Raw genomic sequence first — 40,624 nt, forward strand, 5'->3', positions numbered from 1 at the left:
GGCCGCCGGAGGGCCGTGGAGCGCTGCCCGGCTGGCTCCCCATGTCCTACGGGACGGGGGCGGACCCGAGCGCGCCCGCGAGGTCGTCGTGGGCGAGGGGACGGCCCGTGTCGGCGACCGGATCACCGTCCGCGCGTCCGGCACCGACGCGACGTACAAGGTGACAGGGGTGGCCGAAGGCCCGCGCGCCGCCGTCTACTTCACCTCGGCCGAGGCCCGCCGCCTGGCCGGTCACCCCGGGTCGGTGGCGGCGATAGGCGTCACGGCGGAGCCCGGCACCAGCACATCCGCCCTTCACGCGCGCGTGCGGCGCGCTCTGGACACCGCGGGCCTGGGGAGCGTGGGTCACCGGGCGGACGGGGACGGCGCCGGGCTGCGCGTCCTGACCGGGGACGGGCGCGGCGGCGCCGAGTTCCTCCAGGCCGCCCCGGCCCGCGCGGGCATGCTCGCGCTGCTCGGCTCCGTGGCAGGCACCGTCGTACTCATCGCGCTGCTCGTCGTGTCGTCGACGATCGTGCAGGCGCTGCAGCAACGCTCGCGCGAGCTGGGCCTGTTGCGGGCGGTCGGCGCCACGCCCCGGCAGCTGCGGGGTGCGGTGGGCCGGGAGGTCGGCCGGGTCGCCACGGTGGCGGCGCTGGTGGGAGCGGTCGCCGCGATCCCCGCCTTCCTCGGTCTCCGTACGCTCATCGACGCCCGCGGCGCACTGCCGCCCGGGATGGAACTCCCGTTGCCCCCTTGGCTGTTGCCCGCCCCGCTCGTCACCGCGGGCCTGACGCTTCTCGTCGCCCGCCTGGCCGCGCTGATCGCGTGTGCGAGGACGGCGAAGGTGCGTCCCGCTGAGGCCCTGCGCGAGGCGGCGCCCGGCACGGCGCGCAGGGTCACCGGCCTGGTACTGCTGTGCCTCGGCGTGAGCTCGGCGGGCACCGCCACGCTCCAGAGCGGGGAGGCCGCGGCGGCGGCCGCCGGTGCGGCGACGGTGGTGCTCGCCATCGGCTGCGCGCTGCTCGGCCCGTGGATCGCCGAGGGCGCGATGCGGGTGCTCGGGTCGCCGATGCGCAGGATCGGCGGTGCGGCAGGACACCTCGCGGCGGCCAACTGCACCGCGTCGGCACGGCGGTTGGGGGCGGCGATCACGCCGATCATTCTGGTGACGGCGTTCATCCTGGTCCAGCTCTCGGCGGGCGCGACGGTGACGCACGCGGCGGGCACGCAGGCGCGGGACGCGGCGCGGGCGGACTTCGCGGTGAGCGCGGAGGGCGGCGGTCTGCCCGCGGGCACGCTGGAGCGGGTCCGGAAGGTGCCAGGGGTGGTGGCCGCGACCGGCGTCACGCGGAGCACGGTGGTCCTGGCCCGCAGGGAGACGGGCTCGCCCCGCCTCGACCGCCTGCCGGTGCTCGGCGTCACGCCCGGCGGCCTGGCCCGGACCCTCGACCCCGCAGTACGGGACGGCGACATCGGCGGGCTGCGCCCCGGCACGGTGGCGGTGGGCCGGGATCAGGCGCGCTCCTTGGACGCACGGCCCGGCTCGACGGTGACGGTGCGGTTCGGGGACGGGGTCGAGGCGCGGCTCAGGGTGGTGGCGACGTATGAGCGCGAGCTGGCGCTCGGCGGCTTCCTCTTCTCCCAGGAACAGTTGCTGCGCCATGTGTCCTCGCCGGGGTCGGCGGACCGGATCCTGGTCGCTACGGACGGCAGCGGCGCCGGTGCCTCGGCCCTGCGGGCTGCCGCACCCGGGGCGCGGGTCTCACCGGACCCCGCGCCGGAGCGGCTGGAACCGGAGGACCGGGCGCTGGGTGAGGTGGTGACCGTGGCGGCGGTCGGTGCGATCGGCGGCTTCACCGTCATCGCCGTCCTCAGCACGCTCTGCCTCATCACCATCGGGCGGCGGCCCGAGCTCTCGCTCCTGCGACTGGCCGGGGCCGGACGGAGTCAACTGCGCCGCATGCTGCGCCTCGAAGCGGCGGCCTCCGCGGTGACGGGGCTGGCCGTGGGCGGGGTGGTGGGCCTGGTCCCGCTGCTCGCCTTCAGCGTGGCGATGGTCCGCACGGTGCCGCACGTGGCGGCGACGCAGGCGGGGCTGATAGCTCTGGTGGTCACGGCGACGACCGCCGCGGGGACGCTGACGCCGGCCCGACGGGTGCTGCGGGGCCGCTACCCCTCGCAGGGGCGTTGACCGTACGTACGGCCCCGCCGCTCCGCGGCGGATGTCCCCCACGCATCCGCCCGATGCCCCGCGTCCTCACCTGACCGAACAAGCCTTCCCGCCCACCCATCCGATTGCCCCGGGTCGCCGGGCAGCAGAGGTCGCCCGGCGGGCGGACCTCGACCCCGCACACGAGCGGGCCCCGCGGGACCGGCACACTTGGCCCCATGAAGATCATGCTCTGGCTCGTGCTCGCCATCGCCCTCGTCGTGAACGTCTCGTCCAGCTTCGTCATCGACGACAACACACGGCAGGCCCTGGTCAGCGTAGTGACCGGCGTGGTCGCCCTCGCCTGCGGCGTGACCCTGTTCGTCAAGCGGGACAAGCGGCCTTGACCCACACCGCGAGCTGAGCCCTACCCCCTGTTCAAGTAAGCCAGCACGGCCAGCACCCGCCGGTGCCCACTGTCGCTCGGCGGCAGCCCCAGCTTCGCGAACACATTGCCGATGTGCTTGCTCACCGCGCGGTCCGACACCACGAGCGCCGACGCGATCGTCCCGTTGTCCCGCCCTTCCGCCATCAGCTGAAGCACCTCCCGCTCCCGGGGCGTCAGCGAGTCCAGCGGGTCGTCGCGGCGCCGGGTGAGCAGTTCCGTGACGACCTCCGGGTCGAGCGCGGTGCCACCCCCGGCCACCCGCTCCAACGCGTCCAGGAATGCGTCGACCCGCCCCACCCGGTCCTTGAGCAGATAGCCGACGCCACTCGCGCCCCCGCCCAGCAACTCGGCGGCGTACGTCTCCTCGACGTACTGCGAGAGCACCAGCACCGGAAGGCCGGGAATCCGCTCCCGGGCCGAGAGCGCGGCCCGCAGCCCCTCGTCCCGGAACCCGGGCGGCATCCGTACGTCCAGGACAGCGACGTCCGGCCGGTGCTCCAGGAGCGCCGGAAGGACCTCGGGCCCGCTCGCCGCCACCGCCACCACCTCGTGCCCGGCGGAGGACAGCAACAGCACCATCCCCTCCCGCAGCAGGGCATTGTCCTCGGCGATCACCACGCGCACGGCAGCTCCACTTCGATCACGGTCGGCCCCCCGACGGGGCTCGCCACTTCCACGGTCCCGTCGAGCGCGGCGACCCTGCGCCGCATCCCGAGCAGTCCGGTGCCGCCCGCGTCGTCGGCCCCGCCCCGCCCCTCGTCACGTACCGAGATCCTCAACACTCCACCCGCCCGGAGAAGTTCCACGGAGGCCCGCTCCGAGCCACTGTGCTTGGCGGCGTTCGTGAGTGCCTCCGCGACGACGAAGTACGCGGCGGCCTCCACCGCGGCCGGGGCTCGCGCGGCATCCCCCGGCAGATCTTCCACCCCCTCCGCGCGCACGGCCACATCGAGCCCGCTGCTCGCGGCGAGCGCCCGTACCGCCCCCACCAGACCCCGGTCCGTCAGGATCGGCGGATGGATGCCGCGTACGACGTGCCGCAGCTCGGTCAGGGCCTCCTCGGCCTGGTCCTGCACATCGGCGAGCAGCTTCCGCGCCGCGTCGGGGTCCTTGTCGAACGCGCGCCTCGCGAGGCCCACCCGCATCGACATCGAGACGAGCCGCGCCTGCGTACCGTCGTGCAAGTCCCGTTCGATGCGGCGCAGTTCGGCGCCGTGCGCGGCGACGGCGCCGGCCCGTGTGACGGTCAGTTCCTCGACCCGCTCGGAGAGCCGCGCGGCCCGCTCGGCCTCCGGCGACGCCTTGAGCAGCGCCCCCGACCAAGCGGCCTCCAGGTCGGCGATACGCGCCACGAGCGGCAGCACCACGGCGCGGCGGCCGAGCAGCCCGCACCACACCCCGTCGACCAGCATCCCGACGATGAACAGCGGCAGGGAGACGTACAGCAGCAGCCAGCCGTAGAAGAAGTGCAGGCCGAGCCAGCGCAGATCGCGGTACGTCGCCGGGTCCGTGACCCCGGCGCGCACCCGCCGGGTGAGCGGGCCGGTCAGCGGCACGTACGCCTCGGGGATCTCCGTGCCCGTCCAGACGGCGACCCGGCGCCGCTTGAAGCCGGCCATCCGCCGCAGCATCAGGACCGTCTCGGGCATGATGCCCGCGCCGACGACGAGGAGCGTGGTGACGAGGGTGAGCAGGATGACCCCGATGAAGAGGTACGACGCGAGGGACAGGAGCGCCGCCGCGCCCAGCTGTTCCAGGGCCCGTTCCGTCCGCCGCAGTGTCTCCCGCATGCCTCGCATGTCCCGCATGGTCATGGGTCATGAGGCTATGCGACCCCGCTCGCACACGCGGGCGAGGCCGCTCCCCCGGGGATGGTGTAGCGCGCTACACCTCCGGTCCGGGAGAGGACACCATGGTCACGCCGCCCCCGACCGGGGAGAGTTGATCACACGGCGGGACACGACCCGCGCCCCACCACCGACTTGAAAGGCCCCGCCATGAAGGCCCTGCTCTGGCTCGTCCTCGCGATCGCCCTGGTCGCCAACGTCTCCACCAGCTTCGCCTTCGACGGGGTGCAGCAGATCCTGATCAGTGTCTGCACCGGCGTCGCCACGCTCGGCTCGGGCACGGCCCTGTTCCTGATGCGGGAGAGGCGTCCCCGGGCCTGAGGGGTCACAGCGCCCGGAGCGCCGCCGCCGTAGCCGTCGCGAGACTGCCCAGGTACCCCTTGGGCAGCTCGGCCCGCACCACCACGGAGCGCCAGTAGAGCGGCCCCGACACCAGGTCGAGGGCCAGATCCTCGTCGACCCCGTCCCGCACCTCGCCGCGCGCCACGGCCGCCCGCACGATGCCGTTCGCCACCCCGTGCTGCCCCTCCCGCAGGGCCTTCTGCATGGCCTCCGCGATCTCCGGGTTGCGTGCCGCCTCCGCCTGCAGATCCGGGATCACCTGCGAGGCCACCGGGTGCCGCAGGGCGCGCGACGTCACCTCGTACAGCAGCCGCAGATCGCCCTCCAGGGAGCCGCTGTCCGGCATCGGCAGACCCTGGACCGCTATCGCGGACACCAGGTCGAGCACGAGATGCAGCTTGGAGCGCCAGCGCCGGTAGACGGCGGTCTTGCCGACGCCCGCGCGGCGCGCGATGCCCTCGATGGACATGCGCGCGTACCCGACCGCCGCCAGCTCCTCGAAGACGGCGGCCCTGATGGCCTCGGTCACGTCCTCGCGGAGCACCGCGGCCCCGGCGGGGGCTCTGCGGCGCGACTGTTCATCTCCTGGCCTGCTCGTCGTCATACGGACAGCATAGAACGTGACGACGATACGGTTGCGTTCCGACGTCGAACGGCTCTACTCTCGACGTGGCGACGATACGGTCCCGTCCCGACGTACGGACGCCAGTACGCACCGCATGCCCCATGGCTCCCGAGTGAAAGCAGCGGACGTGAGTCAGGTCCTCGACGCTCCATCCAGCACCGCGGCCGGCGCCCCCGGTCCCAGCGGGCCCGCTCCCGACCCCGCCGAGCTCGCCGCCCTGCACGGCCTGACCGTCAGCGGCGCCCGCCCCACGCTCCCGGCGTACGTCCGGCAGCTGTGGCAGCGACGCCACTTCATCACCGCCTTCGCGACCGCCAAGCTCACCGCCCAGTACAGCCAGGCGAAGCTCGGCCAGGTCTGGCAGGTGATGACGCCGCTCCTGAACGCGGCGGTCTACTACTTCATCTTCGGCATGCTGATGAACACCAAGCGCGACGTCCCGGACTACGTCCCGTTCCTGGTCACCGGCGTCTTCATCTTCACCTTCACGCAGAGCTCGGTGATGGCGGGCACCCGCGCCATCGCCGGCAGCCTCGGCCTGGTCCGCGCCCTGCACTTCCCGCGGGCCGCGCTGCCGATCTCGTACTGCCTGCAACAGCTCCAGCAGCTGCTCTTCTCCATGTGCGCGCTCGTCGTGATCCTGCTCTGCTTCGGCGTACCGCCGACCCCGTCCTGGCTCCTGGTGCTGCCGGTCCTGACCCTGCAGTTCACGTTCAACATGGGCCTGGCCCTCGTGATGGCCCGCCTGGGCAGCAGGACGCCGGACATCGCCCAGCTGATGCCGTTCGTGCTTCGTACGTGGATGTACGTGTCCGGCGTGATGTGGAGCATCGACGCCGTCCTCAAGGACCGGCACCTGCCGCACGTCCTCCAGGTCCTCCTGGAGAGCAATCCGGCCGCCGTCTACATCGACCTGATGCGGTTCGCGCTGATCGACAGCTTCCACGCGGACCAGCTCCCGCACCACGTCTGGGCGTGGGCGCTCGGCTGGGCGCTGCTCGCCGGAGTCGGCGGGTTCATCTACTTCTGGAAGGCAGAGGAGACGTACGGCCGTGGCTGAGAAGACAGCGACACTCACGAAGACAGATCCCCCCACCAACGGCCCCGCCCCCACCGTCATCGCCGACGAGGTCGACATCGTCTACCGGGTGCACGGCGCGGGATCCTCCTCCGGCCGGGGCAGTGCGACCGCCGCCCTCGGCCGCATCCTGAGGCGTGGCAAGGGCGGCGAGGAGTCCGGCGTGCGCAAGGTGCACGCCGTCAGGAAGGTCTCCTTCACCGCCCACAAGGGCGAGGCCATCGGCCTGATCGGCACGAACGGCTCGGGCAAGTCGACCCTCCTGAAGGCGGTCGCCGGGCTCCTGCCCGTCGAGCACGGCCGCATCTTCACCGACGGCCAGCCCTCCCTCCTCGGCGTGAACGCGGCCCTGATGAACGACCTGACCGGCGAGCGCAACGTCCGCCTCGGCGGCCTGGCGATGGGCATGACCCGCGAGCAGGTCCAGGAGCGCTACCAGGACATCGTCGACTTCTCCGGCATCAACGAGAAGGGCGACTTCATCACGCTCCCCATGCGTACGTACTCCTCCGGCATGGCGGCCCGCCTGCGCTTCTCCATCGGCTCCGCCAAGGACCACGACGTACTCCTCATCGACGAGGCCCTGGCGACCGGCGACCGCTCCTTCCAGAAGCGTTCGGAGGCCCGCATCCGCGAGCTGCGCAAGCGCGCGGGCACGGTCTTCCTGGTCAGCCACAACAACAAGTCGATCCGCGACACCTGCGAGCGCGTGCTCTGGCTGGAGCACGGCGAGCTGCGCATGGACGGCCCCACGGAGGACGTCCTGAAGGAGTACGAGCGCTTCACGGGCGGCAAGAAGTAGCGGCCCTCAGCGCTCAAGGAACAAGAACAGCTCCTCCCAGCGCCGCACGACCGCCTCGGTCGTATAGCGCTGGATGTTCACCCTCGCCAGTTCCCCCATCCGGTCCCGCAACTCCTTGTCGGACATCAACGCGTCCAGCCTGCGCGCCAGTTCACCCGTGTTCCCGAGCCGCGCGAGCAGCCCGTCGACGCCGTCCTGGACGATCTCGTGCACGCCGGGCGCGCAGTCGAAGGCGGCGCACGGCACCGCGGTGGCCATCGCCTCCATCAGCGCCAGCGGGAAACCCTCGCCCCGCGACGACTGCACGAAGACCGACCCGCCGCGCAGCGCACCCGGCACATCGCCGGTGCGCCCCATCCACTCCACGGAGCCGTCGAGGCCGAGGGCCGTGCACTGCTTCTTGAGCATCTCCTCGTCCTCGCCGGAGCCGTAGATCCGCAGCTTCCAGTCCGGGTGCAGCGGCGCGACCTCCGCCCAGGTGTCGAGGAGCATGTCGATGCCCTTCTGGTCGTGCAGGCGGCCGATGCTGGTGACGATCTTCTCGGTGCGCCGCGAGGGCACATCGGGCATGAAAGGCAGCGGGTTCGGCATGAAGGACGCGTTGTCCAGGCCCTGTCTGATCCACAGATCGGCGTCCTCGCGGGTCAGCGCGAGCATCCGGTCGATGTCCTTGTAGTGCTTGCGCACCCGCGCGCCGCGCGAGGACGCCCGCGAGTAGCCGAACGACTCATGGCTCATGCCGATGACCAGCAGGCCGTCCGTGTCCGCGAGTTCGACCCACTCCATCGCCCACACCTGCGTGACGATGACGACGGCGCCGGGCCCGGCCTGCGCGAAGAGCGCGGTCAGCTTGGCGGCCTGCTCCAGCATGCCGACCGCGCGCCGTGCCCGCAGCCGGTGCTCGGCGACGTTGAGCCGCCCCTTGATGCCGCGCGCGGGGCCGACGCGGGGTGGGTGCTCGTCGTAGAGCGTCGTGGTGGGGTACGGCAGGTCCGTGCCGATGTCCTGCGGTTCACCGGGCTCCGTGACGCCGATGACGTGCACGCGGTGGCCGCGCTCGACGAAGAGGCGTGCCATCTGGTGGGACCAACTGGTGATCCCGCCGAGCTCGTTGACGCTGTTGGAGACGAAGAAGATGTCCCGCCGGGGCGTTGCGTACTCGGTCATCGACGGCTCCCGTCCGAGAAGTGCGGGACATCCGAGAAGTGCGGGCCATGCGAGAAGTGCGAGAAGAACTGATCGACGACGCTCTTCGCGGCGTCGCCCCGGTCGTACTCGCCGAACTCGGCCACGAACCGCGCCCGCGCCGCCCCGTACTCAAGGGCCTGCTCATCGAGCGCGTTCAGCGGTTTCAGCGCCCCGAACAGCTCGTCCTCGGTGTCGAGCACCGGCCCGGGGGCCCGTTCCCGCAGGTCGAAGTAGGTGCCGCGGCCCTCGTGGACGTACTCCTCGTAGTCGTACGTGAAGAACAGCATCGGCCGGTCCAGGAGGGCGTAGTCGAACATCACGGACGAGTAGTCGGTGATCATCGCGTCGGCGAGCCGATAGAGCGGTGTGACGTCGTGGTGCGCGGAGACGTCGATGACGCGTCCGCGCACGGACGGCGGGAGCACCACGTGGTTCAGGTAGTGCGAGCGCACGAGCAGCACGTACCGGTCGCCGAACTCCTCGGCGAACCGCTCCACGTCGAAGGGCAGCTCGAAGCGCCCGTGACGCCCTCCGTGCCGCCGGAAGGTCGGCGCGTAGAGCAGCACCCGCTTGTCGTCCGGGATCCCCAACTCCGCTGCCAGCGGCCCGCGTTCGCGCACACCGCTCGCGTCCTCGGCCCGCTTCGCCCGCACGAGGGCGTCATTGCGCGGATAGCCGACCCGCAGCAGCACCTTCTCCTTGAGGCGCAAGGCCTTCGCAAGGGTCCGCACGTCGTGCTCCGACCGGATCAGGAAGCGGTCGAAGCGGCCGAGCACCCGCTCCTGCTCGTCCTGGCGCGCCTTGCTCCGCAGCTTCCAGGCGGGCTCGTCGAAGCCCATGCGCTTGAGCGCGGAGCCGTGCCAGGTCTGGATGTACGTCGTCTCCGGACGCTTGGTGAGCTTGAGCGGGTAGCTCTGGTTGTCGACCCAGAACTCGGCCTGCGCCAGGGCCCGGAGATACGGCAACGACCAGCGCCGCACCAGCGTCGCGTCATCGGGGAACCCCTCGGGCCTCCCGGCGTAGGACCACACGGCGTCGAAGTCGAGACCCTGACGCCGCATCTCCTCGTAGATCGCGCGTGGGCTGTCGCTGTACTGCTTGCCGAGGTGGCTCTCGAAGACGACCGTGCCCTTCTTCACCGGCAGGCGGCTGAACACCTCGTCGTACACCCGCAGTCGGCTCTGCCCGGAGGTGAGGTTCTTGCGCAGCTTCTTCGCCCTGCGGAAGCCCGACTTGGCGAGCCGCCCGGGCGCGCCCTGGGTGCCGCGCGCCACCAGGTCCTGGATCCGGCCGCCCGCCGCGTCCCGCGTGACGAGCCGGAACGCGAGGTGCCCGCGCTGCGAGACCTCGGGCTCCAGATGATCGGCGACGAGCCGGGTCAGCCTCGGCCGCACCGGAAGCATCCCCTCGGCGAGACCCGGAGTGCTCGGGGTGAGCCGCGTCCGGGTGCGCACGCCATCGGCGACGAGGTGAAGGCGTACGTCCCACACCGCGTCGACGACACCGAGCGGACGCAGCTTGCGCGCGAGGTCGACCGAGGCCGCCCAGGTCACGCTCTCCCCTTCCTGCCGCACGGCGGCGACAGGGAAGCGGAAGGACTGCAGGCTGCGGCGCCGGGCGCTGAACTCCAGCTCGGCGGTGAGCACGGCGTCGGGGCGCACGATGCCGAGCGGGTTGGTGACGCGGCCCGCCATCTTCACGACGCCGGCCGACTCCTCGTAGCCGGTCAGCACATTGCGCAGGAACATCTGGTCGAGGCGCTTGCTGTGATAGCCGAGCGCGGTCACGTCCAGGACCTGGCGGCCGAACGGGTCGTCGAGGTGTTCGGCGCACCAGTACACGTGGCCGTCCCGCTCGGCGAGCGGCGAGGAGATCTTGTCGCGGTTGGTGAGGGTGTCGACGGCGGGAAGCAGGTTCTCCCAGTCGCCCTGCTCCAGGAGGTAGGCGCAGATGGCCTGGGCGGGCAGCACCTCGCCGTACGCGGCGCGGTCGATCCCCGCGAGGTAGCCGCGGGCGAGGTCCGCGAACTCCTGGCGGTAGGAGTCGTCGCGGAACGGCAGGTCGCGCAGGTGGAGCACCAGGTCGTGCTTGAGGAACTTGATGTCCTTGAAGAGCCGCAGCTCGTCGAGGCCGCGCTCCGCGAGCAGCGCGTCGATCCGGCGGTGGATCTCCAGGCGGTGCTGGAAGTTGGTCATCTCGTGGCGCCGGTTGGTCACCGACTTCGCGGCGGCGCGCTCGTGGACGTGCCAGAAGTAGACCTGGTTGGGGATGAGCGTGATGCGCCCGGCGGCGAGGTAGGCCTCGGCGATGAACATGAGGTCCTCGTAGAACATGCCCTTGGGGAAGCGGAGGGCGTTCTCGACGAGGAAGTCGCGGCGGTAGAGCTTGTTCGTGGAGAGCGTGTCCCAGACGAACAGGTCGGGCAGCTCGGTGACGGACTCCAGGGTGCGGGTCGTGGCGTAGAGCCAGGGGTACCACTGGTCGCGCTTCTTGTTGCGGGTGTCCATGGAAAGGCGTACGCAGAGCCCGGAGACGATGTCGGAGCCCTCGCGCTCGGCGGCTTCGAGGAGGTTGCGGCAGGCGTTGCGCTCCAGGACGTCATCGCTGTCGAGGAACATCACGTACGTGCCGACGGTGTGGCCGATGCCCACGTTGCGGGGCTCACCGCCCGCGCCGCTGTTCTCCGGCAGCTGGTAGGCGCGCACCCGCTCGGGGTGTTCGGCGGCGATGCGCCGCGCCGTGCCGTACGAGTCGTCGGTGCTGCAGTCGTCGACGATGACGATCTCGACTCCGTGCAGCGTCTGGTCGAGCGCCGACCGGACGGCGGTCGGCAGCCGCTCGGCGTCGTTGTAGACGATCACCACTACGGACACGTCCACGGGCACATCCACAGGCCCGCCTACGGACACATCGGGGCCGGCCTCCGGCGTCCCCCGCTCACCTATCGCTCCCATGCGTCCCTCCAGTCAGATACCGGCTCATCCCACTAATTATCGCTATTACCCGATTAGCGCTCTTCAGGGGGGTGTGTTCGGCCTAGTCCGGATACGCGAAAGGGGGCACCCCGGGCCATCAGGCCCGGGGCGCCCCCATCGGCGTACGACGGATTACGAGTGCGTACGAAGGAGCGTCCTCATCGTCCGCATGGCGACCGACAGGTTCGCCAGGTCGAACGCGTCCGAGCTCTGGATCTCGTCGAGCGTCGACCGCGACCGGCTCAGGATCGCCGCGTTCTTCTCCTCCCAGGCCTTGAACCGCTGCTCGGGAGTGTCCTCGCCGTTCCCGGCGGCAAGCACGTCGGCCGTCAGGGCTGCGTGCGCCGCGTACAGGTCCTCGCGGATCGACGCGCGCGCCATCGACTGCCAGCGGTCGGCCCGCGGCAGCTCGATGATGCGGTCCATGAGCTGAGTGATCCGCAGCCGGTCGGCGAGGTCGTAGTAGACCTCGGCGACGGCCATCGGCTGCTTGTCCATGCGGTCCGCGATCGCCACGATGTCGAGCGACGGGAAGGCCGACGAGAACCCGGCGACGCGCTGGGCGAGTTCGTCGGAGACGCCCTCACCCGTCAGCTCGTCGCGGATGCCCTCGTACCACTCCAGGTCGGAGCCGCTGAGCAGCTTCGGCAGCTCGGTCCAGACCTCGGCGACTCCCTCTTTGAAGAAGTCGATGGTCTCGGCGAGCTGGAGCGGCTGCGGCCGGTTGTTGAGCAGCCAGCGCGTGCCGCGCTCGACCAGGCGGCGCGAGTGCAGCCTGACGCGGGTCTGGACATCGGCCGCCACGACGTTGTCGAGCTCCTCGACCGCGTCCCAGACCTTGCCGAGACCGAAGATCTCGCGGGCCGCGAGCTGCGCCCGCACGATCTCCTCGAGCGAGGCCCCGGTCTCCTCACGCAGGCGGTGCAGGAAGGTCGAACCACCCGTGTTCACCGTGTCGTTGACGAGGACCGTGGTGATGATCTCGCGGCGCAGCGCGTGCCCGTCGACCTGCTCGGGGAACTTCTCCCGCAGCGCCTGGGGGAAGTACGCGTGCAGCAGCCTGCGCAGGTAGTCGTCGTCCGGGAGCGTCGTCTGGATCAGCTCGTCGGCCGCCGTGATCTTCGTATACGCGAGGAGCACGGCGAGCTCGGGCTGGCTGAGCCCGCGTCCCGAACTCAGGAGCTCACGGACCTGCCGGTCGGTGGGCAGGAACTCCAGCTCCCGGTTCAGGTGACCCTGCTTGCCGAGCCTGCGCATGAAGCGCTGGTGGGCGTGGAGGAGAGAGGGGGACTGGGCGACCGCGTTCGACAGGGCGGTGTTCTGCGCGTAGTTGTTGCGCAGGACCAGGGTCCCGACCTCGTCCGTCATCGCGGCGAGGAACTTGTTGCGCTGCTTGACGGTCATGTCGCCGTTGGCGACGACCGCGTTGAGCAGGATCTTGATGTTCACCTCGTGGTCGGAGGTGTCCACACCCGCGCTGTTGTCGATGGCGTCGGTGTTGATGCGCCCGCCGGCCCGAGCGAACTCGATGCGGCCCAGCTGGGTCAGACCGAGGTTGCCGCCCTCGCCGACGACCTTGACGCGCAGGTCGGCGCCGTCGACACGGATCGAGTCGTTCGCCTTGTCGCCGACATCGGTGTTCGACTCGGCCGACGACTTCACGTACGTACCGATGCCGCCGTTCCACAGGAGGTCGACCGGCGCCTGGAGGATGGCCTTCATCAGGTCGGCCGGGGTCATCTTCGCGATGCCCCGCTCGATGCCCAGTGCCTCGCGGATGTGGTTGTTCAGCTGGATCGCCTTGGCGCTGCGCGGGAAGATCCCGCCGCCCGCGGAGAGCAGCTCCTTGTTGTAGTCAGCCCAGGAGCTGCGCGGCAGCTCGAAGAGGCGGCGGCGCTCGGCGTACGAGGTCGCGGCGTCGGGCCTGGGGTCGATGACGATGTGCCGGTGGTCGAAGGCGGCCACCAGGCGGATGTGCTCGGAGAGCAGCATGCCGTTGCCGAACACGTCACCGGACATGTCGCCGACGCCGACGACCGTGAAGTCCTCGGACTGGGTGTCGGTGCCCAGCTCCCGGAAGTGCCGCTTGACGGACTCCCAGGCGCCGCGGGCGGTGATGCCCATGCCCTTGTGGTCGTAACCGGCGGAGCCGCCGGACGCGAAGGCGTCGCCGAGCCAGAAGTTGTAGGACTGGGCGACCTCGTTCGCGATGTCGGAGAACGTCGCGGTGCCCTTGTCGGCGGCGACCACGAGGTACGTGTCCTCCTCGTCGTGGCGCACGACGTCGGCCGGCGGCACGACCTCCCCGGCGACGAGGTTGTCGGTGATGTCGAGCAGCGCCGAGATGAACGTCTTGTAGCAGGCCACCCCCTCGGCCAGCCATGCGTCGCGGTCCACGGACGGGTCGGGCAGCTGCTTGGCGACGAAGCCGCCCTTGGCGCCGACGGGCACGATGACGGTGTTCTTCACCATCTGCGCCTTGACCAGGCCGAGGATCTCGGTACGGAAGTCCTCACGCCGGTCGGACCAGCGGAGCCCGCCGCGCGCGACCTTGCCGAAGCGCAGGTGCACGCCCTCGACGCGCGGCGAGTACACCCAGATCTCGTACGCCGGACGCGGCGCGGGGAGATCCGGGATGGCCTGCGGGTCGAACTTCATGGAGACGTAGTTGTGCGGCTTGCCGCCCTCCGCCTCCTGGAAGAAGTTCGTGCGCAGCGTCGCCTTGATGACGGTGAGGAAGTTCCGCAGGATCCGGTCCTCGTCCAGCGACGCGACCTGGTCGAGCGCCCCGTCCACCTCCTCGAGGAGCCCGTCGGTCAGCTCGGTCCCGGCGCGCTGGCGGTCCGGGGACATCCGCGCCTCGAAGAGCGAGACGAGCAGGCGGGTGGTGTGGACGTTGTTGAGGAGGGTGTCCTCCATGTAGTCCTGGCTGAAGGTGGAGCCCGCCTGGCGCAGGTACTTGGCGTAGGCGCGCAGCACCATCGCCTGCCGCCAGTTGAGCCCGGCCCGCAGGACGAGCGAGTTGAAGCCGTCGACCTCGGCCTCGCCCGTCCAGGCGGCGGCGAAGGCCTCCTGGAAGCGCTCGCGGCCGTCGTCGCCGATGTAGTCGCCGTTGCCGTTCTGGGACTTGGGCAGGCGCAGGCCGAAGTCGTAGATCCAGGCGTTCGTACGGTCCGTGCAGCGCAGCTCGTAGGGGCGCTCGTCGGTGACCTCGACACCCAGGCGCTGGAGCACCGGCAGGACCGCGGAGAGCGAGACCTGGCCGCCCGAGCGGTAGATCTTGAAGCGGCGCTCGCCGGGCGCGGCGCCCACCGGCTCGTACAGGCTGAGCGCGAAGTCCTCGCGCCCCTGCTTCAGCTGCTCCAGGTGCACCAGGTCGGCGACGGCGGCCCGCGGTGTGTGGTCCGCCTTGTAGCCCTCGGGGAAGGCGCTCGAATAGCGGCGGAGCAGTTCGGCCGCGCGCTCCTCGCCGCACTCGGCGGTCAGCGCCTCGCCGAAACCGTCGGCCCAGGAGCGGGCGGCCTCGACGAGCCGGGCCTCGATGCGGTCGGTGTCCGCGTCGGTGAGCTCCGCGAGCCCGCCGCCCGGCGCGACCCGGACCACGAAGTGCAGCCGGGAGAGGATCGACTCCGTGTTCCAGGCGGTGAAGTCGACGCTGGTGCCGCCGAGCTCCTCCTTGAGGATGTCGATGATCCGCAGGCGCACGCCGGTGGTGTAGCGGTCACGCGGCAGATAGACCAGGGCTGAGTAGTAACGGCCGTACTCGTCCTTGCGCAGGTAGAGCCGCAGCCGACGGCGCTCCTGGAGGTAGAGCACGGACGTGACGATGGAACGCAGCTCGTCGGGCGGGGTCTGGAAGAGCTCGTCGCGCGGGTAGGTCTCCAGGATCTGGAGCAGGTCGCGGCCGTCGTGGCTGTTGGGCGAGAAGCCCGCGCCCTTGAGGACCTCCTGGACCTTGCGGCGGATGACCGGCACGCGGCGCACGGACTCGGTGTACGCGGCGGACGAGAAGAGCCCGAGGAAGCGCCGCTCACCGACGACGTTGCCCTCGGCGTCGAACTTCTTCACGCCGACGTAGTCGAGATAGCTGGGCCGGTGCACGGTGGCACGGCTGTTGGCCTTCGTGAGCACCAGGAGCCTGTGCTCGCGGGCCTTCGCGCGCGCGTCCGCGGGCAGCCTGCTGAAGGAGGGGCTGACCGGATGGTCCTCCTCCCCGTCGTGCTGCGGGTCGGCGCGCAGGATGCCGAGGCCGGTGCCGGGCACCGCGGCGAGCGAGTCGTCGTCCGTCAGGTTGTACTCACGGAAGCCGAGGAAGGTGAAGTGGTTGTCGGCCAGCCAGCGAAGGAGCTCGCGCGCCTCGCCGACCTCCTGGTCGCGCAGGTCGTTCGCGGTCGGCTCGGTGGGCAGCTCGTCGGCGATGCGCAGTGCGGCATCGCGCATCTTCTCCCAGTCCTCGACGGTCTCGCGCACGTCGGAGAGGATCCGCAGCAGATCGACGCTGATCTGCTTCAGGTCCGCGCGGTCGGTCTCGCGGTCGGTCTCGACGTGGATCCAGGACTCGGTGACCGCGTCGTGCGGGCGCTCCGTGCCCGGGTCCGTGAGGACCTCCAGGAGCTTTCCGGTCAGATCCCGTCGTACGACGACCTGGGGGTGGATGACGACATGGATGCCGCGCCCCTGCCGGGAGAGCTCATTGGTGACCGAGTCGACGAGGAAGGGCATGTCGTCGGTGACCACCTCGACGACGGTGTGGCTGCACGTCCAGCCGTTCTCCTCGACCGTCGGTGTGTGCACGCGGACGTTGGCCGTGCCCTGCGGGCGGGTCTCGGCAAGCCGGTAGTGGGAGAAGGCTGCTCCGAAGACGTCGACCGGGTCACGGTCGGCGAGGTCCTCCGGGGCCGTGTGCAGGTAGTAGCGCTGGAGGAACGCGAGGGCCATGTCCTGGTCGGTCGTGGCCTCTTCGCCCTTCGACCCGGTCGGTGCGCCACTCGGTAGGCGGCCACCGACCGGGCTGTTCTCAGCTACCCGGGCCGCCCGTGTGAGCAGCTCGGCTTTGGCTTCGTCCAGCTTGTTCTGCATTGTCCTCTGACTCCTGTCGCGCGCCGTTGCGTGACGTAGAAGGAAATGATCCGACGTAACGCCACGACGCGGGGTCTCCGGTCGAAGTCGACGTTATGCCGCGGTGAGAGATGAGCGGGCGGTTATTCGCCATTTTCAGCGGTTTCGCTGATCGATGGCTGGGAATAGTGGGCTGTCCGCACCACGAAGAAGCGTCAGCGACGCCCCGGGCACGGATGTCCTCCGTGTTCCCCGGGCGCAGGGCGGGGGCGTACACGCCCCCGCGGGATATCGCGCTGATCACGGGTCAAGGCTATCGCCCTCCACCCCGGGCTCGTCATGGGCCGGATGTGTACAAAACAAGGGGTGGAACTTTGACACTCTGCACAGGAACTATCGCGCCATCCGTCAACCGCCCGCCCTCTTGGCAAACCGGACGCACGGATGCACGTTGAGCGGGACGGACGGACAGCGGGACAGCGGACGGACAGCGCCCGACGGACAGCGCGCGACGGGCGGACTCGGTCCGCCCACGATTGGGGAGCGAGCACCGATGGCAGCCAAGATCCTGATAGTGACCGGTGACGCGGCGGAGTCGCTGGAGGTCATGTACCCCTACCAGCGGCTGCGCGAGGAGGGGTACGACGTCCACATCGCCGCCCCCGCCCGAAAGACGCTGCGCTTCGTGGTGCACGACTTCGAGCCGGGCTTCGACACGTACACGGAGAAGCCGGGCTACACGTGGCCCGCGGACCTCGCCTTCTCCGAGGTCGACCCCGGCCAGTACGTCGCCCTGGTGATCCCGGGCGGCCGGGCCCCGGAGTATCTGCGCAACGACCCGGAGCTCCGCAAGATCCTCAAGTCCTTCTTCGACTCGGACAAGCCGATCGCGCAGATCTGCCACGGCCCGCTCCTCACGGCGGCGATCGGCGCCCTGAGCGGCCGAAGCGTCACGGCGTATCCGGCCCTGGAGCTGGACATGCAGACGGCGGGCGCCACGTTCAAGGACGCGGAGGTGGTGGTCGACGGCACGCTGGTCTCGGCCCGCGCGTGGCCGGATCACTCGGGCTGGATGAGGGAGTTCCTTACGGTGCTGCGGGCGAAGGCGCCCGTCACCTAGGCGGTGGGGCGTGGGCGGGGCGGCGCGGGCTCCGCGGCTCAGGCGGCCAGCCGCTCGGCCACCTCCACGGCCTCGGCGAGACTGTCGACCACGGGAACCTCGACGCCGACCGCCTCCAGGCTGGCCCTGCTGTGCGATCCCCCGGTGTAGAGCACGGCCCGCGCACCCACGTGCGCCGCCGCCACGGCGTCGTCGACGGCATCACCGATGACGACGATCCGCTCGGCGGCGGCCACCCCTTCCAGGGCCGCCAGGTGGCGCACCATTCGCTCGGCCTTGCCGGCGTGCGAGGTGTCCATGCGCCCGTCGATGCGTACGAAGTGCTCCTCGATCCCGTGCCGCCGCACGATCGGCACCAGATGCTCGTGCGGCGCGAGAGAGAGCAACGACTGCGTACGCCCGGCTGCCCGGCGCCCCGCGAGCAGCTCGGCCGCACCGTCGGCGAGGCCGCATGCCTCGGCCCGCGCCCAGTAGTGCTTGTGGAACACGGCGTCCATGACCTGCCACTCGGCGTCCGTGGGAAGGCGTCCCATCAGCCGCTCGTAGAAGAGGGGGATGGGGACGCAGTACAGATCCCGGTACCGCTCGAGCGTGATCGGATCGAGGCCGATCTCCGCGAACGAGGCGTTCGTCGACTCGATCACCGCATGAATGTCATGCAGCAGCGTCCCGTTCCAGTCCCACACGATGTGCGCCCCGCGCTGAAGCTTCCCCATGAGGAAACGGTACCCGCGCCCCACACGGGCCCACTCATGGGTTGTTCGTCCAGGTTGAACGCGGGGCGATCGGGCGGGATGGCTTGTTCGCCCGGAGGTGCATGCGGGGCGATCGGGCGGGATCGCTTGTCCGCCCGCAGGTGCACGCGGGGCAACCGGGCCGGATCGCCCGACCGCCCGCAGGTACACGCGGGGCAATCAGGCGGGATCGCCTGTCCGCCCGCAGGTGCACGCGGGGCAATCGGGCCGGATCGCCTGTTCATCCACAGGTACACACGGGGCAATCAGGCCGGACCGCCCGTTCGCCCGCAGGTACACACGGGGCAACCGGGCAGGATCGCCTGTCCGGGAAGTACACGCGGGGCAATCGGGCGGGTGGGCGGGAGAGCTCGTTCGTTCAAAGCTGCACCCGGGGCAACCGGGCAAGTAGGTGGGAGAGCCCCGTTCGCCCAGAGACAGACGCAGGCCCCACCGCCCCACCGCCCCACCGCCCCAGCCCCGCAGGGACCCCGCAGGGAATGTTCAGCCGATCAACCCGGGAATCTCCTGCGTGGCGAACCAGAGAAGCTCATGATCCTCAACCCCGTCCACAAGGACCCCCGCACCACCGTCCCCCTGATCCGCGGCCCCCAGCGCCCCCACAGCCGCAGCGACATCCGCCTCAGCATCCCCCGCGTCCACATGCACGGCGGCAACCTTCTTCCACCCCAACACCCCGGCGACCCGCACCTCACCAAGCCCGAGAGCCCCCGTCCCTGTCCCCGTCCCCGTCCCCGCTCCCGGATCCCCCGGATCCACCGCCCCGTCCGCCACATCCGCCGCCAGCACGACCCGCCGCCGAGCAGCTCCCGCGTCCCCGGCGATCAGCCGCAACGAAGAGAGCGCCGCCCGGCTGAGGGCGGCGTACTCCAGCTCCTCGAGGTCGTCCGAGGCGTACCACTCACGCAGCGCGGGCGTCACGGCATAGGCGGTCAGCGGCCCCGGACCCAGCTCGCCCGCCTTGTACACCTCGGCGAGGCGGCTCAGGGTCAAGGGAACGTAGACGCGCATGACGGGCCCGCTTTCACAGTCGGAGACAGAGAATCGGAAGGACAGACCGGTAGGCCGGAAGGTCAAGGATCAGGTCCCCAGAATACGCGCGGGAGTCCCCCTTCGAGCTGCGCCCCGTGCCCATCCCCCGCGTCACCCGACACCCCCGTCCTTCACCCGGCACGCCCCAGCGCCCCCAAGGCACCGGGCGCCCCCGATCACCCTGATAAGTGAATCCTCCGGCCCCGCCCCCATCACCGGCATCCCCTTGCGACCGCCGCCTGCGCCCCCGTACAAGATCCCCGACGGAAGTTACTCCCCGGTACCGGAGGCGACACGGCATGCACAAGGTGATGACCAAGGTAATGACCAGGCCCCGCACCCGACCGATGACGACCCGCCCACCGGGCCGCACGGACACCCGCCGCCCCACGGCGGCCCCAGCGGCACGTACAGCGGCTCGCCCCCTCAGGACCCCGCCCCAGCCCCCACCACACCCCACGGAGCTCTTCACCGAGCGTCTGCTCCTGGTCCTCAGCGGCCAGAAGCCGGTCCACTGGGCGGCCCGCCACATCGCGCACACCGCCTTCGACGACGTGACCCGCCTCGCCGAGCTCGCTCCCCTGAACGTGAACGGCCGGCGCCCCACGATCCACCGGATCGGCCACTACGAACCGAGCCCCGGGGTCTACGAGGTCTTCGCGAGGATCGGTGCGGGCCCCGCCCTCAGGGCCTTGGCCTTCCGCCTGCACCTGGGAGCGGACCAGAGGTGGCGCTGCACGGCGGTGGAAGTCGGCACCCCGGCGAAGTAGCAACGCGGAACGCGACACAGAACGCGGCACAGAACGCGGCACAGAACTCGGCACAGGACCCAACGCGAAGGGCCGAGCGCACCTCTCGGCGCCCGGCCCCGGCGATCCCGCTAAAGCGTTCCGCGACTACTTCTTGCGGCGACGCCCACCCTTCTGAGCCTTGCGCCGCTCGGCGCGCGTCGTACCTTCCGAGTCGGACCGCGCGCCCGCGTCCTCGGTCTCGAAGTCTCCCTCGTCGACCCCGCCCTCGGCGTTCGGCGCCTGGAAGTGGAGACGGTCGGGCCGCTGCGGAGCGTCGAGCCCCTTGGCACGGATCTCGGGACGGCCGCTCCCGGCAGGAACGGCGTCCTTCTTGTCCAGCGAGGTCTCGGCCGCGTCCGTCACCGGAACCTCCTCGACCTGCTGCTCGACCTGGACCTCCAGGTTGAACAGGTAGCCGACGGACTCTTCCTTGATGCCGTCCATCATGGCGTTGAACATGTCGAAGCCCTCGCGCTGGTACTCGACCAGCGGGTCCTTCTGCGCCATGGCACGCAGGCCGATGCCCTCCTGGAGGTAGTCCATCTCGTAGAGGTGCTCGCGCCACTTGCGGTCGAGGACCGAGAGGACCACGCGCCGCTCAAGCTCACGCATGATCTCGGAGCCGAGCTGCTCCTCACGCGTCTCGTACTGCTGGTGGATGTCGTCCTTGATGGCCTCGGAGATGAACTCGGCGGTCAGACCCGCGCGGTCGCCCGCGTCCTCCTCCAGCTCGTCGATGGTGACCTTCACCGGGTAGAGCTGCTTGAAGGCGCCCCACAGCCGGTCCACGTCCCACTCCTCGGCGAAGCCCTCGGCGGTCTCCGCCGCGATGTACGCGTCGATCGTGTCGTCCATGAAGTGCGTGACCTGGTCCTGGAGGTTCTCGCCCTCCAGGACGCGGCGGCGCTCGCCGTAGATGACCTCGCGCTGGCGGTTGAGGACCTCGTCGTACTTCAGGACGTTCTTACGCGTCTCGAAGTTCTGCTGCTCGACCTGCGACTGGGCGGACGCGATCGCGCGCGTCACCATCTTGTTCTCGATCGGCACGTCGTCCGGGACGTTCGCCATGGCCATCACGCGCTCGACCATCTGCGCCTTGAAGAGCCGCATCAGGTCGTCGCCGAGCGAGAGGTAGAAACGGGACTCGCCGGGGTCGCCCTGACGGCCGGAACGGCCGCGCAGCTGGTTGTCGATACGCCGCGACTCGTGGCGCTCGGTGCCAAGGACGTACAGACCACCGAGGTCCACGACCTCCTCGAACTCCGACTTGACGGCCCGCTCGGCCTTCTCCATGGCGGCGGGCAGCGCGGCGGCCCACTCCTCGACGTGCTCGACGGGGTCGAGGCCGCGCTGGCGCAGCTCCGCCTCGGCGAGGTCGTCGGGGTTGCCGCCGAGCTTGATGTCGGTGCCTCGTCCGGCCATGTTCGTGGCGACGGTGACGGAGCCCTTGCGGCCGGCCTGGGCGATGATCGGCGCCTCACGGTCGTGCTGCTTCGCGTTGAGCACTTCGTGCTGGACGCCACGCTTGGAGAGCTGCTGGGAGAGGTACTCCGACTTCTCCACGGACGTCGTGCCGACCAGGATCGGCTGGCCCCGGTCGTGCTTCTCGGCGATGTCGTCCACGACGGCGGCGAACTTCGCGACCTCGGTGCGGTAGATCAGGTCCGACTGGTCGGCGCGGACCATGGGCCGGTTCGTCGGGATCGGCACGACGCCCAGCTTGTAGATCTGGTGGAACTCGGCGGCCTCGGTCATGGCCGTACCGGTCATGCCGCAGAGGCCGGGGACTTCCTTGCCCCCGTGGTCCTGACGCTTGTAGAGGCGGAAGAAGTTCTGAAGGGTGATGGTGGCCAGGGTCTGGTTCTCGTCCTTGATGTCCACCCCTTCCTTCGCCTCGATCGCCTGGTGCATGCCCTCGTTGTAGCGGCGGCCGGCGAGGATACGGCCGGTGTGCTCGTCGACGATCATGACTTCGCCGTCGATGACGACGTAGTCCTTGTCGTTCTTGAAGAGTTCCTTCGCCTTGATGGCGTTGTTCAGGTAGCCCACGAGCGGCGTGTTCACCGACTCGTACAGGTTGTCGATGCCCAGCCAGTCCTCGACCTTGGAGACACCGGGCTCGTGGATGGCGACGGTGCGCTTCTTCTCGTCGACCTCGTAGTCCCCGGTCTCCTCGATGCCCTTGAGGGTGTTGCCGGGCTCGCCCTTGGAGAGGCGGGTGACCAACTTGGCGAAGTCGCCGTACCACTTGGTGGCCTGGTCGGCGGGGCCGGAGATGATCAGCGGCGTACGGGCCTCGTCCACCAGGATCGAGTCGACCTCGTCGACGATCGCGAAGTTGTGGCCGCGCTGCACCAGTTCGTCCTTCGACCACGCCATGTTGTCGCGCAGGTAGTCGAAGCCGAATTCGTTGTTCGTGCCGTACGTGATGTCGCAGGCGTACTGCTCGCGGCGCTGGGCCGGGGTCATGTTGGCGATGATGCAGCCGACGGTCAGACCCAGGAACTTGTGGACGCGGCCCATCATCTCGGAGTCGCGCTCGGCCAGGTAGTCGTTGACCGTGATCAGGTGCACGCCCTTGCCCGACAGGGCGTTGAGGTACGCGGGAAGGGTGCCGACGAGGGTCTTGCCCTCACCGGTCTTCATCTCGGCCACATAGCCGAGGTGCAGCGCGGCGCCGCCCATCATCTGGACGTCGTAGTGCCGCTGGCCGAGGGCGCGCTTGGCGGCCTCGCGCACCGTGGCAAAGGCTTCGGGGAGGAGGTCGTCAAGGGTCTCGCCGTCGGCGTAACGCTCCTTGTACTCCTCGGTCAGCGCGCGCAGCTCGGCGTCGGAGAGGCTGACAAAGTCCTCTTCGATGGAGTTGACCTGGTCCGCGATGCGGTGCAGCTTGCGCAGGATCTTGCCTTCGCCTGCACGCATGATCTTCGAGAGGACGGACACGAGGGTTGGTCTCCTTGCCGGTCGGGCCTGGCATGGTCGGTTTACTCATAGGGCAACGGCCATCGTAAGCGAGGAGCGGGCCGCGCCGGGAGGTCTGCCGATACGTCAACGGGCGGGGGGCCTGGAAGGTGCCGGGTTGTGACGATCAGCGCTCGGCGAAATGCGGGTGAAAGGTCACCGAAAAGCACTGGCCTCAGCTCCCTCGCCCCCGCAGAATCGCCGAATGGAGCCCGTCACCCTCACCACCGAACGTCTGTGCCTGCGCACCTTTACGCCCGCCGACACGGACGAGACGTACATAGCCTGCCAGGACGCCGACATCCAGCGCTGGACCACGATCCCCTCGCCCTACGCGCACGCGGACGCGGCGGGCTTCATCACGCGCATGGTGCCGGACGGCTGGCGCTACGACACGGAGTACACCTTCGCCGTACGCCCCCGGGACGGCGGCCCCCTGATCGCCGCCGCCAGCCTGCACCACCCGCGCTCGGGCGCCTGGGAGATCGGCTTCTGGACGGCGAAGGAGCACCGGGGCAGCGGCTATATGACGGAGATCATCCTCGCCCTGGCCAGGTGGGCCTTCACCGACCTGGGCTGCACCCGCCTGGAGTGGCGCGCCGAGGTCGGCAACGCGGGATCGCGCGCCGTGGTGGAGAAGGCGGGCTTCACCTTCGAGGGCACCTTGCGCGGCGCTCTCCTGAACAAGTCCACACTCCGTGACTGCTGGGTGGGCGCCCTGCTGCCGAGCGACCTGGGCCTGTCGCCGGTCCAGCCGTATCTGCCGGCCCGGGGCTGAGGGCTGAGGACGGCCCCGGCCACCGATCCGTTCACGCGGGCCACGGGCGTTGTCAGTACCGGCCTCTATGGTTTCCGGCATGACGAGCCTGCCGCGCCCCGCCATCGCCCTGTCCGCCGACGAGGCCCGCCGCATCGCGCTCCGCGCCCAGGGGTTCATGGGCGCCCCGGACCGCAGATCCGGTGTGCGGGGCGTGCTGCGACATCTCGGCGCGGTCCAGCTCGACACGATCTCGGTCCTGGCCCGCTCCCACGAGCTCATTCCGTACGCCCGCCTGGGCGCCGTGGGCCGCGACAGGGTCGAGGCGGCGTACTGGGACGGGGCGTCGACGGGCGCGGGCCCCGCCCGGCCGCACGCCTTCGAGTACTGGTCGCACGCCGCGTGCATCCTGCCCATCGAGGAGTGGCCGCACTTCGCCTTCCGCCGCCGCGCCTACCGCACCCGCCCGCACTGGCACCACGACCTGCCCGACGGTGCGTACGACACGGTCATCAAACAGCTCACCGCCGAAGGCCCCCTCACCGCCACGGAACTCGGCGGCGCGAAGAACAAGGGCGAGTGGTGGGACTGGTCGGACGCGAAGGTCGCCGTCGAGCGCGCGCTGATGTACGGCGAGGTGGTCTGCACCGAGCGGCGCAGCTGGAAGCGGGTGTACGACCTCGCGGAGCGCGCGATCCCCGGCACGCTGCTCCATGACGACCTGGACGACGCGGAGTGCCTGCGCCGCCTGGTCGCTCTCGCCGCCCAGTCGCTCGGTGTCGGCACCCGCGCGGACATCGCGGACTACCACCGCCTCAAGGGCGAGCAGTTCGACGCGGTGGTCGCGGACTCAGGGCTCGTCCCGGTGACGGTGGAGGGCTGGGACAAGCCCGCCTGGGCCGACCCGGCCGCTCTGGAGACGACGCCGCGAGGCCGCCACCGCACGACGCTCCTCTCGCCCTTCGACTCCCTGATCTGGGAGCGGGCCCGCACGGAGCGGATCTTCGGCTTCACCCACCGCCTGGAGGCGTACGTCCCCAAGCCGAAGCGGATCCACGGCTATTTCGCGATGCCGGTGCTCGCCGGGGGCCACCTGGTCGGTCGCGTGGACCCCGCCCGTGAGGGCAGCACGCTGGTCGCCAAACAGGTGTCGCTCGACAGCCCCAAGGCCGTGCCCGCGGTGGCTCAGGCGCTGCGTGAGGCGGCGTCCTGGGTGAACTGCGACTCCGTCCGGGTGGAGCGCGTGAACCGTCCCGAGCTGACCGCCGAGCTGGTCCGCGCCCTGGGCTGAGCCCGAGCCGCGGGCCTCACCTGATCTCCAGGATCTTCTCCCGCATCGCGTACACGACCGCCTCCATCCTGGAGTGCAGCTGCAGCTTCTCCAAGATGTTGCGCACGTGGTTCTTCACGGTGTTCTCGGAGATGAACAGTTCCTTCGCGATGTCGCGGTTGTTCATCCCCGTGGCCACCAGCTTCAGGACTTCCAGCTCGCGGTCGGTCAGCCGGGGCGCGGGCACCAGTCTGCGCTCGTCGGTGCGCTGGATCATCGACTTGAACTCGGTGAGCAGTTTCGACGCCATGGACGGGCTGATCTGCGACTGCCCGTCGGCCACCGCGCGAATCGCCGTGGCCACCTCGTCCGTGGAGATCTCCTTGAGGAGATAGCCCGTGGCGCCCGCCTTGATCGCGTCGTAGAGGTCGGCCTCCTCGTCGCTGATCGTCAGCATGATGATCTTGGCGCTGGGTGCGACCTCCTTGATGGAGGTGCACGCCTCGATCCCGCCGCGCTTGGGCATGCGTACGTCCATCAGGACGATGTCCGGCAGCAGATCCGCTGCCTTGTCCACCGCCTCGGCGCCGTCGCCCGCCTCCCCGACGACCTGGATGTCCTCCTCGGCGGCGAGGACGATCTCCAGGCCACGGCGGAAGAGCGCGTGGTCGTCCACCACAAGGACCCTGATGGGTTCCTTGCGCGGTGCGCCCGTGTCCGTGCCGATGCCCGTGCCGCCGTCGGCACCCTCATCCCGCATCGGTCCGAAGCTGTCCGCCATCGTTCCTCCCCCTGAAGGCCATGGCCCGTTGTGCGTTGGCTGCCGCCAACCCGAGGCAGCAGCACACCGGTTGGCCATCTCTGTCCATGATTTCATGCCCGGACGGCCGTGCGGTGCGCGCAGGGGTCGCACGATGGTGCCCCTGGGGGCGCACATGCGCTCCAGAGGCACCATCTCACCCTCGGCCGACCGAGGTCAGCCGCCGAGCGCGCCGCCCCCGCCGCCCATCTCGGGCTGCGCGACCATCGGGTCGGTGTTCAGGCGGATGACGCCGTAGTCGTAGGCGTGCCGCCGGTAGACGACGCTCGGCTCCTTGGTCTCCGAGTCGACGAACAAGTAGAAGTCGTGTCCTACGAGTTCCATCTCGTAGAGCGCCTGGTCGAGCGACATCGGGGCCGCCACGTGGGTCTTCTCGCGGACCACGAGCGGGCCTTCGCCCTGGATCTCCAGCGAGCCGATCCTCTTGACGGGCACGCCGTCCGGCTCTTCGTCACGCGCGATGGTGCCGTCTCCGTTGAGAGTCGCCGCGTCCGGCACCCGCTCGGCCACTTCGGCGGCGGAGAGCCTGCCGGTGCCGCGCCGGTTGTGGCGCTTCTCGTGCTCCTTGCGGAGCCGTGCGTCGAGCTTGGCCGTGGCCAGGTCGAGCGCCCCGTACGGATCGGTTGCCGAGGCCTCCGCGCGGATCACGGGTCCACGCCCGCGGAGTGTGATCTCCACGCGGTCGGAACGGTCGGCCTGACGAGGGTTGGTTTCCTTGGACACCTCGACGTCGAGGCTGATCACCTTGGCGTCGAGCTTCTGGATCTTCTCCAGATTCAGCTTCTCGGCCACGTGCTTGCGGAACCGCTCGGGTACCTCGGTCTTGCGGCCCTTGACGACGATGTCCACGCAGAACTCCGTTCCCGGATCGCCCCGCTTCGGCGGCGGAGCATCCCCTCTTTGCACCAGGCCCCGGTGACTCCCGGAGCCTCGGACTCGGTGACTTCCACCTCCTCCTCCCCCACGAACAAGATCTCCACCCCGACCGGCCAGGGTGTTTGCAGAAAACCCCGACGACCGGCATTCCGATATGTGAGGGACGGCGTCCGCCATTCCTCACAACTGAAGATATCTCGCCGGGGCGGATGGCGTCACCCTCTACCGCCGCATACCTCCATTCAGGTCTATTGACCCTCTCACTACCTGCAACGATGCAAGTTCCCAATCAGTTCCGGTTTATTCCGAAAGAATCCGGTGAGGAGGCGACAACAGCTGCAGTGATCGTGTTCTCGCACGCTATTTCACGGGCTGTTACCGCCGCGCGCCTTTCTTTACTTTCCGTGTATGCGTCACATATTGCGCGGGCCGCCTCCGCCAAAGTCGCGCCCGTGGTCATCAGGTCGTCCACGAGCACGACCCGGCCACCGCCGGCGATGAGCCGCCCGCCACCCGCGGTCACCTCCAGAGCACCCTGGAGATTCGCCTGCCGCTCCCGGAAGTTGAGCCCCGACTGGTCGGCCACGGCACGCCGCTGGCGCAGCACGCAGAGCACCCGGGCCCGTGTCCCGCCCCGCCGCAGCTCACCCGCGGCGGCCAGCGCGATCCGCCGCACCGGATCGTGCCCACGCGCCCGCACGGCCCCGCGAGCCGACGGCACGGGCACGAGCAGTACCGGAGCGTCACCACGTCCGGAAGCGTCACCACCTACGGAAGCGGCGCCATGTACGGGAGCGTCACCACGTACGGAAGCATCACCACGTACGGAAGCGCCGCCACCTACGAAAGCGCCGCCGTCCCGCAGCCGCAGCCCCGCCCGCACCGCCCCGGCCAGACCCACGCCCAGCGGCCCCGCGAGCCCAAGAGCACCCCGCTCCTTGTGCGCGAGCAGCACCGCCCGCACCGCGCCCTCGTAGGGAGCCGCCGCGTGTACCACCGGCAGCCCGGACGGCCGTGGATCGGGGCGCACCCTGCGCGGCACGGCACCGCACAGGGCGTCGCCGCACTGAGCGCAGAGCGCCGCTCGAGGCCTGCCACAGCCTCCGCACTCGGCCGGCAGCACCAGATCGGTGAGGTCCTGCCACCACCCCGGCATGCCCACCACTGTGCCAACCCGAGCGCGACGCTGCCACCCCTGTGGACAACCGCCTGTGGATAACTCCACCGCGCGCAACGGGCGTTGAGGCGCGCGGAACAGGCGCTGAGGCGCGTCACCCGGGATGGAGCACCCGGATGAATCACCCCGGATAGAACGGCGCCGAACCCTCCTTGACCACCGTCTGCCACTGCGCACCCGTCGGCAGCCGCACGATCCCGTCGTCCGAGTGCGCCAGGAGCGGCTGCCGCTCGTCCTCGGACGCCGCGATCTCCTTCACCCCGGTGAGGCCGGGCAGCGTCGCGCTCGCGGGCACCGAGCCGTCGCACTGGACGTACCGCATCTGCTGCACACCACCGGACTCGCGCCCGACCACCACGAGACGGCTGCCGCCCGCCCACGACATGGCGGTGACCTCCTCCATCTGCGGTGCCGCCCGGCGCAGTTCGACCACCGAGATGACGGGCTGCTCGCCCTTGGCCCCCGACCGCTCGACGCGGCCGATCTTCAGGGCCTTCTTGCCGTCCTTGTCCTTCACGAGAAGCGCGATCCGTACGCCGTCGGCCGACACCCGCACCGCCTCGATCCGTCCGTCGAGGTTCGAGATCTCGACCGGCTGCGGCTCTCCCGCGCCCTGCTCCAGCCAGAGCAGCCGCGGCCGCTTCGGATCCCGGTCGGCCACCCAGAGGTCGCCGCGGCCGTCCCAGCTGGGCGTGGAGAGACCGTCCTCCTCCGACTTGGCCTTACTGCGCACCTCCGGCTTGCCGAGCGCGCCCGGCGAGACCAGCGACCCCATGTACAGCGAGCGCCCGTCGAGCGACACCCCTGCCGCCCGCTCCTCGTCCCGCGACACCGCTGCGGAGCGCAGCGGCTGCTCACCACTGCCCAGCCTCCCCTGCACGGCTACGGGATCGGCCTTGCCGCCGCCACTGGCCGGCATCCGCACAAGGCGCCGCTTGTCGTCGATGAGGTACTGGAAGCCGGGCTGGTCCGCGGTACGCCGCGAGGCGACGGACTCGGCCCGCTCCTTGCTCAGGACACACAGCTGTGAGCCGTTGCGGCGCTGCAGCTCCACCTCCTCGACGCCGGACGACGTCAGGTCCTGGAGCGTGAACAGCAGTTGCGCGGCCATCTCGGTGCACCGCTCCTGGTTGATGGGATCGGCCTTCTCGTTCAGCGGCACCGTCAGCTTGCCCTGGTCGTCGGGCGCCAGCGTCTTGGTGCCCGCCTTGAGCCGCGTACCCGTCGGGAAGCGCGTGTCCACGACCTGATGGAGCCAGGTGGTGGGCCCGTCGAGCACCGCCTTGACGGTCTCCGTCACGGGATCTATTCGCTGGCGTATGTAGACGGGGTCGGCGACGAGGTTCTGGCCGCCGCCGGTCGCGGCGGACGTCGCGGAGGCGCCTGCCGAACGTGTCGCGTAGTAGTACTTATTGACGGACCAGTAGATCCGCTGGAAGTCGGACTGCCCGAGCACGACTCCCTGCGGGACCCGGTCGATCCGCCACTCCTTGCCGCTCGGCCCGTCCCGCTGGATGAGGTGGACGCTCTTGTTGTAGGCGTCGTTGTCGAGCTGGTACGCGTGCTCCTTGTCGACCGTGGCGACCTTGCGCCCGGTCAGCGGGAACGAACGGCCGGTCTCGGCACCGTCCGCGACACTGCCCGATCCCGTACTCGGCCCGTTTTCGAGCACCGTCGTCTGCAGATCCGGGTTCCAGGTCTTGGACGCTTCCTTGGTCAGGTACTTGCGCGCCATCGCGAAATCGGGGTCGTCGCTGGTCAGCGCCTCCAGGAAGCCCTGGACGATCTCGACCGGGCCCGCGTCCTCGCCCGGCGGCATCGCGTAGACCCGGACCTGCGACTGTGAGTCCGGCCGCTGGGAGGCGTCGACCGCCTTGAGGTTGCCGCTGTCGGGCATCGAGGCGCAGCCCGCGAGCAGCAGCCCGCAGGAGCCGAACAGCAGCCCGGCCCGCAGTGGTCGCCGGTGAGCCGGAGGCCGCTGAGCGCGGCGATCGTGGTCAGCGCCCACGAGAGGCCTCCCCTTCCCTGGCGGGATCCGTTTCCCTGGCGGGATCCGTTTCCCTGGCGGGATCCGTTTCGGTCGCGTGCGCATGGTCCGTTCCGGTCGCCGGTTCACCGGCTCTGAGGGCCACATCGGACGCGGGGCTCTCGGCTGCGAGGCCCTGGGACACGGGCCGCTCGGAGGCGGGGCCGCCCTCCGGCTCCTCGCCCCCCGGCACGCCGTCGTCCATCGGTCGCCGCGGGACGACACGCGACCCGTTCCCCGGCAACGCGGTCGGGTCCGCCGTCGCGGCCGACTGTGCGAGCCGCGGCGCTATCGGCGCCCTCGCCGGGACCGGCGGGGGCACCCGCTCCGACGCCGACGGCTGGGCGGGCACCGTGGCGAGCTTGTTCGTGCCGCCGAGCGGGAGGCCCGCGTCGTTCAGGCCGCGGTGGCGCCGCGAATCGTCGGGCTCCAGCGGTATCGGCGATCCCCGTAGCGGCTCGTCCGCCGTACGCGGCAGGGTCAGACGGAACTGCGAACCGCCGCCCGGCTCGCCCCACGCCTGTAGCCAGCCGCCGTGCAGCCGTGCGTCCTCAAGCGCGATGGAGAGCCCGAGACCCGTACCACCGGTGGTACGCGCGCGTGCCGGGTCGGCCCGCCAGAAGCGGCTGAACACCCGGGTCGCCTCGCCGGGCTTGAGCCCCACTCCGTAGTCCCGCACCGCGACCGCCACCGCGCCGCCCGCCACCGCGAGCCGCACCACGACGTCCCGGCCCTCGCCGTGCTCCACGGCGTTGACCACGAGGTTGCGAAGGACACGCTCCACACGGCGCGCGTCGGCCTCGGCGACCACGGGCTGCTGGTCCCCGACGACCCGGACGTGCGTCCCCTTGCGCTCCGCGAGCGGTTCAGCACCGCCCACGACACGCCGTACGACCTCACGCAGATCTATCGGCTCGGCCTCCAGAGCCGCCGCGCCCGCGTCGAACCTGCTGATCTCAAGGAGATCCGCGAGCAGCGTCTCGAACCGGTCCAGCTGGTCGGCGAGCAGCTCGGCCGAGCGCGCCGTCACCGGATCGAAGTCCACGCGCGCGTCGTGGATGACGTCGGCGGCCATCCGGACGGTCGTCAGCGGCGTACGCAGCTCGTGCGACACGTCCGAGACGAACCGCCGCTGCATCCGCGAGAGCTCCTCCAGCTGCTGGATCTTCAGCTGGAGGTTCTGCGCCATCTTGTTGAAGGCCTCACCGAGCCGCGCGATGTCGTCCTCTCCCGTGACCTTCATACGTTCCTGAAGGCGCCCGGCGGACAGCCGCTCGGCGATGCCCGCGGCCATCCGCACCGGCGTGACGACCTGGCGCACCACCAGCCAGGCGATGGCGCCGAGCAGTACGACGACGAAGAGCCCCGCCGTGGCGAGCGTCGTCCTGACGACGCCCAGCGACTCCTCCTCCTGCGTCAGCGGGAAGAGGTAGTACAGCTGGTAAGGATCACCGTTCAAATCATTCAGACGCTTGCCGATGACGAGGCCCGGCTGCGCGTCGCGGCCGTCGTTGAAGACGATCCGCGTATTGCTCTGATACGCCCTGGTGCCCTTGTCCACACTGCTGCGCAGCGCCTCGGGCACGCTCTGGATCGGGTCCACGCCCCCGGAGGCACGCGGCCCGCGCGCGCTGACGCCGCCGGGCGTGGACGTCGGGCTCAGCGTCACCACGTTGAACGCGTTCTGACCACCGCTGGAGAGCTGCTCCACCAGGTCGGACATCCACACGGCGGTGGGCGGCGCGGCCCCGCCGTCGGTCGTGCCGCTGCCGCTGTCCTGCCCGGAGCGCGGCCGCGCGGAGTTCGCCTCGTCCTGAGCGGCCCGAAAGCCACCGTCGGCCTGGCTCTGCGAAGCCTTCACCTTGGCCTTGAGCAGGCCGTTGTTCACCGAGCTCAGAACGGCGAAGCCCAGCATCAGGACCACGCCGAGCGACATGAGCAGCGTCGTGGCGACGACCTTCAATTGGATATTGCGCCGCCACAGCCGCAGGGCGGGCAGCAGCGGACGCCGCACCCAGCGCACGAAGAGCCTCAGGACGGGGCTGCCCTGAACCCCGCCCTGCAACAGCAGACCGCCTTCGAGGAGCCGCCCGTACGTGGAACGGCGCCGCCCGGGTCCTCCAGTCCGCCCCGAGCGGCCACCCGGAGCCCCGGGCGGTGCGGGGGAACTGTCCCGGCTCACGTCAGCTCGGTCCGGCCTTGTAACCGACACCACGGACGGTCACCACGATCTCCGGCCGCTCGGGGTCCTTCTCGACCTTCGAGCGCAGCCGCTGGACGTGCACGTTCACCAGGCGGGTGTCGGCCGCGTGGCGGTAGCCCCAGACCTGCTCGAGCAGCACCTCACGCGTGAACACCTGCCACGGTTTGCGGGCGAGCGCGACCAGGAGGTCGAACTCGAGCGGCGTCAGCGCGATCGACTGCCCCTCCCGCTTCACGGAGTGCCCCGCCACGTCGATGACCAGGTCACCGATGGCAAGCTGCTCCGGCGCGGGCTCCTCGGACCTCCGCAGCCGCGCCCTGATGCGGGCCACGAGCTCCTTCGGCTTGAAGGGCTTCACGATGTAGTCATCGGCGCCGGACTCCAGCCCGACCACCACATCCACGGTGTCGCTCTTGGCCGTGAGCATGACGATAGGCACCCCGGACTCCGCCCTGATCAGGCGGCACACCTCGATGCCGTCACGGCCCGGCAACATCAAATCCAGCAGTACAAGATCCGGCTTTGCCTCCCTGAAAGCGGCCAGCGCCTTGTCGCCATCAGCTACGAACGACGGCTCAAAACCTTCTCCACGCAGCACAATCCCGAGCATCTCGGCCAGTGCGGTGTCGTCGTCGACGACAAGGACTCGTCCCTTCATGCCTGACATCATCCCATTAGCTCATCGATACCTGGCGTGACCTGGCACACAGCTCGACCAGGCCCCCTGCTGTAACGGGCGACACGACGCCCTCCTCGGTGACGATCGCCGTCACCAGTTCCGGAGGTGTCACGTCGAACGCGGGGTTGTACGCCTGGGTCCCCAGAGGTGCCACCGCGATCCCGCCTCCCGCTTCAATTCCGGCCATCGGCACGTAGGGTGCCGTGACCTCCGTCACTTCATGACTCGCCCGCTGCTCCACCTCGATGGACGCTCCGTCCGGGGTGTCCGGGTCCACGGTCGTGACCGGCGCCACCACGATGAACGGAACGTGGTGGTAGCGGGCAAGGACCGCGAGCGGATAGCTCCCCACCTTGTTCGCCACCGAACCGTCGGCCGCGATGCGGTCGGCGCCGATCAGTACGGCATCCACCTCACCCGCCGCGAACAGCGACCCCGCCGCGTTGTCCGTAAGCAAGGTGTACGCCATTCCGCTCCGCGCCGCCTCATACGCGGTCAGCCTCGAACCCTGCAGCAAGGGACGCGTCTCGTCCACCCACAGCCTGCGCAGACGTCCCTTCCGGTGCGCGGCGAGGGCCACCGCGAACGCCGTGCCCTCGCCTCCGGAGACCAGCGCCCCCGTGTTGCAGTGGGTCAGGATCCGGTGCCCGCCGCCCGGCAGCAGCTCGTCGAGCAGCGCCAGACCGTGCACCGCCATCTCCGCGCTGGCCAGGGCGTCCTCCCGGTGCAGCGCCCGCGCCGCCGCAAGGGCCGCGGCGGCGGCCCGCTCCTGACCGGCCCCGCCCACGACCGCCGAGCGGTACGCCGCCAGGGCCCTGCGTACGCCGTAGCCGAGGTTGACCGCGGTGGGCCTCGCCCCCGCGATCGCCCCCGCCGCCTCGTCCACGTCGAAGCCGCGCGCGGCGGCCAGCGCGACGCCGTACGCACCGGCTATGCCGAGCAGCGGCGCCCCGCGCACCGAGAGCGTGCGGATCGCCTGCACCAGAGCCGGCGCGTCCGTACACACCAGCTCGGTCTCCTCGCCGGGCAGCCTGGTCTGGTCGAGCAGGACCAGTACGGGGCCCTCCGGCGGCTCGGCCCAGCGGATCGCGGGAAGCGCCGAATCCACCGGCTTCACGGGGTTCGCTGTGCTCTGTGCGCTCTGTGCGCTCTCTGTGTTCGCTGGTTTCGCTGCGCTCATCGGGGTGTCGGTCGGCCGTGTGTCCTCGCCTGATTGCGCGTACTGATCAGCCATCCGCCCAGTCTGCCCCGTACCTGACGGACAATTGAAGGCGTGCAGCCCATACGCCGCCCAGTCACCGCAAGGGTGTGCCGTGGCACGATGGCTGCCAACCGGCCGCCGCGACCGCGGACGGGCACCGTGAAGGAGCGACGATGAACGACACTCCGGGCTGGGCTTCGCCCGGATCCGCCCCCTCCGACGGACAGGACTCCGGTACGTCCGGACCCGCCGAGCCCGAGGACAAGCCCGAGGGCCCGCCCTCGAAGTGGTCCAAGGAGCAGCCGCCGCCCGCCCAGTGGTCCGCCCCCAGCCCGCCGGCATCCGGCCAGCCCCCCGCGCCGCCGACTCCGCCCGGCGGCGGCTGGGGCGGCGGACGCCCCGGCGGCCCCGGACCAGGTGGACCCGGCCGGGGCGGCCCCGGCGGCTACCCCGGCTGGGGTGCGTGGCAGGGCCCGCCGCCCGCCGCCAAGCCGGGCGTCATCCCGCTGCGGCCGCTCGGCGTCGGCGAGATCCTGGACGGCGCGGTCTCCACGATGCGTACGTACTGGCGCACGGTGCTCGGCATCTCCCTGGCCGTGGCCGTGTTCACGGAAATCATCGTCATCCTGCTCCAGGGCCTCGTCCTCGACGACAGCGCCAGCACGGACGCCATCGACGACCCGAGCGCGACCGTCGGCGAACTGACCCGCGCCCTGGGCGACACCCTGCTGAACTCCGGCGTGATCCTGCTGATCACCCTGCTCGGCACGATCGTCGCGACCGCCCTGCTCACGATGGTCACGAGCCGCGCCGTACTCGGTAAGTCGGTCACCACGGCAGAAGCCTGGCAGGACGCCAAGCCGCAGCTGCCGAGGCTGATCGGCCTGACGCTGCTCCTGCCGCTCATCGGCGCCGCGGTCGTCGCCGTCGGCACCCTGCCCGGCGTACTGATCGCGGTGGCCGGGTCCACCGACGCGGGCATCAGCCTCGCCGTACTCGGCGGACTCGGCGCCCTCATCGTCGCCGTCTGGCTGCTCATCCGCTTCTCGCTCGCCTCGCCCGCCCTGATGCTGGAGAAGCAGGGCGTCAAGAAGTCGATGACCCGCTCGGTGAAGCTGGTCCGCGGCTCCTGGTGGCGGGTGTTCGGCATCCAACTGCTCGCCGCGATCATCGCCAACGTGGTGGCCTCGATCATCGTCATCCCCTTCACGCTCATCGCGGGCGCACTGAGCGGCGACGGCGTCACCGGCTTCCTCGACAGCGGCACCGGCGACCTCGGCTGGACCTTCCTGATCGTCAGCGGCGTCGGCTCGGTCATCGGCTCGATGCTCACGTTCCCGATCACCGCCGGCGTCACGGTCCTCCTCTACATCGACCAGCGGATCCGCCGAGAGGCCCTCGACCTCGAACTCGCACGTGCGGCGGGCCTCCAGGAAACCGGCGGCTCCAACGCCCCCGGAACCCCCGGGAGCTGATGCGGTGACGGGGGCAGTACCGCACGGGTCGAAGACGGTCACATCGCTCTTGGCGCGCACCGGCGGCGACGACGCCCCACCGGTGACGATCCCGCGCGACCCCGCACGGGAGGCGGCCGAACGCGAACTCTCCAAGCCGACGTACCACGAGAACGACCCCGGTCTCCTGCAGCGCGCCCTGAACCGCTTCTGGGACTGGGTCGACGACCTGTTCAACGCCGCCTCGGGGGCGACCCCGGGCGGCGGCCTCGGCCTCCTGGTCATCGTCCTCGCCGTGCTGGCCCTCATCGGGGCCCTCTGGTGGCGCCTGGGCACACCGCACCGCGCCCCCACCACGTCCCCCGCCCTCTTCGACGACCGCCCCCGCACCGCCGCGGAACACCGCGCCGCCGCCGAGGCCCACGCCGCCCAGGGCCACTGGAACCAAGCCGTCCAGGAGCGCATGCGGGCCATAGTCCGCTCCCTGGAGGAACGCGCCCTCCTGGATCCCCGCCCCGGCCGCACAGCGGACGAGGCAGCGGCAGAGGCCTCCGGGACCCTCCCGGCCCACGCCACCGAACTCCACACGGCGGCCCAGTCGTTCGACGCGATCACCTACGGCGGCCGCACAGCCACACAACCGACCTACGACCAGCTGACGTCCCTGGACAACGCCCTGACCCGAACAAGGCCAACCCTCACCACCACCCCCGAGGGAGCCCCAAGGTGACGGCCCCCGAGGACCCCACGAACACAGAGACCGAGGCAGAGACCGAGGCCGGAACCGGGGCCAAGGCAGAGACCGAAGCCAGGTCGAAGGCCGCACCCGCACCCGCACCCGCACCCGCACCCCAGGCTGCGACCGGCGCCGACACCATGGATGGGACCGAGGTCGAGACGGGGGCCGGAACCGAAACCGGGACTGGAGCAGGACCCGAAGTCCGGACCGACGCCGGTACCGGTATCGGGGCCGGTATCGGGGCCGGGGCTGGTATCGGTATCGGGGCCGGTACCGGCGTCGGAGCCGGATCCGACGCCAGAGCCGAGACCGAAATCCGGCCCGGAACCAGATCCGGGCCCCAGACCGAAGCCGGGACCGAGGCTCGAACCGAGACCGGAGCCGAGACCAGGACCGGAACCCGCAGCCGAACCATGTCCGGTTCCAGAACCGGCGGCATCGCGACCGCCAGCCCCAGGACCACAGGGCCCGCACCCTCAGCCGCCCCCTCAGCGCCCTCCACCCCCACCGCCCCCTCAGCGCCCTCCACCCCCACCGCCCCCTCAGCGCTCTCCACCCCCACCGTCCCCTCCGCTCCCACATCCACCTCTCCCACCCCCCGCCAACTCTGGACCCGAACCCGAGGCCTCCTCCTCGCCCTGGTGGTCCTCCTGGCAGCCGCCGTCGCCATCGCGACCGTCCGCTCCGGTGCCCAGCACGGACGCCTCGACCCGCGATCCGCCGACCCCTACGGCAGCCGCGCCGTCGCCGAACTCCTCGCCGACCGCGGCGTATCCACCCGCGTCGTCACCACCTCCGAAGAGGCCAGGTCCGCGGCAGGCCCGGACACCACGCTCCTGGTGGCCGCCCCCGACCGGCTCACCGAGCGCCAGCAGAAGCGCCTCCGCTCGGCCACCGAGGACTCCCGAGGCCGCACCGTCCTCATCGCCCCCGGAACCCCCTCGGTCAGCACCCTCGCCCCGGGGGTCACCGTGGACGCCACCCCCAGCCTCGACTCCGCGCTCTCCCCCCGCTGCTCCCTGCCCGCCGCCGAGCGCGCGGGCTCCGCCGACGTGGGCGGCCTGCGCTACGACACCCTCGCCCCGGACGCCGAGCCCTGCTACCTCAGCGACGGCCTGCCCAGCCTCCTGCACCTCCCGGCCGCCGAAGGGGGCGGCGACACCGTCGTACTCGGCGCCCCCGACATCCTCCTCAACGACCGCCTCGACGAGCAGGGCAACGCCTCACTCGCCCTCCAACTACTCGGCTCCCGACCCAACTTGGTCTGGTACCTCCCCTCGCTCGCCGACGACGCGGCGACCGACGACAGCGCCGACCGCGGCTTCTTCGACCTGATCCCCGACGGCTGGCTCTGGGCCACCCTGCAACTCACCATCGCCGCCACACTCGCCGCCCTGTGGCGCGCCCGCCGCCTCGGCCCACTGGTCCCCGAACGCCTCCCCGTGGCCATCCGCGCCTCCGAGACCGTCGAAGGCCGAGCCCGCCTCTACCGCAAGGCGAACGCCCGCGACCGCGCCTCCGCCGCCCTCCGCTCGACCACCCGCACCCGCATCGCCCCCCTCATCGGCGTGCCCCCCGGCCAGGCCCACGCGCCCGAAACCCTGCTCCCCGCCCTGTCCGCCAGGCTCCGCGCCCCCGGCCAGGACCTGCACCCCCTCCTCTTCGGCCCGCCCCCGGGCAACGACGCAGCCCTCATCACCCTCGCCGACCAACTCGACGCCCTCGAAAAAGAGGTACGTACTTCATGATGGACCCGACCACTGACAACGCCGAGAACTCCGGAAGCTCCGACAGCGCCCGCTCCTCCCTGGAGTCCCTGCGCACCGAGATCTCCAAGGCCGTGGTCGGTCAGGACCCCGCGGTGACGGGCCTCGTCGTAGCCCTCCTCTGCCGCGGCCACGTCCTCCTCGAAGGCGTACCCGGAGTCGCGAAGACCCTCCTCGTCCGCGCCCTCGCCGCATCCCTCGAACTCGATACCAAGCGCGTCCAGTTCACCCCCGACCTGATGCCGAGCGACGTCACCGGCTCGCTCATCTACGACGCCCGCACCACCGAGTTCTCGTTCCAGCCGGGCCCGGTCTTCACCAACCTCCTGCTCGCCGACGAGATCAACCGCACCCCTCCCAAGACCCAGTCCTCCCTCCTCGAAGCGATGGAGGAACGCCAGGTCACCGTGGACGGCACCCCTCGCCCGCTGCCGGAGCCCTTCCTCGTCGCGGCCACCCAGAACCCGGTCGAGTACGAAGGCACGTACCCGCTCCCCGAAGCCCAGCTGGATCGTTTCCTCCTCAAGCTCACCGTCCCTCTCCCCTCCCGCCAGGACGAGATCAACGTCCTCACCCGCCACGCGGACGGCTTCAACCCCCGCGACCTGCACGCCGCCGGCATCCGCCCCGTGGCAGGCCCCGCCGACCTGGAAGCAGCCCGCACGGCGGTCGCCAAGACATCCGTCTCCCCCGAGATCACCGCCTACGTGGTGGACATCTGCCGCGCCACGCGCGAATCCCCGTCCCTCACCCTGGGCGCTTCCCCGCGCGGCGCGACCGCCCTGCTCTCCACGGCCCGCGCCTGGGCCTGGCTGACGGGCCGCGACTACGTCATCCCCGACGACGTGAAGGCCCTCGCCCTCCCCACGCTCCGCCACCGCGTACAACTGCGCCCGGAGGCCGAGATGGAGGGCGTGACGGCCGACTCGGTCATCAACGCGATCCTCGCCCACGTCCCGGTCCCCCGCTGATGGCCCTCACCGGCCGCACAGCCCTCCTCGCGGCCATCGGCAGCCTCCCGGTGGGCATCTGGGGCCCCAGCTGGACAGGCATCCTCGCCGTGAACGCCCCGCTGGCACTGGCCTGCGCCTGCGACTTCGCCCTGGCAGCTCCCGTACGCCGCCTCGGCCTGACCCGCACGGGCGACACCTCAGTACGACTCGGAGAATCCGCCGACGTCGAACTGACCGTCACCAACCCCTCCGGCCGCCCCCTGCGCGCCAAGGTCCGCGACGCCTGGCCCCCCAGCAGCTGGCAGCCCGGCACCGAGGTCGAGGCATCCCGCCACGACCTGACGGTCCCCGCCGGCGAACGCCGCCGCCTCACCACGCGGCTGCGCCCCACCCGGCGGGGCGACCACCAGGCGGACCGCGTCACCATCCGCTCGTACGGCCCCCTGGGCCTCCTCACCCGCCAGGGCAGCCACAAGATCCCGTGGACGCTCCGGGTCCTGCCGCCCTTCACCAGCCGCAAGCACCTCCCGTCCAAACTGGCCCGCCTGCGCGAACTCGACGGCCGCACCAGCGTCCTGACTCGCGGTCAGGGCACCGAATTCGACAGCCTCCGCGACTACGTTCCCGGCGACGACACCCGCTCCATCGACTGGCGCGCCACCGCCCGCCGCTCCACCGTCGCCATACGCACCTGGCGCCCCGAACGCGACCGCCACATCCTGCTGGTCCTCGACACCGGCCGCACCTCGGCAGGCAGGGTCGGCGACGCCCCGCGCCTCGACGCCTCGATGGACGCGGCCCTGCTCCTGGCGGCCCTGGCCTCCCGAGCGGGCGACCGGGTGGACCTCCTCGCCTACGACCGCCGGGTACGCGCCCTGGTCCAGGGCAAGGCGGCAGGCGAGGTACTCCCCTCCGTAGTCAACGCCCTGGCCACACTCGAACCGGAACTCGTCGAGACGGACGCCAGAGGCCTGACGTCGACAGCCCTGCGCACCGCGAGCCGCAGCTCGCTGATCGTCCTGCTGACCAGCCTCGACGCGGCCCCCATCGAAGAGGGCCTGCTCCCTGTGCTCTCCCGCCTCACCCAGCGCCACACCGTCCTGCTCGCCTCGGTGGCCGACCCCCACATCGAGGACATGGCCAAGGCCCGCGGAACAACAGAGGCCGTGTACGAGGCCGCAGCCGCAGCCCAGGCCCACACGGAACGCCATCGCACGGCGGAACAACTCATCCGCCACGGCGTCACAGTCGTGGACGCGACTCCCACCGACCTGGCGCCTGCCCTGGCAGACGCATACCTGTCCCTCAAGGCGGCCGGCCGCCTCTGACTGAAATAAAAAAAGGCCCACAGAGGGGCCTTGAATAAGAAACGGGAACGGGAAACGAGAAACGGGAAAAGCCCTGAATGCAGAAAACCCCCGCACCACCTGGGTGCGGGGGTTTCCCGTTAATAATAGTTCGGCGGCGTCCTACTCTCCCACAGGGTCCCCCCTGCAGTACCATCGGCGCTGTGAGGCTTAGCTTCCGGGTTCGGAATGTAACCGGGCGTT

30 protein-coding genes and 1 rRNA gene (1 of these 31 only partly in view) are annotated in these 40,624 nt (G+C 70.6%); 14 read left to right on the forward strand and 17 right to left on the reverse strand.

All coding sequences use genetic code 11. From position 1 onward, the window contains the following. Positions 1–2,173: the 3' portion of an FtsX-like permease family protein gene (locus tag ACFVXC_RS24670; protein WP_389908600.1), read on the forward strand. The gene continues 380 nt to the left of window position 1, outside the view; the window shows 2,173 of its 2,553 coding nt (coding positions 381–2,553); its start codon lies off the left edge, out of view; it ends in the stop codon at positions 2,171–2,173. Positions 2,174–2,370: 197 nt separating this feature from the next. Then, the gene (locus tag ACFVXC_RS24675; RefSeq protein WP_389908602.1) at positions 2,371–2,538 is read left to right on the forward strand and encodes a hypothetical protein; all 168 of its coding nucleotides are present in this window, start codon (positions 2,371–2,373) and stop codon (positions 2,536–2,538) included. A 20-nt stretch (positions 2,539–2,558) separates the two neighbouring features. Here the strand turns inward: ACFVXC_RS24675 and ACFVXC_RS24680 are convergent, their stop codons facing one another. Next, the gene (locus tag ACFVXC_RS24680) at positions 2,559–3,203 is read right to left on the reverse strand and encodes a response regulator (protein ID WP_389908604.1); all 645 of its coding nucleotides are present in this window, start codon (positions 3,201–3,203) and stop codon (positions 2,559–2,561) included. After that, the gene (locus ACFVXC_RS24685; protein WP_389908709.1) at positions 3,191–4,369 is read right to left on the reverse strand and encodes a histidine kinase; all 1,179 of its coding nucleotides are present in this window, start codon (positions 4,367–4,369) and stop codon (positions 3,191–3,193) included. Before ACFVXC_RS24685 ends, ACFVXC_RS24680 begins: the two co-directional genes overlap by 13 nt. A 207-nt stretch (positions 4,370–4,576) precedes the next feature. On the opposite strand from ACFVXC_RS24685, the gene ACFVXC_RS24690 reads away from it, so the two are divergent. Beyond that, positions 4,577–4,747 carry a hypothetical protein gene (locus ACFVXC_RS24690; protein ID WP_389908606.1) on the forward strand — a complete coding sequence of 57 codons (171 nt, stop codon included), beginning with the start codon at positions 4,577–4,579 and terminating at the stop codon, positions 4,745–4,747. Positions 4,748–4,751: 4 nt separating this feature from the next. Here the strand turns inward: ACFVXC_RS24690 and ACFVXC_RS24695 are convergent, their stop codons facing one another. After that, a complete protein-coding gene (locus tag ACFVXC_RS24695) occupies positions 4,752–5,372 on the reverse strand; it encodes a TetR/AcrR family transcriptional regulator (RefSeq protein WP_389908609.1) in 621 nt (206 codons plus the stop codon). Between the two features lie 148 nt (positions 5,373–5,520). On the opposite strand from ACFVXC_RS24695, the gene ACFVXC_RS24700 reads away from it, so the two are divergent. Next, complete coding sequence (locus tag ACFVXC_RS24700) at positions 5,521–6,453, forward strand: ABC transporter permease (protein ID WP_389908612.1); 933 nt, start codon at positions 5,521–5,523, stop codon at positions 6,451–6,453. After that, positions 6,446–7,273, forward strand: a complete 828-nt coding sequence (locus ACFVXC_RS24705) for an ABC transporter ATP-binding protein (RefSeq protein WP_389908614.1) — start codon at positions 6,446–6,448, stop codon at positions 7,271–7,273. The genes ACFVXC_RS24700 and ACFVXC_RS24705 overlap by 8 nt, the downstream gene beginning before the upstream one ends. Before the next feature lie 6 nt (positions 7,274–7,279). Here the strand turns inward: ACFVXC_RS24705 and ACFVXC_RS24710 are convergent, their stop codons facing one another. The 3 genes from ACFVXC_RS24710 to ACFVXC_RS24720 form a co-directional block, all read right to left on the reverse strand. Continuing rightward, positions 7,280–8,440 carry a glycosyltransferase gene (locus ACFVXC_RS24710; RefSeq protein ID WP_389908617.1) on the reverse strand — a complete coding sequence of 387 codons (1,161 nt, stop codon included), beginning with the start codon at positions 8,438–8,440 and terminating at the stop codon, positions 7,280–7,282. Then, positions 8,437–11,346, reverse strand: a complete 2,910-nt coding sequence (locus tag ACFVXC_RS24715; protein WP_389908712.1) for a CDP-glycerol glycerophosphotransferase family protein — start codon at positions 11,344–11,346, stop codon at positions 8,437–8,439. Before ACFVXC_RS24715 ends, ACFVXC_RS24710 begins: the two co-directional genes overlap by 4 nt. A 222-nt stretch (positions 11,347–11,568) precedes the next feature. After that, positions 11,569–16,515, reverse strand: coding sequence for an NAD-glutamate dehydrogenase (locus ACFVXC_RS24720; protein WP_389908619.1), 4,947 nt, complete (start codon positions 16,513–16,515; stop codon positions 11,569–11,571). Positions 16,516–17,047: 532 nt separating this feature from the next. Here ACFVXC_RS24720 and ACFVXC_RS24725 point away from each other — a divergent pair. Beyond that, positions 17,048–17,614 carry a DJ-1/PfpI family protein gene (locus ACFVXC_RS24725; RefSeq protein WP_389908622.1) on the forward strand — a complete coding sequence of 189 codons (567 nt, stop codon included), beginning with the start codon at positions 17,048–17,050 and terminating at the stop codon, positions 17,612–17,614. A 38-nt stretch (positions 17,615–17,652) separates the two neighbouring features. Here ACFVXC_RS24725 and ACFVXC_RS24730 read toward each other — a convergent pair whose 3' ends face one another. Both ACFVXC_RS24730 and ACFVXC_RS24735 read right to left on the reverse strand, forming a co-directional pair. Next, positions 17,653–18,330, reverse strand: a complete 678-nt coding sequence (locus tag ACFVXC_RS24730; protein ID WP_389908625.1) for an HAD family hydrolase — start codon at positions 18,328–18,330, stop codon at positions 17,653–17,655. A gap of 522 nt (positions 18,331–18,852) precedes the next feature. Next, the gene (locus ACFVXC_RS24735; protein ID WP_389908628.1) at positions 18,853–19,380 is read right to left on the reverse strand and encodes a DUF6912 family protein; all 528 of its coding nucleotides are present in this window, start codon (positions 19,378–19,380) and stop codon (positions 18,853–18,855) included. Positions 19,381–19,724: 344 nt separating this feature from the next. Here ACFVXC_RS24735 and ACFVXC_RS24740 point away from each other — a divergent pair, with 344 nt between their 5' ends. Next, the gene (locus ACFVXC_RS24740) at positions 19,725–20,171 is read left to right on the forward strand and encodes an Rv3235 family protein (protein WP_389908630.1); all 447 of its coding nucleotides are present in this window, start codon (positions 19,725–19,727) and stop codon (positions 20,169–20,171) included. Between the two features lie 126 nt (positions 20,172–20,297). Here ACFVXC_RS24740 and secA read toward each other — a convergent pair whose 3' ends face one another. Further along, positions 20,298–23,135 carry a preprotein translocase subunit SecA gene (gene secA, locus ACFVXC_RS24745; RefSeq protein ID WP_389908633.1) on the reverse strand — a complete coding sequence of 946 codons (2,838 nt, stop codon included), beginning with the start codon at positions 23,133–23,135 and terminating at the stop codon, positions 20,298–20,300. 223 nt (positions 23,136–23,358) lie between these two features. On the opposite strand from secA, the gene ACFVXC_RS24750 reads away from it, so the two are divergent. Beyond that, positions 23,359–23,931, forward strand: a complete 573-nt coding sequence (locus ACFVXC_RS24750) for a GNAT family N-acetyltransferase (protein ID WP_389908636.1) — start codon at positions 23,359–23,361, stop codon at positions 23,929–23,931. A gap of 79 nt (positions 23,932–24,010) precedes the next feature. Then, positions 24,011–25,201 carry a winged helix-turn-helix domain-containing protein gene (locus ACFVXC_RS24755; protein WP_389908639.1) on the forward strand — a complete coding sequence of 397 codons (1,191 nt, stop codon included), beginning with the start codon at positions 24,011–24,013 and terminating at the stop codon, positions 25,199–25,201. A 16-nt stretch (positions 25,202–25,217) separates the two neighbouring features. Here ACFVXC_RS24755 and ACFVXC_RS24760 read toward each other — a convergent pair whose 3' ends face one another. The 7 genes from ACFVXC_RS24760 to mtnA form a co-directional block, all read right to left on the reverse strand. After that, positions 25,218–25,961 carry a response regulator gene (locus tag ACFVXC_RS24760; RefSeq protein ID WP_383278615.1) on the reverse strand — a complete coding sequence of 248 codons (744 nt, stop codon included), beginning with the start codon at positions 25,959–25,961 and terminating at the stop codon, positions 25,218–25,220. A 195-nt stretch (positions 25,962–26,156) separates the two neighbouring features. Further along, entirely contained in the window at positions 26,157–26,849 is a 693-nt protein-coding gene (gene hpf, locus ACFVXC_RS24765; RefSeq protein ID WP_389908642.1) for a ribosome hibernation-promoting factor, HPF/YfiA family, read from the reverse strand. 316 nt (positions 26,850–27,165) lie between these two features. Continuing rightward, positions 27,166–28,032, reverse strand: a complete 867-nt coding sequence (locus ACFVXC_RS24770) for a ComF family protein (RefSeq protein ID WP_389908645.1) — start codon at positions 28,030–28,032, stop codon at positions 27,166–27,168. A gap of 142 nt (positions 28,033–28,174) precedes the next feature. Further along, positions 28,175–30,061, reverse strand: a complete 1,887-nt coding sequence (locus ACFVXC_RS24775; protein WP_389908648.1) for an LpqB family beta-propeller domain-containing protein — start codon at positions 30,059–30,061, stop codon at positions 28,175–28,177. After that, complete coding sequence (gene mtrB / locus ACFVXC_RS24780; RefSeq protein ID WP_389908650.1) at positions 30,051–32,261, reverse strand: MtrAB system histidine kinase MtrB; 2,211 nt, start codon at positions 32,259–32,261, stop codon at positions 30,051–30,053. The genes ACFVXC_RS24775 and mtrB overlap by 11 nt, the downstream gene beginning before the upstream one ends. A 1-nt stretch (position 32,262) precedes the next feature. Continuing rightward, positions 32,263–32,952: a two-component system response regulator MtrA gene (gene mtrA / locus ACFVXC_RS24785; protein ID WP_190080121.1), complete on the reverse strand. Its 690-nt coding sequence runs from the start codon at positions 32,950–32,952 to the stop codon at positions 32,263–32,265. 4 nt (positions 32,953–32,956) lie between these two features. Then, positions 32,957–34,195 (reverse strand): S-methyl-5-thioribose-1-phosphate isomerase, encoded by a 1,239-nt coding sequence (gene mtnA, locus ACFVXC_RS24790; RefSeq protein WP_389908653.1) that lies wholly within the window; start codon positions 34,193–34,195, stop codon positions 32,957–32,959. 140 nt (positions 34,196–34,335) lie between these two features. Between mtnA and ACFVXC_RS24795 the strand changes: the two genes are divergently transcribed. The 5 genes from ACFVXC_RS24795 to ACFVXC_RS24815 all read left to right on the forward strand — a co-directional run bounded on the left by ACFVXC_RS24795 (position 34,336) and on the right by ACFVXC_RS24815 (position 40,402). Beyond that, positions 34,336–35,637, forward strand: coding sequence for a glycerophosphoryl diester phosphodiesterase membrane domain-containing protein (locus tag ACFVXC_RS24795; protein WP_389908656.1), 1,302 nt, complete (start codon positions 34,336–34,338; stop codon positions 35,635–35,637). A 4-nt stretch (positions 35,638–35,641) separates the two neighbouring features. Continuing rightward, positions 35,642–36,346, forward strand: a complete 705-nt coding sequence (locus ACFVXC_RS24800; protein WP_389908658.1) for a DUF4129 domain-containing protein — start codon at positions 35,642–35,644, stop codon at positions 36,344–36,346. 650 nt (positions 36,347–36,996) lie between these two features. Next, complete coding sequence (locus ACFVXC_RS24805) at positions 36,997–38,103, forward strand: DUF4350 domain-containing protein (RefSeq protein ID WP_389908661.1); 1,107 nt, start codon at positions 36,997–36,999, stop codon at positions 38,101–38,103. Then, a complete protein-coding gene (locus tag ACFVXC_RS24810) occupies positions 38,100–39,092 on the forward strand; it encodes an AAA family ATPase (RefSeq protein ID WP_389908663.1) in 993 nt (330 codons plus the stop codon). The genes ACFVXC_RS24805 and ACFVXC_RS24810 overlap by 4 nt, the downstream gene beginning before the upstream one ends. Beyond that, positions 39,092–40,402 (forward strand): DUF58 domain-containing protein, encoded by a 1,311-nt coding sequence (locus ACFVXC_RS24815; protein WP_389908665.1) that lies wholly within the window; start codon positions 39,092–39,094, stop codon positions 40,400–40,402. The genes ACFVXC_RS24810 and ACFVXC_RS24815 overlap by 1 nt, the downstream gene beginning before the upstream one ends. A gap of 128 nt (positions 40,403–40,530) precedes the next feature. Here ACFVXC_RS24815 and rrf read toward each other — a convergent pair. After that, positions 40,531–40,624 (reverse strand): 5S ribosomal RNA (gene rrf / locus ACFVXC_RS24820); the annotation flags it as partial.

Origin of the sequence: Streptomyces sp. NPDC058257 (assembly GCF_042881845.1) — a bacterium.
Lineage (GTDB): Bacteria > Actinomycetota > Actinomycetes > Streptomycetales > Streptomycetaceae > Streptomyces.

Coding starts and splice junctions, on each gene's coding strand:
- ACFVXC_RS24725 (WP_389908622.1), top strand. CDS start 17,048: ATGGCAGCCAAGATCCTGATAGTGACCGGTGACGCGGCGGAGTCGCTG.
- mtnA (WP_389908653.1), bottom strand. CDS start 34,195: ATGGCTGATCAGTACGCGCAATCAGGCGAGGACACACGGCCGACCGAC.
- ACFVXC_RS24760 (WP_383278615.1), bottom strand. CDS start 25,961: ATGGCGGACAGCTTCGGACCGATGCGGGATGAGGGTGCCGACGGCGGC.
- ACFVXC_RS24810 (WP_389908663.1), top strand. CDS start 38,100: ATGATGGACCCGACCACTGACAACGCCGAGAACTCCGGAAGCTCCGAC.
- ACFVXC_RS24750 (WP_389908636.1), top strand. CDS start 23,359: ATGGAGCCCGTCACCCTCACCACCGAACGTCTGTGCCTGCGCACCTTT.
- mtrA (WP_190080121.1), bottom strand. CDS start 32,952: ATGATGTCAGGCATGAAGGGACGAGTCCTTGTCGTCGACGACGACACC.
- ACFVXC_RS24740 (WP_389908630.1), top strand. CDS start 19,725: ATGACCAGGCCCCGCACCCGACCGATGACGACCCGCCCACCGGGCCGC.
- ACFVXC_RS24770 (WP_389908645.1), bottom strand. CDS start 28,032: ATGCCGGGGTGGTGGCAGGACCTCACCGATCTGGTGCTGCCGGCCGAG.
- ACFVXC_RS24695 (WP_389908609.1), bottom strand. CDS start 5,372: ATGACGACGAGCAGGCCAGGAGATGAACAGTCGCGCCGCAGAGCCCCC.
- ACFVXC_RS24815 (WP_389908665.1), top strand. CDS start 39,092: ATGGCCCTCACCGGCCGCACAGCCCTCCTCGCGGCCATCGGCAGCCTC.
- ACFVXC_RS24675 (WP_389908602.1), top strand. CDS start 2,371: ATGAAGATCATGCTCTGGCTCGTGCTCGCCATCGCCCTCGTCGTGAAC.
- ACFVXC_RS24795 (WP_389908656.1), top strand. CDS start 34,336: ATGAACGACACTCCGGGCTGGGCTTCGCCCGGATCCGCCCCCTCCGAC.
- ACFVXC_RS24685 (WP_389908709.1), bottom strand. CDS start 4,369: ATGCGGGAGACACTGCGGCGGACGGAACGGGCCCTGGAACAGCTGGGC.
- ACFVXC_RS24720 (WP_389908619.1), bottom strand. CDS start 16,515: ATGCAGAACAAGCTGGACGAAGCCAAAGCCGAGCTGCTCACACGGGCG.
- ACFVXC_RS24730 (WP_389908625.1), bottom strand. CDS start 18,330: ATGGGGAAGCTTCAGCGCGGGGCGCACATCGTGTGGGACTGGAACGGG.
- ACFVXC_RS24710 (WP_389908617.1), bottom strand. CDS start 8,440: ATGACCGAGTACGCAACGCCCCGGCGGGACATCTTCTTCGTCTCCAAC.
- ACFVXC_RS24735 (WP_389908628.1), bottom strand. CDS start 19,380: ATGCGCGTCTACGTTCCCTTGACCCTGAGCCGCCTCGCCGAGGTGTAC.
- ACFVXC_RS24755 (WP_389908639.1), top strand. CDS start 24,011: ATGACGAGCCTGCCGCGCCCCGCCATCGCCCTGTCCGCCGACGAGGCC.
- ACFVXC_RS24690 (WP_389908606.1), top strand. CDS start 4,577: ATGAAGGCCCTGCTCTGGCTCGTCCTCGCGATCGCCCTGGTCGCCAAC.